The 52,132-nt window shown below is 66.0% G+C and carries 47 protein-coding genes and 2 tRNA genes; 25 read left to right on the top strand and 24 right to left on the bottom strand.

What is annotated here, in order from left to right:
- Positions 1–113: 113 nt before the first annotated feature.
- The 3 genes from ACFFN1_RS15520 (at position 114) to ACFFN1_RS15510 (ending at position 1,693) form a co-directional block, all read left to right on the top strand.
- Positions 114–1,100 carry a DUF2332 domain-containing protein gene (locus ACFFN1_RS15520; protein WP_376841770.1) on the top strand — a complete coding sequence of 329 codons (987 nt, stop codon included), beginning with the start codon at positions 114–116 and terminating at the stop codon, positions 1,098–1,100.
- Between the two features lie 96 nt (positions 1,101–1,196).
- Positions 1,197–1,457 carry a ribbon-helix-helix protein, CopG family gene (locus ACFFN1_RS15515; protein WP_102162481.1) on the top strand — a complete coding sequence of 87 codons (261 nt, stop codon included), beginning with the start codon at positions 1,197–1,199 and terminating at the stop codon, positions 1,455–1,457.
- Positions 1,442–1,693, top strand: a complete 252-nt coding sequence (locus tag ACFFN1_RS15510; protein WP_376841768.1) for a BrnT family toxin — start codon at positions 1,442–1,444, stop codon at positions 1,691–1,693. Before ACFFN1_RS15515 ends, ACFFN1_RS15510 begins: the two co-directional genes overlap by 16 nt.
- Before the next feature lie 84 nt (positions 1,694–1,777).
- Here ACFFN1_RS15510 and dnaB read toward each other — a convergent pair whose 3' ends face one another.
- The 4 genes from dnaB to ACFFN1_RS15490 form a co-directional block, all read right to left on the bottom strand.
- Positions 1,778–3,124: a replicative DNA helicase gene (dnaB, locus tag ACFFN1_RS15505; protein WP_175293557.1), complete on the bottom strand. Its 1,347-nt coding sequence runs from the start codon at positions 3,122–3,124 to the stop codon at positions 1,778–1,780.
- 170 nt (positions 3,125–3,294) lie between these two features.
- The gene (locus tag ACFFN1_RS15500; RefSeq protein WP_376841766.1) at positions 3,295–4,269 is read right to left on the bottom strand and encodes a cytochrome b/b6 domain-containing protein; all 975 of its coding nucleotides are present in this window, start codon (positions 4,267–4,269) and stop codon (positions 3,295–3,297) included.
- 111 nt (positions 4,270–4,380) lie between these two features.
- The gene (locus ACFFN1_RS15495; protein ID WP_376841765.1) at positions 4,381–5,724 is read right to left on the bottom strand and encodes an FtsX-like permease family protein; all 1,344 of its coding nucleotides are present in this window, start codon (positions 5,722–5,724) and stop codon (positions 4,381–4,383) included.
- A gap of 12 nt (positions 5,725–5,736) precedes the next feature.
- Positions 5,737–6,573 (bottom strand): ABC transporter ATP-binding protein, encoded by an 837-nt coding sequence (locus tag ACFFN1_RS15490; protein WP_376841763.1) that lies wholly within the window; start codon positions 6,571–6,573, stop codon positions 5,737–5,739.
- Positions 6,574–6,836: 263 nt separating this feature from the next.
- Between ACFFN1_RS15490 and ACFFN1_RS15485 the strand changes: the two genes are divergently transcribed.
- Both ACFFN1_RS15485 and ACFFN1_RS15480 read left to right on the top strand, forming a co-directional pair.
- Positions 6,837–7,742 (top strand): phospholipase A2 family protein, encoded by a 906-nt coding sequence (locus ACFFN1_RS15485; protein ID WP_376841762.1) that lies wholly within the window; start codon positions 6,837–6,839, stop codon positions 7,740–7,742.
- Positions 7,739–8,161, top strand: a complete 423-nt coding sequence (locus ACFFN1_RS15480; protein ID WP_376841761.1) for a hypothetical protein — start codon at positions 7,739–7,741, stop codon at positions 8,159–8,161. The genes ACFFN1_RS15485 and ACFFN1_RS15480 overlap by 4 nt, the downstream gene beginning before the upstream one ends.
- 14 nt (positions 8,162–8,175) lie before the next feature.
- On the opposite strand, the gene ACFFN1_RS15475 is transcribed toward ACFFN1_RS15480, so the two are convergent.
- Together ACFFN1_RS15475 and ACFFN1_RS15470 are read right to left on the bottom strand one after the other, a co-directional pair.
- Positions 8,176–8,481: a hypothetical protein gene (locus tag ACFFN1_RS15475; RefSeq protein WP_259844345.1), complete on the bottom strand. Its 306-nt coding sequence runs from the start codon at positions 8,479–8,481 to the stop codon at positions 8,176–8,178.
- A 99-nt stretch (positions 8,482–8,580) separates the two neighbouring features.
- Positions 8,581–9,894: a DUF445 domain-containing protein gene (locus ACFFN1_RS15470; RefSeq protein ID WP_376841760.1), complete on the bottom strand. Its 1,314-nt coding sequence runs from the start codon at positions 9,892–9,894 to the stop codon at positions 8,581–8,583.
- 130 nt (positions 9,895–10,024) lie between these two features.
- On the opposite strand from ACFFN1_RS15470, the gene ACFFN1_RS15465 reads away from it, so the two are divergent.
- Positions 10,025–11,413 (top strand): hypothetical protein, encoded by a 1,389-nt coding sequence (locus ACFFN1_RS15465; protein ID WP_376841759.1) that lies wholly within the window; start codon positions 10,025–10,027, stop codon positions 11,411–11,413.
- Between the two features lie 39 nt (positions 11,414–11,452).
- On the opposite strand, the gene ACFFN1_RS15460 is transcribed toward ACFFN1_RS15465, so the two are convergent.
- The 9 genes from ACFFN1_RS15460 to ACFFN1_RS15420 all read right to left on the bottom strand — a co-directional run bounded on the left by ACFFN1_RS15460 (position 11,453) and on the right by ACFFN1_RS15420 (position 21,417).
- Positions 11,453–12,247 (bottom strand): MerR family transcriptional regulator, encoded by a 795-nt coding sequence (locus tag ACFFN1_RS15460; RefSeq protein ID WP_376841758.1) that lies wholly within the window; start codon positions 12,245–12,247, stop codon positions 11,453–11,455.
- 159 nt (positions 12,248–12,406) lie between these two features.
- Positions 12,407–12,865 carry a 50S ribosomal protein L9 gene (gene rplI, locus ACFFN1_RS15455; RefSeq protein WP_376841757.1) on the bottom strand — a complete coding sequence of 153 codons (459 nt, stop codon included), beginning with the start codon at positions 12,863–12,865 and terminating at the stop codon, positions 12,407–12,409.
- A 17-nt stretch (positions 12,866–12,882) separates the two neighbouring features.
- Positions 12,883–13,122 (bottom strand): 30S ribosomal protein S18, encoded by a 240-nt coding sequence (gene rpsR, locus ACFFN1_RS15450; protein WP_102162491.1) that lies wholly within the window; start codon positions 13,120–13,122, stop codon positions 12,883–12,885.
- Between the two features lie 60 nt (positions 13,123–13,182).
- Complete coding sequence (locus ACFFN1_RS15445) at positions 13,183–13,779, bottom strand: single-stranded DNA-binding protein (RefSeq protein ID WP_376841756.1); 597 nt, start codon at positions 13,777–13,779, stop codon at positions 13,183–13,185.
- Positions 13,780–13,829: 50 nt separating this feature from the next.
- Positions 13,830–14,120, bottom strand: coding sequence for a 30S ribosomal protein S6 (gene rpsF / locus ACFFN1_RS15440; protein ID WP_376841755.1), 291 nt, complete (start codon positions 14,118–14,120; stop codon positions 13,830–13,832).
- A gap of 110 nt (positions 14,121–14,230) precedes the next feature.
- Complete coding sequence (locus ACFFN1_RS15435; protein WP_376841754.1) at positions 14,231–15,496, bottom strand: glycosyltransferase family protein; 1,266 nt, start codon at positions 15,494–15,496, stop codon at positions 14,231–14,233.
- Between the two features lie 19 nt (positions 15,497–15,515).
- Positions 15,516–17,723 (bottom strand): transglycosylase domain-containing protein, encoded by a 2,208-nt coding sequence (locus ACFFN1_RS15430; RefSeq protein WP_376841753.1) that lies wholly within the window; start codon positions 17,721–17,723, stop codon positions 15,516–15,518.
- A 347-nt stretch (positions 17,724–18,070) separates the two neighbouring features.
- Positions 18,071–19,783: an AMP-binding protein gene (locus ACFFN1_RS15425; protein WP_376841752.1), complete on the bottom strand. Its 1,713-nt coding sequence runs from the start codon at positions 19,781–19,783 to the stop codon at positions 18,071–18,073.
- A gap of 89 nt (positions 19,784–19,872) precedes the next feature.
- A complete protein-coding gene (locus ACFFN1_RS15420; protein ID WP_376841751.1) occupies positions 19,873–21,417 on the bottom strand; it encodes a tRNA nucleotidyltransferase/poly(A) polymerase-related protein in 1,545 nt (514 codons plus the stop codon).
- Positions 21,418–21,486: 69 nt separating this feature from the next.
- Between ACFFN1_RS15420 and ACFFN1_RS15415 the strand changes: the two genes are divergently transcribed.
- The 7 genes from ACFFN1_RS15415 to ACFFN1_RS15385 all read left to right on the top strand — a co-directional run bounded on the left by ACFFN1_RS15415 (position 21,487) and on the right by ACFFN1_RS15385 (position 31,766).
- On the top strand, positions 21,487–21,990 hold the full coding sequence (locus ACFFN1_RS15415) for an NUDIX hydrolase (protein ID WP_376841750.1): 504 nt from the start codon (positions 21,487–21,489) through the stop codon (positions 21,988–21,990).
- The gene (locus ACFFN1_RS15410; RefSeq protein ID WP_376841749.1) at positions 21,987–24,611 is read left to right on the top strand and encodes a DUF6049 family protein; all 2,625 of its coding nucleotides are present in this window, start codon (positions 21,987–21,989) and stop codon (positions 24,609–24,611) included. The genes ACFFN1_RS15415 and ACFFN1_RS15410 overlap by 4 nt, the downstream gene beginning before the upstream one ends.
- A 50-nt stretch (positions 24,612–24,661) precedes the next feature.
- On the top strand, positions 24,662–26,395 hold the full coding sequence (gene murJ, locus ACFFN1_RS15405; protein ID WP_376841748.1) for a murein biosynthesis integral membrane protein MurJ: 1,734 nt from the start codon (positions 24,662–24,664) through the stop codon (positions 26,393–26,395).
- 82 nt (positions 26,396–26,477) lie between these two features.
- The gene (locus tag ACFFN1_RS15400; RefSeq protein ID WP_376841747.1) at positions 26,478–28,979 is read left to right on the top strand and encodes a protein kinase family protein; all 2,502 of its coding nucleotides are present in this window, start codon (positions 26,478–26,480) and stop codon (positions 28,977–28,979) included.
- A 160-nt stretch (positions 28,980–29,139) separates the two neighbouring features.
- Positions 29,140–30,066, top strand: a complete 927-nt coding sequence (trxB, locus tag ACFFN1_RS15395; protein ID WP_376841746.1) for a thioredoxin-disulfide reductase — start codon at positions 29,140–29,142, stop codon at positions 30,064–30,066.
- Positions 30,067–30,184: 118 nt separating this feature from the next.
- Positions 30,185–30,505 carry a thioredoxin gene (trxA, locus tag ACFFN1_RS15390; protein WP_376841745.1) on the top strand — a complete coding sequence of 107 codons (321 nt, stop codon included), beginning with the start codon at positions 30,185–30,187 and terminating at the stop codon, positions 30,503–30,505.
- A gap of 112 nt (positions 30,506–30,617) precedes the next feature.
- A complete protein-coding gene (locus ACFFN1_RS15385; protein ID WP_376841744.1) occupies positions 30,618–31,766 on the top strand; it encodes an N-acetylmuramoyl-L-alanine amidase in 1,149 nt (382 codons plus the stop codon).
- A gap of 347 nt (positions 31,767–32,113) precedes the next feature.
- Here ACFFN1_RS15385 and ACFFN1_RS15380 read toward each other — a convergent pair whose 3' ends face one another.
- From ACFFN1_RS15380 to rpmH, 8 genes are all read right to left on the bottom strand, one after another.
- Entirely contained in the window at positions 32,114–33,343 is a 1,230-nt protein-coding gene (locus ACFFN1_RS15380) for a ParB/RepB/Spo0J family partition protein (protein ID WP_376841743.1), read from the bottom strand.
- Positions 33,336–34,235, bottom strand: a complete 900-nt coding sequence (locus ACFFN1_RS15375; RefSeq protein ID WP_376841742.1) for a ParA family protein — start codon at positions 34,233–34,235, stop codon at positions 33,336–33,338. Before ACFFN1_RS15375 ends, ACFFN1_RS15380 begins: the two co-directional genes overlap by 8 nt.
- Before the next feature lie 290 nt (positions 34,236–34,525).
- The gene (gene rsmG, locus ACFFN1_RS15370) at positions 34,526–35,194 is read right to left on the bottom strand and encodes a 16S rRNA (guanine(527)-N(7))-methyltransferase RsmG (protein WP_376841740.1); all 669 of its coding nucleotides are present in this window, start codon (positions 35,192–35,194) and stop codon (positions 34,526–34,528) included.
- Between the two features lie 10 nt (positions 35,195–35,204).
- Positions 35,205–35,798 carry a Jag family protein gene (locus tag ACFFN1_RS15365; protein WP_376841739.1) on the bottom strand — a complete coding sequence of 198 codons (594 nt, stop codon included), beginning with the start codon at positions 35,796–35,798 and terminating at the stop codon, positions 35,205–35,207.
- Between the two features lie 9 nt (positions 35,799–35,807).
- Complete coding sequence (yidC, locus tag ACFFN1_RS15360) at positions 35,808–36,764, bottom strand: membrane protein insertase YidC (protein WP_376841738.1); 957 nt, start codon at positions 36,762–36,764, stop codon at positions 35,808–35,810.
- 82 nt (positions 36,765–36,846) lie between these two features.
- Positions 36,847–37,230 carry a membrane protein insertion efficiency factor YidD gene (yidD, locus tag ACFFN1_RS15355; RefSeq protein WP_376841736.1) on the bottom strand — a complete coding sequence of 128 codons (384 nt, stop codon included), beginning with the start codon at positions 37,228–37,230 and terminating at the stop codon, positions 36,847–36,849.
- Positions 37,227–37,604, bottom strand: coding sequence for a ribonuclease P protein component (gene rnpA / locus ACFFN1_RS15350; RefSeq protein WP_376841734.1), 378 nt, complete (start codon positions 37,602–37,604; stop codon positions 37,227–37,229). Before rnpA ends, yidD begins: the two co-directional genes overlap by 4 nt.
- Positions 37,605–37,664: 60 nt before the next feature.
- Complete coding sequence (gene rpmH, locus ACFFN1_RS15345) at positions 37,665–37,802, bottom strand: 50S ribosomal protein L34 (RefSeq protein ID WP_376841732.1); 138 nt, start codon at positions 37,800–37,802, stop codon at positions 37,665–37,667.
- 435 nt (positions 37,803–38,237) lie between these two features.
- On the opposite strand from rpmH, the gene dnaA reads away from it, so the two are divergent.
- The 12 genes from dnaA to ACFFN1_RS15285 all read left to right on the top strand — a co-directional run bounded on the left by dnaA (position 38,238) and on the right by ACFFN1_RS15285 (position 51,241).
- Positions 38,238–39,758 carry a chromosomal replication initiator protein DnaA gene (gene dnaA, locus ACFFN1_RS15340; protein ID WP_376841731.1) on the top strand — a complete coding sequence of 507 codons (1,521 nt, stop codon included), beginning with the start codon at positions 38,238–38,240 and terminating at the stop codon, positions 39,756–39,758.
- A 547-nt stretch (positions 39,759–40,305) separates the two neighbouring features.
- The gene (dnaN, locus tag ACFFN1_RS15335; protein WP_446680483.1) at positions 40,306–41,427 is read left to right on the top strand and encodes a DNA polymerase III subunit beta; all 1,122 of its coding nucleotides are present in this window, start codon (positions 40,306–40,308) and stop codon (positions 41,425–41,427) included.
- A complete protein-coding gene (gene recF, locus ACFFN1_RS15330; RefSeq protein WP_376841727.1) occupies positions 41,427–42,575 on the top strand; it encodes a DNA replication/repair protein RecF in 1,149 nt (382 codons plus the stop codon). Before dnaN ends, recF begins: the two co-directional genes overlap by 1 nt.
- Positions 42,562–43,080, top strand: a complete 519-nt coding sequence (locus ACFFN1_RS15325) for a DciA family protein (RefSeq protein ID WP_376841725.1) — start codon at positions 42,562–42,564, stop codon at positions 43,078–43,080. The genes recF and ACFFN1_RS15325 overlap by 14 nt, the downstream gene beginning before the upstream one ends.
- A gap of 12 nt (positions 43,081–43,092) precedes the next feature.
- A complete protein-coding gene (locus ACFFN1_RS15320) occupies positions 43,093–43,875 on the top strand; it encodes a M50 family metallopeptidase (protein WP_376841724.1) in 783 nt (260 codons plus the stop codon).
- 210 nt (positions 43,876–44,085) lie between these two features.
- Complete coding sequence (gyrB, locus tag ACFFN1_RS15315) at positions 44,086–46,083, top strand: DNA topoisomerase (ATP-hydrolyzing) subunit B (protein WP_376841723.1); 1,998 nt, start codon at positions 44,086–44,088, stop codon at positions 46,081–46,083.
- 182 nt (positions 46,084–46,265) lie between these two features.
- A complete protein-coding gene (gyrA, locus tag ACFFN1_RS15310) occupies positions 46,266–48,833 on the top strand; it encodes a DNA gyrase subunit A (RefSeq protein ID WP_376841772.1) in 2,568 nt (855 codons plus the stop codon).
- Positions 48,830–49,606, top strand: coding sequence for a DUF3566 domain-containing protein (locus tag ACFFN1_RS15305; protein WP_376841722.1), 777 nt, complete (start codon positions 48,830–48,832; stop codon positions 49,604–49,606). The genes gyrA and ACFFN1_RS15305 overlap by 4 nt, the downstream gene beginning before the upstream one ends.
- Positions 49,607–49,794: 188 nt before the next feature.
- Positions 49,795–49,868: transfer RNA gene (locus tag ACFFN1_RS15300), tRNA-Ile, on the top strand.
- A 168-nt stretch (positions 49,869–50,036) separates the two neighbouring features.
- Positions 50,037–50,109: transfer RNA gene (locus ACFFN1_RS15295), tRNA-Ala, on the top strand.
- A gap of 128 nt (positions 50,110–50,237) precedes the next feature.
- A complete protein-coding gene (locus tag ACFFN1_RS15290) occupies positions 50,238–50,699 on the top strand; it encodes an integrase core domain-containing protein (RefSeq protein ID WP_376841721.1) in 462 nt (153 codons plus the stop codon).
- A 236-nt stretch (positions 50,700–50,935) separates the two neighbouring features.
- Positions 50,936–51,241 (top strand): transposase, encoded by a 306-nt coding sequence (locus tag ACFFN1_RS15285; protein ID WP_376841720.1) that lies wholly within the window; start codon positions 50,936–50,938, stop codon positions 51,239–51,241.
- 103 nt (positions 51,242–51,344) lie between these two features.
- Here the strand turns inward: ACFFN1_RS15285 and ACFFN1_RS15280 are convergent.
- A partial coding sequence (locus ACFFN1_RS15280) for a Mu transposase domain-containing protein (protein ID WP_417281922.1) occupies positions 51,345–52,132 on the bottom strand: 788 nt, incomplete at its 5' end.

Raw genomic sequence — 52,132 nt, 5'->3', positions numbered from 1 at the left:
TCCATTCCCTGGTTCCTGTTTCGTGACTGTTCAGAAACCTACGCGGAGGACGGCGTGCTCACGTCTCAGGCACGCTCAACCACCCACGGATCAGTCAGTAGAGCCTTAATTCCGTGGTTGAAGAGACAGCCAGTACCTACCGCAGCTTCGCCCGCTACCAGGCTCGCGGTGTCTCCCCGATCTACGAAGACTGGGCCAATGGGATTGCCGACGATCCGATGCTGCTCGACCGTCTTGCGAACCGGCCGGCTGACAAGCGCCAACCGAACCTGCTCTTCGCCGCGGCCCGTCATCTCGGATGCACAGCAGTATCGGCCGCCGACCTCCGATCATGGCTGATCTCCCACTGGGATTCCGTCACCGCGGTGATGCTGTCTCACGCTACGCAGACGAATGAGGCGAGCCGGTGCGCCACCTTGCTGCCGGTGCTGACACAGATCCCAGGTCCGTTGGCGCTCATCGAGGTTGGGGCATCGGCGGGACTGTGTCTGTATCCGGACCGATACAGCTATGACTACCGCACCGACGCCGGTGCTGTACGCGTCGACCCGCCGGGTGGCCCCAGCTCGGTGGTGCTGCCGTGCACGATCTCCGGTCCTCCGGTCCCCGACTCTGTTCCCGAGGTGGTGTGGAGGGCTGGTCTCGACCTCAACCCACTCGACGTCACTAGTGAGTCGGATATGCGATGGCTGGAGTCCCTCATCTGGCCCGAGCACGAGGCGCGAAGGCAACGACTGCGGGCAGCCTCTCAGATCGTTGCCGCAGACCCGCCCCGAATTGTCACCGGGAATCTGCTCACCGACCTCGATTCCCTCATCGCCGAGGCTCCGGCAGAAGCGACCGTCGTTGTGTTCCACTCGGCGGTGCTCGCCTACGTGAATGCAGAAGCCCGCCGAAAGTTTGCTGATTCGATGGCCGCGCAGCCCTCAGTGGTGTGGATCAGCAATGAAGGCGCAGGCGCGTTCCCGGAATTCGATGAAAGCGTCGCCCAGCAGGCCAAGGGACGGTTCGTCCTCGCAGTCGACGGCGAACCCGTCGCATTCACTGGACCGCATGGTCAGTCGTACCGGGGACTCACCCCGAGACCCGCCGACTTCTAGGCAAAACCCACAGCCGCTACCCCGGGTCTATTGCCGACGCTCGAGATAGAGAAATTCCTCTTCCCTCAAAGCGTATTACGTAATACAATAAGAAGTATGTCGAAGCGCATTATCAATGGACACGAAGTCTCGGACGAGCAAGTACAGGCCTGGGCAGACGAAGCAGAAGCCGGTTACGACGTCGATCAGCTGAAGCGGCGCTGGGGACGGCCACCCCGTGCTGAGAAGGCCTCCCAGGTCATTCCGACACGCTTTTCCGACTCCGAGCTGGCAGAGCTGATGGAGCGCGCGGATCGCGAGGGCATGGACCGCTCGACCGCAATCCGCACTGCAGTGCGAGAGTGGTCAGCAAAGTGATCGTCTCGCCATCGGCTCGAAAGCACGGGATCAGCGATGAAGACGCCTTGTGCGCCGCGACGGCAGTTCTCGCCGGTGGCCCACTGGATGACGAGCACCCGCGACGGGAACTGCGCATCGGTCTCGACAATAAGGGAAGACTCCTCGAAATTGTGGTGCTCATATGGGACGACGGAGAGATTGAGATCATCCATGCGATGAAGGCACGAGCCGAATATCGCCGCCTCGTGTTCTGACGTCACGGAAGCCAGATCGGTGGCAGCTTCGCGATCCACGACGCGTTTCACGACTTCTGTTCGCCCGCCGACCGGAACGCCCCGTCAGTGCGGCATGTTCGCAAACCGCGAGCGCGCACCCTGGAAGGCGACCTTGATCTCGCCGGTCGGGCCGTTGCGGTGTTTGGCGACGATGATGTCGGCCTCACCGGCGTGCGGGGACTCGGGGTCGTACATGTCCTCACGGTGGATGAGCAGCACCATATCGGCATCCTGCTCGATCGAACCGGACTCACGCAGATCCGAGATCATCGGCCGCTTGTCGGTGCGCTGCTCGGAGGACCGGTTGAGCTGCGAGAGCGCGATGACCGGGACCTCGAGCTCCTTGGCCAGCAGCTTGAGCGACCGGGAGAACTCCGAGACCTCCTGCTGACGCGACTCCACGCGTTTGCCGGAGGACATCAGCTGCAGGTAGTCGATGACGATGAGCTGCAGGTCGTGCTGCTGTTTGAGCCGGCGGCACTTGGCGCGGATCTCGGTCAGTGCCATGTTCGGCGAGTCGTCGATGTACAGCGGCGCATCGTGCATCCGCGACATCTTCGCCGCCAGCGTCGTCCAGTCCTGTTCGGAGACCTCACCACGGCGCAGGTTCTGCAGCGGCACCCCGGATTCGGCGCTGAGCAGGCGCATCGACAGCTCCTGCTTGCCCATCTCCAGCGAGAAGATGACAGTGCACTGGCGTGCGGCGATCGCCGCTGATCGCGCCATGTCGAGGGCCAGCGTCGACTTGCCGACGCCGGGACGGGCGGCGATGACGATCATCTGGCCCGGATGCAGGCCGTTGGTGAGGTTGTCGAATTCGGTGAAGCCGGTCGGCACGCCGACGGTGTCGTCGCCGTGTTCGCCCATCCGCTCGATCTCGTTGGCGGTGCTCTCCATGATCTCGCCGAGGCGCACATAGTCCTCAGCGGTGCGCCGTTCGGTGACCTGGTAGATCTCGGCCTGCGCGCGGTTGACCAGATCGTCGGTGTCGCCCTCGGCGTCGTAGCCCATCTGCACGATCCGCGTGCCGGCTTCGACCAGCTTGCGCAGCATCGCACGTTCGCGCACGATCTGGGCGTAGTAGCCGGCGTTCGCCGCAGTCGGCACGGAGGCGATGAGCGTGTGCAGGTAGGTTGCCCCACCCACCCGGGCCAGCGATCCGGCCTTCTGCAGGGCATTGGCGACGGTGACCGCGTCGGCGGGCTCACCGCGGGCGTAGAGGTCGAGGATAACGTCGTAGATCGTCTCGTTGGCCGGCTTGTAGAAGTCCTCACCGCGCACCGTCTCGACGACATCGGCGATCGCGTCCTTCGACAGCATCATGCCGCCGAGGATCGACTCCTCAGCATCGAGATCCTGGGGCGGAGTCCGCATGCCGGCCTCTGCCCGCTGCCACTGATCGTCTGTCATCGGCGCCTTTCCATCCGCTGTCTGCTGTCCCACTGTAGCCGCTCGGGAACCTGCCGACATATCGCCTGCAGGCGGGTGTGAATGGCCCCGCACGCGAGGTGCCGGCCGCGTGTGGACGCGACCGGCACCTCGGCGACGGCGGCTGTGGAGGCTGGCTGTGCCAGCCGGGCTCAGCGGGTGGTGACCTTGCCCGACATCTGCGCGACCGGCTGCAGGAACAGCGGGCGGGCGGCGATCCAGCCGACGGCCACGACGATCATCGCGATGGCGAACATGATGAAGCCCCACCAGCTCGTGGCGTTGTCACCGGTCCACGAGAACATCATGTTGAGGTTGTGCCTCATGCCGCTGGTGAACACGAGCAGCACGTGGATGAAGATGAAGCCGACGAAGTAGAACATCACCGGCAGGTGGATGGCACGCGCGACCGGAGCCGGGTAGGCCTTGGAGATCGGCCAGGTGTTCTGCCAGATCGGCGACATCCGCACACCGGTGATCGCTGCCAGCGGGGCGGCGATGAAGATCGTGACGAAGTAGGTCATCACCTGCAGGGCGTTGTAGTTGACCCAGGCCATCTCCTGCGGCCAGTCGAACGACAGGTACTGCAGGCCAGCTGAGATCATATTCGGGAAGATGTCCCAGCTCACCGGCACGACGCGCGCCCAGTGGCCGCTGGCGAACAGCAGGATGACGAAGATGAGGCCGTTGAGCAGCCACAGCACGTCGAGGCTCAGGTGCAGCCACAGGTAGATGCTCATCTTCGTCGGCTCGGCTGCGCCCTTCTTCCGGTTCTTCACGGTGCGGGTCCAGTACGCCTCCGGCTTCTGCTGGGTGCGCACAAGCCAGCCGGAGCGGATGATGAGCACCATGAGGAAGATGTTGAAGAAGTGCTGCCACTGCGCCCACCACGGGAAGCCCTCCGGGGTGCCGGCAGGCAGCTCCGAATGGCCGGGGTACGCGGCGAGGAACTCCTGGCCGCTGGCAGAGCCCAGGAACATGCGCGCGAGCACGCCGGCGATCGCCAGCACGGCGAGTGCGATCGGGACGATCCACACGAGCTTGAAGAACGGCGATTCGCGGAACGGGGTGCCGCCGCCCTTCTTCTTTTTCTTCTTGCGCTTCTTCTTGCTGTCCGCTGCTGCCATGAGGTTTTCCTCCGCCGAAGTTCCACAGCCTGATGGTCATTGACTCTGACACCTGACTTTAGCGCCTGTCATCGCCCGGCGGGGCATCGGGTCCCGTTCCCGAGGGGCACATCAGGCTGCCAGCGCCATCCGCTCTGTCAGCGGCCGGGTCAGGGAGAGGCCGGCGCGCACGATGAGCGCACCGAGGACGACCGAGCCGAGCATGATCGCCATCGTGACAGGTGAGAGGACCATCGCGAATCCGGCGAGCGGGGCGACGAGCAGCAGCCCGATCGACGCCGCGATCGCTGAGACCCACACGATGGGGGTCATGACGGCGGCGACGTTGATGCGGTGCATCGTCACAGACTGCATGCCCGCAGCCCCGAGGGTCTCGTAGGTGTCGCGCCGGTCGTAGATGTCGACGGCCTGGTTGAGCACTGCGGAGACGGTGATGAGCACGAACGAGATGCCCAGCGTCAGCAGCACACCGGTTCTGACATCGGCAGCCAGCAGCACCTCCGCCGGCGACATATAGGGCTGGTCAGTGGGCTGCATGAGTGCCACTCCGGTGCCGGCGAACGTCGCAATGAAGGCGGTCATCGCAATGCCCGAGGCGCGGCGCCAGTACTGCTTGGGCTCATCGGAGAGCATGCGCGCGGCGATGAGCTTCTCGGCCGTCTGCGCCCGCTTGGCGCGCAGGTGGGCGATGAGACGCACGGCGAGCACACCGATGACATTGACGACGAGGAACCCGCCGGCCACGACGCTGAGCAGGATGGCCGCGATGATTCCACCTTCGAGCGGAACCATCTTGACTGCGGTGATGCCGGCGAACAGCAGCGCACCCACCGCCACTGCCACGACGATCCGGATGAGCGGGAACGTCCGGTCCAGGGCGCGGGCGCGCACACCGAGCGGTGAGATCGAGACCTTCCGCAGGCCGGTGAGGGTGGAGATGAGGCAGATGAGCAGCAGCCCGGCGAGCACGACGGCCATGAGCCACAGAGGCAGCATCATGTTCTCGAATCCGAGGCCAGCACCTTGGAACGGAATCTGACTGACGGGCACGAGCAGCAGGAAGTACCCGCCGATGCCGGTGATGAGCCCGACTGTCGCGAGGACGAGGGGTTCTGCGATGGCGAGGATGGTGATCGTCGCTGTGCTCGCACCCATGAGCGAGAGCGTGGAGAGCCGTTGATCGTGGCGGCGGGCCGACAGCTTCGCCGAGGCCATGCCGAGTGAGGCGGCGGGGATGACGAGCAGCACCGTGGCCAGCGCAGCAAGTATCCGGTAGACCTCAACGACGTCACCGGCACCCGGGGGGTTCCAGTGCAGAAACGCCCACAGCCCGCCGGTGACGAGCAGGAACAGGCTGGCGCTGGCCATGAACGCCAGCATCGTCAGCATCGCCGGCACCCCGGCGAAGGTCTGGCGGGACAGCAGCAGGGGCATGACAGAAAGAGCATTGCGCATGATGGTCCTCCTTCAGCCCTGGAGCTGCGAATAGTGACGGGTCGGCGCCGCGCCCGAGGCGGTGGCCGGGTAGGCACGGGTGTGCTGGGCCGGTGCGTGGGCCGGTTGCGCCGGAACAGGCCCGGCAGAATAACCCGGTGCCTGCTGGTCCGGTGCCTGCTGGGCGGAATCGTGGACGATGCGGCCGTCGGAGAGTGTGACCACCCGAGAGCAGGTCGCTGCGACCTTGGGGTCGTGGGTGACCATGATAAGGGTCCGCCCACGCTGGACGGTTGAGCGCATGAGCACGTCGAGCACCTCGGCCGAGGTGGTGGAGTCCAGGGCACCGGTCGGTTCGTCGGCGAAGGTGACGAGCGGGTCGTTCATCTGCGAGCGGGCGATCGCCACCCGCTGCTGCTGGCCGCCGGAGAGCTGGCCGATGCGCTTGTCGTAGTGGCCGGCCAGGCCGAGGCTCTCAAGCCAGCCGACTGCGGCCTGTTCAGCCGCTGCGCGCGAGGCCCCGTTGAGCATCGCGGCGATGGCGACGTTCTCCTTGGCGGTCAGCTCCGGCATGAGCAGCCCCTGCTGGAAGACGAAGCCGAATGCCGCACGGCGCAGGTCGGTGCGCTTGGCGGCTCCCAGGCTGCTGATCTCGCAGGGCTGCCGGCGGCTGCCAGCCAGGGTGACAGCACCGCCGGTGACAGGGATGATGCCGGCCAGTGCGTGCAGCAGGGTCGTCTTGCCTGAGCCCGAAGCACCCATGACGGCCAGCGCCTCTCCCTCCCGGACGGTGAGGTCGATGCCGGCGAGTGCCTGAGTCGACTGGTAGGCCTTGGTGATCGTATGCGCGGTGAGGATCGGTGTGTTCATACTTGAAGTCTCCGCCTGTGGCCGGCTGAGCAGAATGCGGTTCTCCCTGCAGCCCGGTCCGGAAATCCCCACCTTCGGCACCTCCGGTGACCCCCACCTCGGGCGCGGGAACTGCAACGGCATGCATCCCCCAGCGACCCCTGACAGCACGGTCAGGCAGTGCTAGGGTCGAATGTCCGGCAGGTCACACCCCAGGTCCTTCCGCCCGGACGGCGCCGTCCGGCCGACATCACATCCCCGCCCCCGAAGGACACCCCTCCGACATGCCCCCGACTCATCCCCACCCCCGTTCCGGTGCCGCGCGCCTGATCGTGCTGCCCGCGCTGGCCTTCATCGCCGCACTCCTGCTCGGTGCTGAGCTCCTCACCAGCCCAGCCGCAGCCGCCCAGACTGCCCCGCTGCGCGTGCCGGTGACCTCGATGTCCGACGAGGCAGGCAGCCAGACCATCCTCATCGCCGACCCTGTGCCGCTGCCGGCAGGCGCCACCACCACGCGGCTCGAACTCGAGCTGCCGGAGGGCTGCGAGCTCGGCGCGGATGCCGAGCTCAGCTGCGGCGCTGGCTCCTTCACCTTCACCGCGATGATCGCCACCCCTGAGGGCTTCACTGAGCTGGCCGTCGATGCCGCTGAGACTGGCTTCGAGATCACGACCGAGGAACCGGCTGGGGAGGACGAGCTGCTCGTGCCGATCTTCAGCCCCGCTGAGTTCGATGTCGATGACAACGCTGCGAAGGAGATGCTCGCCGAGCTCGTGCTCGGCAACGGCACCGCCGCAGCACCCGATCCGGCCGCGCCCGCAGGCGCAGCGCCGATCCTGGCTCCGTATGCGGAGGCGATCGACCGTCCGGAGCAGGTCACGGTTCCCAGTGGCTATGTCTACGACCCGGATCATGATCAGAAGGCGCTGCACGACTACTGCACGTGGTCACCGGACCAGTGGGGCAAGGCCGACTTCCGCGGACCGTGCGCCCGGCATGACATGTGCATCGAAGCCGATCTCGACCTGCCGCGCCCGGAGCGCAAGGAGCGCAGTAAGAACTGCGACAGCACCTTCCTCGATCATCTCGTGCAGAACTGCGACTACGGCTACTACGACGCCGGCGTCAAGCGCCGCGGCTGCCATGTGATCGCAGATGTCGCCGTGGCCGGCAACACCGCGATCTCGTGACCACACACAGCTCGGCAGCCGCACCGCTCGGGGTGCGGACCCTGCCGCCGGTACTCGTGGCCGCCTCGGTCGCGCTCATGTTCCTCGGCGGGGCGCTGTCCACCCGGGCGGGGCTCCTCCTCGCTGACCTGCTGGCGATGACAGCCGTGGCGGCGGCTGCCGGCCTCATCCTCATGCTGAGTCTGCGCGCCGCGCGCGGGGCGGTGGCCGGCGAGCGCTGGCTGCGGCTGGGAACCGCCGGGGTCGCGGTCGCCGCGGCGATCGGTGCGGTCGTGGCGATCGGGATGAACATCGCCGATCCGCTCGGCATCAGCTTCGCTGTGCCGATCATCTGGCTGCCCACCTCACTCGTGCTGCTGACGACCTCGCTCCTCGTCCTCGCACTGCCGAGTGGGCCGGCGCCGAGATGGCAATTGTGACGCCGACCCATCGATCATTCTCTATCGCCGGCCGCGTTGCGCCGGGATAACCGGCTTGCGCGTCTCATCCTGAGGAGAAGTCCGCAGACACCAGCAGCGATCCACAGCAGCACAATGGCTGTGTACCCGCCCGTCGACACCGTCGCCGCACCGGCCGGGCTCTCACGCAGCCAGAACCCGGCTCCGAACACCGCAAGGCCAACCGGCAACATGATCAGGGTCGTGCGCCAGCGCGCGTCGAGCCGGGCTGCCGCGTACCAAAACCAGCCGAAGAGAAATGCAAGCGGCAGCGCTCCTAGCACCAGCAAGATAGTCGACATGACTCCCTCATCTCCTGAGATTCTTTACAATCGCGCCGCATGACCCGAGCCCAAAGAAGTCCCAAATGAGCGGAATCCTGCTGCTGCCGCGACCTCGGGCTATGGTAGCAGCAGAATCACCCCGTGCAGGAACAGCCCGACGAGCGCGCCGATGACGGTTCCGTTGATGCGGATGTACTGCAGGTCCTTGCCGACGTAGAGCTCGATGCGCTCGGAAGCCTCCTTCGCATCCCAGCCGGCGATCGTATCGGAGATGACGCTGGCGATCTCCGGGCCGAAGGACTCAGCCAGATCGCCGACGGTGATCGCCAGCCGATTGTCGATCGCGTGGGAGAACTCGGCGTCCTCGACCATCCGGGTCGCGGTCTGGTCGAGCAGCGCACGCAGCCGGTGGTGCACCTCGCCAGAGGTGTCGAGCACCGCCCCGCGCAGCAGCCGCTTGAGTGAGGCCCACACATCGAGGACGGCCTGGACGACGCCCTCTTCGCGCAGCAGGTCGTCGATGACGTTCTCGGCGCGCTTCGCGATCGAGGTGTCCTCGCGCAGGTTGGCGGCGAGTTCGAGAAGCCACCGGTCGAGGGCCTGCCGGGCCTTGTGGTAGCGGTTGTCGCGCACATCGGAGATCCATTCGAGGACTTCGCGGCGCAGCCGGCGCGCGACCCCTTCGTTGACGAAGGACGGCACCCAGTCCGGGGCCTTCTGGGCGACGACATCGTCGATGACCTGCGGGTTGGCCGCCAGCCACGTGTACGCCTCGCCGACGACGAGGTCGACGAGCCGGTGGTGGGCGCCGTCCTGCACGATCTCCTGCACGAGCCGGCCGAGCACCGGCGACTTGTGCGTATCGACGAGCTTGGGCACCAGCACCTCGCGGGTCAGCGCCTCGATCGCATCATCATCGACGCGCCTGAGCACATACTCCAGGCCCTGCCCGGCGCGGGTGACGACGATCTCCTGGTTGCCCGGCTCCTTGAGCCAGGCACCGATGCGCGCGGTCACCTGGGCATTGCGGATCTTCGCGGCGACGGTGACGGAGGTGAGGAAGTTCGCGGCGACGAAGTTCGACATGCTCTCACCCAGCACGTCCTTCTTGCGCGGGATGATCGCCGTGTGCGGGATCGGCAGCCCGAGCGGGTGCCGGAACAGCGCGGTGACGGCGAACCAGTCGGCGATCGCCCCGATCATCGCCGCCTCGGAGCCGCGGGCGACGAACCCCCACACGCCGGTCAGGTCGGTGAAGACGTGAGTGAGGACGAAGATGCACGCCGCCAGCACCAGCAGCGCGGTCGCCAGCAGCCGCATCTTCCTCAGCGCACGTGCCCGTTCGAGGTCGCCGAAGGTGTCGTCGATGCGCGCCGGTGCGGTCGGTCCGCTGGGCCCGGCCGTCGCCGAGGTGGCGGGCGAGTGAGTCATGTTCCCTATTCTGACAGCTCGGCCCAGGCTCCGGTTCTGCTCTCCGTTCTCTCAGCATCGTTTCGTAGATTCGTTACTCACAGCTAAGAAAGACGGCTGCCCCGCCGTCGTGAACAGAAGCGAGCACCCCATGACCCGAGTCCCCGCCTGGAAGACCACCCTGTCCTCTCTTGCGCTGGCCGCCTCGATCGCGGTGCTCGGCACCGCCTGCTCAGGCCCGTCGGAGGCCGGAGGATCCTCAGCAGCTGCCGGTGCGGACCAGGAGGCGATGTCAGAGTTCGCCCGTGGGCTCGGGGACAAGATCGCCGCGCACTGGCCGCACGTCAAGACCGCGTGGCCGGGCACCGACTACTCCGACCACGTCGCAGTCCTCTTCCAGCTCAACGACAACAGCGAGGTCGTCAAGGCGTGGGCGGCTGACACCTCGGGCACCCGGGTGCTCAAGGACTCCAAGTTCACGGACCTCGCCACTCCCCCGCCTGGTGGCTACCACGCCAGCGAGTTCGAGGGTAAGCCTGCGGTGCTGCTGGCGGTCGACGAGCAGCAGATGCAGGAGGATCCGCAGGCAAATGAGCTGTATCTGCTCGCCACGCACGAGCTCGTGCACTTCTACCACCAGGACGAGGTCGCCATCGACGGTGGTGAGAGCCGCGCGCAGGACTATCCGATCGATGCCCGGCCGCGTGTGCTCCGCGAGATGACCTATGGCAACCTCGTCAAGGCAGCCGACAACCCCGATGAGGCCCAGACACACCTCGCTCACGCCAAGCACTGGTATGAGCAGTGGAAGAAGGACTTCGGCGACGAGTACACCGCCATCAAAACCACCGACATCGTCGAGGGCCACGCCCGCTACCTGGAGAACATCGCTGCCATCCAGACCGGTGACACGACCCCTGAGAAGGTGCAGGCCGAAGCGGTCAAGCGGATCAAGAAGAGCACCGTGTTCGGCAGCGCCGAGTCCGAAAGCTACGAGATCGGCTATGTCGCAGGCCTGCTGCTCGACCGGCAGGACCCGGAGTGGAAGAAGAGCATCTTCGCAGACGGCGTCACCTTTGCCGACAAGCTCCTGGAGAAGGTGAAGCCCAAGCCGCAGGACGTCGACCCGGAGATCGAGAAGAAAGTTACCGACACGATCGGTCAGCTCAACGACGAGATCAAGACCGCCATCGAGCCGCTGACGACCGCACAGAAGGACACCTCGGTTCCCTACCTGCGCATCGACGCCTCGCAGTCCGAGGGCAGCTACGGCGGTGAGCATTTCATCGTCGTCAACGGCAAGGAAGTCACGACCGGGTTCGCCAACACCTACCCGACCGACGGCGGTGACATCGATATCAACAACGCAGCCATCATCATGTCCGACGCCGAGGTGGCGGTCCCGCTGCCGACGGACGTCACGTTCGCCGGCGGGAAGCTCACGGTCGACAGCGACACCGTCTCAGCTGACGGGGTGCCGGCGGAGAAGACCACCGACGCCGATGGCCGGACCGTCTACACGGTCACGGCCACCGGCTGAGGTCAGCGCTCAGGCTCCCGGTCTCCGGGGCCTGGGCACTCACTGCCATTCGGCGGTCTCGGGGTCCACGCCTCGGGCGCGGGCGCCTGCGGCGATGATCTCGACGAGCCAGTCGGCCAGGCCTTCGGCCCGCTCGTCGTAGTGCGCGGCGAAGCGCGGGTCGCTGACGTAGAGGCGTGAGATGCACACGTGCTTCTCCACGCTCATGTCGAACCACTGGCCGATCGAGGCGCGGTGCCTGTCGGCCAGCGCATTCGCCTCCTCGCTGCCGGGTTTCGTTCCGCGCAGGAAGGCGGCGGCGAGGTCGGCTTCCAGGGCGTCGGTGTCGTCCTTGACCTGCTGCCAGTCGGCTGCGGTCATCGTCTGCTTGACCGATTCGGACTGCGCCCATTCATCGGTCTGTCCCCAGCGCTGCTGTGCTTCGGCCTCCCAGTCGGGGTTCCAGTTCGGGCCGAGGATCTCAGCCTGCTCGGCTGCGGTGAGCTTCTCCATGGTGGTGTCCTCCATCATTCGTTCGACTGCAGAGACGGCTCTCTGCAGCTGGTCGATACGGTTGAGGAGGGATGCATGCTGCTCGGCCAGCTCGGCTCTCAGGTCGACGCTCGGATCGTCGAGGATCCGGCCGATCTCCGACAGCGGCAGGCCGAGTTCGCGGAAGATGATGACACGGCGCAGCCGCTGCATATCGGCTGCCGTGTAGATGCGGTAGCCGGCCCACGTGCGGTCGCTCGGGCTCGCCAGCCCGACGGCATCCCAGTGGTGCAGGGTGCGGACGCTGATGCCGAGCAGCCGGGCGGCCGCGCCGACAGTCAGCTCCGTGACGCTGTCTTCCATTCCCTCAGTATCGTCCACATCCACCACGTTCGGCCCTCACGCAGCGTGAGGGTCAAGTCGGACCGGGCCGGCGCCTCGGGAACGGAACAGGCCCCGGAACCGGCAGGGGTTCCGGGGCCTGTGTCCACGCAGCATCAGCGTGACGGCTCAGCGAGCGGTTCAGCGCTTGCCGATGACCTCGAACTTGGCGTTCGCGGTGATCTCGTCATGCACGCGCACGGTCGCGGTGTAGCTGCCGGGCTCCTTGACGTGGCCGGGCAGGGCGATCTGCCTGCGGTCGAAGGTGGTGCCGTGCGCCTCGGTGAGGGCATCGGCGACGAGCGCAGCGGTGACAGCGCCGAACAGGCGGTTGTTCTGTCCGGCCTTCATCTCGATCTTGGCGGTCGCACCCTCGAGCTTCTCCTTGAGCGCGAGTGCCTCGTCGCGGTCAGCGAGCTGGCGGGCCTTGCGGGCCTTGCGCAGCGACTCGATCTGACGCTCAGCACCGGCCGACCACGGGGTGGCCAGGCCGCGCGGGAACAGCAGGTTGCGGGCGTATCCGGCCTTGACCTCGACGACGTCGCCGGCGGCACCGAGGCCGTCGACTTCCTGGTTGAGGATGACCTTCTTGTTAGCCATGTTCTACTCCCCTCGTCTTATCGGGTCGAGCCCGAGTAGGGCAGCAGCGCCATCTCGCGGGCGTTCTTGACGGCCTTGGCGATGATGCGCTGTTCCTGCACGTTGACACCAGTCACGCGACGAGCGCGGATCTTGCCGCGGTCGGAGATGAACTTGCGCAAGGTTGCGGTGTCCTTGTAGTCGATCTGGGCTGCCTCGCCGAACTTCAGCGGGTTCGCCTTCTTCTTGATGGGCTTCCGGGGATCCGGCTTTGCCATGATGTGCTCCTGTCAGAAGATCTGTTGATCAGCGGCAGGCACGCGCCTGCCGGTGTGCGATCAGAATGGTGGTTCGTCCGAAGTCGGGCTGCCCCAGCCTCCGCCGGGGTTGGCCTGCGGGTTCGAGTTGGCCCACGGGTCGTTCGACTGACCCTGGCCGCCCTGCTGCCCGCCGAAGCCGCCGCCGGGGTTCTGTCCCCAGCCGCCGCCCTGCTGTCCGCCGCCGGGCTGCCTGCCCTGTCCGCCACCGGAGAATCCGCCCTGGTTGCCGCCTGAGAAGCCGCCACCGGAGAATTCCTTCTTCGTGACATTGGCCGTGGCGTAGCGCAGGCTCGGGCCGATCTCGTCGACGTCGAGTTCGAAGACGGTGCGGCGTTCGCCCTCCTTCGTCTCGAAGCTGCGCGACTTCAGCCGGCCCTGCACGATCGTGCGGGTGCCGCGCTGCAGCGTTTCGGTGACGTTCTCAGCGAGGTCGCGCCACGCATTGCAGCGCAGGAACAAGGTCTCGCCGTCTTTCCATTCATTGGTCTTGCGGTCGAACATGCGCGGGGTCGACGCCACTGTGAAGTTCGCGACCGCGGCCCCGTTGGGCGTGTAGCGCAGTTCGGGGTCGGCGGTGAGATTTCCCACCACAGTGATGATCGTGTCGCCTGCCATGATGCTCCTTAAGCGTGGGGGTCAGCAGTTCCGAGCTCGGATCAGCTGGATTACTTCGCGTCGGGACGCAGGATCTTCGAACGCAGAACGGTCTCGTTGAGGCCGAGCTGGCGGTCGAGCTCCTTGGTCGTATCGGGCTTGGCGTGGAAGTTCACCACAACATAGGTGCCTTCGGCCTTCTTGTTGATCTCGTAGGCGAAGCGGCGACGGCCCCACACATCGACGTTGTCGACGGTGCCGCCGTCAGTCGGAACCACCTTCAGCAGCTTCTCGACAGTGGTGTCAACAGAACGGTCTTCGAGTTCCGGATCCAGAATGAGCATCAGCTCGTAATGACGCACGTGTCACCCACCTCCTCTGGTCTCAGCGGCCATGGTCGGTCCATGGCAGGAGGGTATATGCGTTGCGTCCGGCTGGCTGCGGAATCGGTCCGCAGCAGACACAGACTGAATCAGTGTAGTGCCTCCGTCGCCGGCTCGCCAGCTGGGGCGGCCGGACGGGGATGGTGGTCGAGGCGCAGAGCCGCTGCGGCGATGACCGCCGCCACGGCCGTCAGCCGCAGGAGCGTGAGCACCAGCAGCCAGGCCGGTGAGAGGCCGTCGCTCGGTTCGAGGGTGGCGATGTCGGAGAGGTTGACGGCGATGGCGAAGGCCGCCTCGGCGAGCGCCCAGGCGATGAACATCCACAGGCGGCGCACGGCCAGGGCGGCGACCGGCAGCAGCCACAGCGCGTGGGTGACCGGCGCTGCCGGCAGGGTGAGGAGGGCCGTGCCGAGGATGACGGTGAGGGCCGCATAGAGGTTGGGGCGGGGGCGCCCGGCGATGACGATGAGCGCTGCGGTGACCGCGAGCGCACAGACGGCCAGACTGATGCCGGCCAGCAGCTGCGGGCTCAGCTGTTCGCCGTAGGCCACGATCGAGGCCAGCGATCCGCGGTCGATCGGCTCCTGCCACCAGCGCGCCAGCCGGTAGAAGATGAGGCCGTCAGCGGCGAGCGCCACTCCGATGACGATGAGGGCGACGCCGCCGATGGTGAGCAGATCCGAGCGCTGGCCGGCCTGCCACAGCAGCACGAAGACGACCACGACGCCGATCGCGCCGAGCGGATTCACGAGCGCCGCCAGAGCCAGCAGCGCGCCAGCGCCGACGAGCGAATGGGGTCCGGCGACGCGGGGGTTGAGCAGCACGAGCGCCCACACGAAGCAGGCGACGCCGAGCGGGTCGAGGGACTGGCCCATCGAGAAGATGATCGCCGGTGAGATGCAGGCGACCGGCAGCCACGCCAGCCGCGGCATGAGCACGGCGGTGCCGAGCGCCATGGCGGCCACGGCGATGGTGTTGATGACGAGCAGCACAGCCATGATGTCGGCCGCACCCAGACCATCGCCGAGCAGGAAGCCGAGTTCGACGAACCAGCCGGTCACCGGGTCGAAGGCAGCCATGGCGCCGGTCGCGCGGCCCGGTGCGGCGGGGAACTCACCGCCGGTGAAGGCGTTGGCGACCGGGGAGGCGCACATCCGAGCGGAGGCGGCCGGAAGCTCATAGGCGGGCATGCAGCCGCCGTGGAGCAGGATGCCGATCGCTGCCGTGCCGAAGGCGGCCACCATGCAGATGACGGTGGCGGCCGCCCGGAACGGCGAGGGGCCCGACGCCGCGTGGGCGCCGGGCCTGCCGCCGAGCAACGGTTCAGCGGCCCTGAGGGGAGTGATTGCAGGCATGCGGCTAGGCTACCGCGCCTCAGGCGACGCTGACGGTTCCCCTGCGGATGAAACCGGCCGAGGCGGTGGAGGCGTCGCCCTTCTCACCGTTCTGTTCGCCGCCCTTGCCGTCGTCCTTCGGCGGCTCCTCCTTGGGGGGATCCTCCTTCGGGGGCTCCTCCTTGGGGGGCTCCTCCTTCGGGGGCTCCTCCTTGGGGGGCTCCTCCTTCGGGGGATCCGACTTCGGCGGCTCCTTTTCCTTCGGAGCCTGCGTGGACTTGGGCTTGGGCGGCTTCGTGCTCTTCGGACGCTGCTTGGGCACGCCGGAGTCGTTCTTCGGCTTCTCCACGTCCGGCAGCTTGCCGCGCTTGGGGAACTTCTCGACCGGTTCGTCCTCGAGCGCGACCTTCATATAGGACGTCCACGCCTGCGTCGGGAAGGAACCACCGGTGATCGAGCCGCGTCCGCCATAGGTGCCGATCTCCGTCGGATTGCCGTTCTCGTCCTCGCGGAAGATCGACACCGCCGTCGTGAGGTTCGGGGTGTAGCCGGCGAACCAGGCGGAGTAGTTGTCCTGCGAGGTGCCGGTCTTGCCCGCCGCCGGGCGGCCCAGCGTCGAGGCGTAGGAGCCCGAACCGCCGGTGATGACCCGGGAGAGCGCATAGGTGGTCTCGGCCATGACGTTCTCGTCGAACTCCCGCTTGCCTTCGGTCTCGGCCTCGTGCAGGGTCTTCCCATTCGGGCCGACGATCGTGGCGACGGTGTGCGGGGTGTGGCGGATGCCGTTGGAGGCGAAGGTGTTGTACGCCGTCGTCATGTCCTTGACCGTCGGGCTGGCGGTGCCGAGCACATTGGCGGCGTTGTTCTCCAGGCCCTTCGTATCCTTCGGCAGACCAGCACGCTGCGCGACGTCGACGGTCTTTTCCGGGCCGACCTCGATGTTGAGCTGCGCATAGGCGGTGTTGACCGAGCTCTGGGTGGCCCGCAGCAGGCTGACCGGACCGTAGCTGGCGCCGCCGTAGTTGCGCGGCCGCCACGGAGTGCCGTCGTACATCATCGTCGCGCCCGAGGTGCCGGTCAGGTATTCGGTGAGCCGGAACCCGTTCTCCAGGCCGGCGACGAGGGTGAAGGGCTTGAATGTCGAGCCGGCCTGGGTGATGTCCTCAGTCGCGGCGTTGTGCTGGCGCTCGAGGTAGTCGCCGCCGCCGTACATCGCGACGATGGCACCGGTGTCCGGGTCCATCGAGACGAGGCCGACATGCATGCCGTCCTTGAGCTCGGGCAGCTCTTCGACCGCCTCGACGGCGGCGTCCATCTTCTTCTTCGAGAAAGTCGAGGTGATCTCCAGGCCGCCGCGGTCGATGAGTTCGTCATCGACGCCGTTGCGCTTGAGCTCCTTGCGCACCTCATCGAGCAGGTAGCCGTTGGGGCCCTTGAACTGGTTGTCGGTCTTGACTTCCTGCACCTCGGGCAGCTCGGTGCTGGCTGCCTCGTCCTCGGTGATGTAGCCGAGTTCTGCCATATTGTTGAGGACATAGCGGAAGCGGTCCTCGTACTTCTCCGGGGCTTCGGCCGGATCGGCCAGGCCCGGACGCTGGATCATCGCTGCCAGCAGGGCGCTTTCGGACAGATCGAGTTCGCTGGCCGGCTTGTCGAAGTACTTCTGGGAGGCGACTTCGATGCCGTAGGACTGTCGGCCGAGGTAGATGGTGTTGAGGTAGTTGGCGAGGATCTCGTCCTTCGTCAGCTCCTGGTCGATCTTGAGCGCGATGAACATCTCCTTGACCTTGCGCTCGAGGGTGCGCTCATTGGTGAGGTAGAAGTTCTTGACGTACTGCTGGGTGATCGTCGAACCGCCGCCGGCGTAGTTGTCGGTGGCCACGCCGATGATCGCACGCGAGAGTCCCTTGATGGAGATGCCGCGGTTCTCGTAGAAGCTGTTGTCCTCCGCAGCGATCGCCGCCTGCTGCATCGGGGTGGAGATCTTGTCGATCGTGACGTTGCGGCGGTCCTCGGTCTTGAAGGTGCCGAGCACGGTCTCGCCGTCGTCGTAGTACACCGTCGAGGTCTGTCCAGCGGCTTCCTTATTGGGTTCCGGGACATCGGTCATGGCATAGCCGATGCTGAACAGGCCGATGACGGCGACACAGGCGGTGAGGATGCCGACGCCGATGAGCCGCAGCGAGGGCAGCCAGCGGGTCCAGCCGGTCACGCCCTGTCGCGGATAGTTGAGCAGGCCTTTGTTCACATTCCGGTGCGCCCCACGGCGCCCCTTCGGTGCGGATTTGGCCACAGATCCCCCAAGAGTGAGTGTGCGATGTATCGAGACAGCCAAACATTCAAAGATTGGAAGTCGATGAACATGGCAGCGTGCCCGCAGTCACAGGGACGGGCATGAGACGCGGGCTGATGTGCGCCGCGCGGCTTGCGACCTAACATTTTACAGCATGAGCGGGTGCGCCGCCCAGACCGGAAGGGAGTCCAGGCGGCGCTCAGCAACGTGAGCAACACCACGTCACTGCGACCGGATGGACCGGATGACCCAAATGGACCGGTTGAACCGGATGCGGTGCGGTGACCGGGACAGCCGGCCGCTCAGCCCTTGAGGTCGGGGAAGTCGGTATCCGCCCATTCCTGGTGCTCAACCGTCGAGCTGCCTTCGAAGGGATGCAGCTCGCGTTCGCGGGCACGCAGCTCCACCCGGCGGATCTTGCCGGAGATCGTCTTCGGCAGCTCGGTGAACTCGATGCGGCGGATCCGCTTGTACGGGGCGAGGTTCTCGCGGCAGAACCGCAGGATGTCCTTGGCGGTCTCGGCGTTCGGCTGCCAGCCGGAGGTGAGCACCACATAGGCCTTTGGCACGGCCAGACGCACCGGATCCGGCGAGGGCACAACCGCCGCCTCGGCGACGGCTTCGTGCTCGATGAGCACGCTTTCGAGCTCGAAGGGCGAGAGCCGGTAGTCGCTGGCCTTGAACACGTCATCGGCACGGCCCACATAGGTGATGTAGCCCTCGGCGTCGCGGCTGGCGACATCACCAGTGTGGTAGACACCGTCGACGAAGGCCTCGGCGGTGCGCGCCTCGTCTCCCCAGTAGCCCTGCGTCAGGCCGGTCGGGCGCGGATCGAGGCGCAGACAGATCTCGCCCTCATCGCCGATCTCGCCGGTGGCCGGATCGCGGAGGATGACGTCATAGCCCGGCAGCGGCTTGCCCATCGAACCGTAAACGATCGGCTCACCAGGCGGGTTGCCGATCTGCAGGGTCGTCTCTGTCTGGCCGAAGCCGTCGCGGATGTCGACGTTCCAGTGCTTCTTCACCCGATCGATGACCTCGGGGTTGAGCGGCTCACCGGCGCCGAGCGCCTTGACCGGCGGGTTCGTCAGCAGCGACAGGTCCGCCTGGATGAGCATCCGCCACACGGTCGGCGGGGCGCAGAAGCTCGTGACTCCGGCCCGGCCCATCGTCTCCATCATCGCCTTGGCATCGAAACGGGTGTAGTTGTACAGGAACACGCAGGCCTCAGCGATCCACGGGGTGAAGATGTTCGACCAGGCGTGCTTGGCCCAGCCGGGTGAGGCGACATTCAGGTGGATGTCGCCGGGCTCCAGGCCCATCCAGTACATCGTCGACAGGTGGCCGACCGGGTACGAGACGTGGCTGTGGGCGACCATCTTCGCCTTCGACGTCGTGCCCGAGGTGAAGTACAGCAGCAGCAGATCATCGGCCCGGGTGGGTCCGTCGGCCTCGAAGGCCTCCGGGAAGTCCGCCGCCGAGGCGTAGGCCACGTCGGTCTCGCGCGTCGGCTCTCCGCCGACGACGATCCGGGTGACCGGCACCTCGACCTCGTCGAACTTCGCTGCGTCCCCGGTGCCGGCGATGACGTAGCTGGCCCTGCCGCGTTCGGCGCGGTCGGTCAGGTCGATAGGGCCCAGCTGAGTGGTGGTCGGCAGCAGCACTGCGCCGAGCTTGATGCCGGCGAGCATCGACTCCCACAGCTCGACCTGATTGCCGAGCATCAGCATGACGTGGGTGCCGCGGGTGACGCCGGCCGCGCGCAGCATGTTCGCCACCTGGTTGGAGCGGCGGGAGAGCTCAGCGAAGCTGTAGATGTTCTCGGTGCCGTCCTGCTCGCAGATCCACAGGGCCGGCTTATCGTTGTTCTCAGCGATCGCGTCGAACCAGTCGAGGCCGAAGTTGAAGTGTTCGAAGTGCGGCCACGCGAATTCCTCCTTCGCCTGCGCGTAGTCGAGGCGCAGCTCGATCAGCCGGTCGCGCGCAGCGCGGAACTGTTCCGTCACAGTCGTCATGGTGCCTCCTCACGGCGATTCCCACTCTTTGCACACAAGGTAACAGGCACCACTGACGGGCAGGTGAACCGGGTCACACTCCGGGGGATTCAGGCCTCGCCGCGGGCTCCCGCCTCGGCCCACCACTGCCGCAGCAGCTCGGCGGCGCGCTCCTCGCCCAGCGGCCCGTGCTCCATGCGCTGGGCGAGCAGGAACTGATAGGCCCGGCCCACCGCAGGACCGGGGGCGATGCCGAGGATGTCCATGATCTGCCGGCCGTCGAGGTCCGGGCGCACCGCATCGAGCTTCTCGCGCTCGGCCAGCTCCGCGATCCGGCGCTCGAGGTCGTCATAGGCGTGGGCGAGGCGCTCAGCCTTACGGCGGTTGCGGGTGGTGACATCGGAGCGGGTGAGGATGTGCAGGCGGGTGAGCAGATCACCGGCATCGGTGACATAGCGGCGGACAGCCGAATCGGTCCAGCCGGCATCGCCGTAGCCGTAGAAGCGCAGATGCAGTTCGACGAGCCGGCTGACGGCCTTCGTCGTGGCCTTGTCGAAGCGCAGCTCCTTCATCCGCTTGCGCGTCATCTTCGCCCCGACGACATCGTGGTGGTAGAAGGTCACCGCCCCGTCCGGGGTGAAGCGGCGGGTCGCCGGCTTGCCGATGTCGTGCATGAGCGCGGCGAAGCGGACGACGAAATCGGGCACCGTGATGCGCTGCGGATCTTCGGTGACCGTGGTGACCGGCCCGGCAGGTGCGGTCGCGGCACTGGTGCCGCCCGCCTCGGGAGCGGCGCTGGCCTCAGCCTGGCGGGCGGCGTAGACCGCTTCGAGGTCGACGGCCTGGTCGAGGACGGTGAGGCTGTGCTGGTAGACGTCCTTGTGGCGGTGATGCTCATCGCGCTCCAGCTGCAGCCCGGTGACCTCCGGCAGGATCCGCTCGGCGATCCCGGTGTCGACGAGCAGCTCGATGCCGGCGCGCGGGCGCAGACCGCAGATGAGCTTGACGAGCTCATCGCGCACCCGCTCAGCGGAGATGATGTCGATCCGCTCGGCCATCGCGGTCATCGCCTCGCGCACCTCAGCGGCGACGCCGAAGTCCAGCTGAGAGACGAACCGGGCCGCGCGCATCATGCGCAGCGGGTCGTCGGAGAAGCTGTCGGCGGCGGCACCCGGCGTGCGCACGAGCCCGGCGGTGAGATCCGCCAGCCCGCCGAAGGGATCGACGAACACCCTCTCCGGCAGCCGCACCGCCATCGCCCCGATCGTGAAGTCGCGGCGGACGAGGTCATCGTCGAGGTTGTCGCCGAAGGCCACCGTCGGCTTCCGCGAATCCGGGTCATAGGCCTCGGCACGGTAGGTCGTGATCTCGATCTGCAGCTCATCTTTGAGCAGCCCGATCGTGCCGAAATCGCGGCCGATCTCCCACACGGCATCCGCCCAGGGCTTGACGATCGCCAGGATCGCATCCGGGTCGGCATCGGTGGTGAAGTCGAGGTCGGGCATCGGCCGGCCGAGCAGCCCATCGCGCACCGAACCGCCGACGAGCGCGAGCTCCCGGCTGGCCGCGGAGAACATCCGGCCCAGCGGCCCCAGGATGTGCTCATGCGCATCGAGCGCGGCGTACAGCCGGGCGTGGGCGTCAGCCAGGGACACGTGATCTCCATTCGAGGGGGTCGGTTCAGCATAAGGTTATCGTCAGGTTGCGCATATACAGTAGACGGTATGCCTCGACCACTGCCGAAGCCGGGGGCCATTCCGGTGCGCTCGAACACCGTGGAGGAAGTCTCCGCGGGCGGCGTCATGGTCGACTTCGATTCGCCCACCCTCGAGGTGGCGATCATCGCCCGGATCAACCGCGCCGGCCGCGTCGAATGGTGCCTGCCCAAAGGCCACCTGGAGCTCGGGGAGACTCCCGCGCAGGCCGCCCGCCGCGAAGTCGCGGAGGAGACCGGCGTGCACGGCGATGTCGTCACCGCACTCGGCAGCGTCGACTACTGGTTCTCGGTGGGCGGCTACCGCATCCACAAGCTCGTCCACCATTTCCTGCTACGCGCCACCGGCGGCTATCTCACGGTGGAGAACGACCCGGATCAGGAGGCCGTCGACGCCGCCTGGATCCCGCTCGATGCGCTGCCTGAGCACCTCTCCTTCGCCAATGAGCGCCGGATCGTCGCCGCCGCCCGCTCGGTGCTGCCGTACTACCTCTCCGTCATCCAGTCGACGTGACCTCCGCCCGCGCCCGCCTGTCTCCTCTGCGCCGCTGGGCGGCGCTGTCTGCTGTCTGCACCCTCATCGCCGTGCTGCTGGGCACCGGGGCGGTGCCTGTCGCAGTTCCGGCGGCCGCACAGCCCACCTATCCCTCCCCTGCCCCCACCGCGCCCGAGGCGGGCCCGACGTCCGAGGCGCAGGACGGTGAGGAGACGGCTGGGGCGGATGCCGATATCGCCCCAGCCGGCGTGGATGTGACCTTCGACGAGGTGACCCCGGTCATCGAACCGGACGGCACGCTGCGGATCACCGGCCGGATCATCAACTCCGGCACTGAGGAGATCACCGATCCGCGGCTGGATTTCACCATCAGCCGCCGGGTGCTCGACTCCCGCGATGCGATCAACTCGTGGAAGGACCAGCCGCTGCGCTACCGGCTGCTCGGCGACACCACCTCAGCCGCGCAGCAGCGCGCCGCCGAGGAGGACGCCGACAGCAGCGATGCCGATGAGGGCGACGCTGAGGAGCCCACCCTGGAGATCGATGCGCTGCCGGAGACGATCGGCCCCAAGAGCGAGGCGACGTTCGCGCTGACCGCCGATGCCGAGACCCTCGACCTGCCGCGCAGCCGGCCGCTGAACTCCTGGGGCGCCTACGGTCTGGCCGTAGCGCTCACGAGCGAGGACGCCGAGGCGGCCGAGGAGCTGTCGATCACCCGCACGGCCTTCACCACCTGGTACCCGGATCCGCAGCTGATGCCCAGCCGCGTGACGTTCCTCGTGCCGGTCACCCTGCCCGGCTTTGATCCCGGCGGGCGGTTCTCCGCCGAGGCGCTCGAGGAGGCTGCCGGGCCCGATGGCGCGTTGAGCTCGGCGCTGTCGGCGGTGACGGCCGCCGATGAAGTGGCGATTGCCCTTGACCCGCGCCTCCTCGGCAGCGTCGAGGACGTCCTCGGCATCACACAGGCCCGTGAGGCGGAAGCAGATTCCGGCAACGGCGACGGCGGTCCCGGCAACGGCAGCGACGACAAGTCCGCGAACGAGGGTTCGGCCCCTCCCGCCTCGGGCGCGGAATCCCCCTCCCCTCAGGGCGGCTCCGCCGACCAGTCCCCCGCCAGCCCCCCCAGCGAGGAGGCCGACGACGGCAATGGCGACGGGAACGGTGAGGGCAGCGGCGAGGGCGACCAGAGCCCGGCACCCTCACAGCGGGCCGAGCAGTTCCCGCAGCTGAGCGGCTGGTACAGCGATTTCGTCGACGCCGCGCAGCAGCGCACCGTCATCACCCTGCCCTACGCCGACGCCGATCTCACCGCCCTCGATGCCGCCTCGCAGGCTGGTCTGCGGGCCGCCGCCGAGGCGGAGAGCGACAGCCTGCTCACCACCCTGCCCGAGGCGCGCACCGACATCATCTGGCCGGCCTCAGGCAGCGTCACCCGCTCCTTCGTCAACCGTACGGCCGAGGCCGGGGACCAGACGATGATCGTCTCCGATATCCAGCAGCCGAGTGCCCGCGGCTACACCTCCTCGGCGATCTCGACCCTGGCGGTCGCCGATGCGGAGGCCGGGCTCAACTCGCTGGCCGTGGACACCGGCCTGTCCGAGGCGGCCGCGATCGCCGGGCCGGACGACACGAAGGTGCTGGGCGTGAGCGAGCTCATTGCGGAGAGTTCGGCGATCACCACCGAGCGGCCCTTCGATCCGCGCAGCCTGCTCATCACGCTGCCCCGCCAGGCCGCCGGCCCGCATTGGGCTGAGGCGATCAGCCAGACGGCCGCCGCCCCGTGGATCGAGCTGCAGAGCTTCGAGGAGCTGCGCGATTCCGAACCCGTCCAGCGCGCGCCGCTGGCCGATCCCACCCGGGATGCTGCTGAGCGGGCCGCTGGTCTGCGGCGGCTCGGCGAGGCGCAGGCGACCGCCGAGGAGGCCGCTGCGGCTTTCGGGAACCCCGCGTCGGTGCGCGGCCGGCTCACCCGCGCTGCGCTGACCTGCACCTCGACGGCGTGGGCCGGTGTCGGCGATGATGCGAGCTTCGGCTCCTGCGTCGACTCCGCCGAGGCGGAGGTCGCGGAGCTGACCGGCGGGATCCGGCCCGATGAGGGCTCTGCGGTGCTACTCGTCACTGGTGAGAAGACGACGATTCCGGTGCGCATCGACAATGCCACCCGGGAACCGGCCCATGTCATGGCCCGGGTTGTGCCCAAGACCCCGCAGCTGCGCACCGAGGTCTCCGAACCGGTCGTCATCAGCCCCGGCGAGCAGGCCCGGGTCGAGGTGCCGGTCGAAGGACTGGCGAATGCCGATGTGCAGACCCGCATCGAGCTCATCGCCGCCGCCCCGCCCGGCGCCGCTGCGGCTGCGGACGGCGCAGGCGGTGCGGACAGCGCTGGCGAGGACGCCGCTGCCGACTCCGCACCAGCACTGACCTCGACGGCGGAGCACTATGTGCTGCCGAAGACCACCGGACTGACGGTGCGGGTGCGCACCGACTGGGAGAACATCGGCGCTGCGGTCATCGGCGCCGGCCTGTTCATCGTGCTGCTCGTCGGCTTGTATTCGTCTGTCTCCCGCGGACGGCGTAAGATTCCCAAGAGCCAGCTGGACGCCGCCGTGGCCCGCGCACACGAGAACGACCCGGGCTGAGCGTCCCCGCACGCTGTGCGGATCACCCCTGATTCCGGCAAGGAGCTGTATTGCCCGCCACCGACCCCTCCGAAGCGTCACCGGACCGCGCTGCTGCGTCACCGGACCGCGCCGAAGAAGCGAGCACCGCGAGCGCGGAGACGCCGAGCACCGAGACCGGGGAGAAGCTGAACTCACTGGCGAAGTCCTCGGCGGTCATGACCGCCGGCACCCTCGTCTCGCGCGTTCTCGGCTTCGTCAAGGCCGGCACGCTCATCGCCGCGATCGGCGTCACCGGCGGGGCCGCCGATGCCTTCGACGTCGCCAACAAGGTGCCGAACAACCTCTACATGCTGCTGGCCGGCGGCATCCTCAACGCGGTGCTCGTGCCGCAGATCGTGCGCGCCACCCGGCGCGCAGACGGCGGCCGCGACTTCACCAACCGGCTGCTGACCCTCACGATCCTCGTGCTCTTCGGCGTCACCTTCGTCGCCACGGCCGCCGCCCCGCTGCTTGTGCGGCTCTACTCGACCTCCCAGTGGAGCGGTGAGCAGACAGCGCTGGCGGTCGGGTTCGCCTTCTGGTGTCTGCCGCAGATCTTCTTCTACGGCCTCTATACGATGCTCGGCCAGGTGCTCAACGCCCACTCCTCCTTCGGGCCGTACATGTGGGCGCCGGTGGTCAACAATGTCGTCTCGATCGCTGGCCTCGGCATCTTCATCGCACTGTTCGGCCCCGGCAACTTCGGCCAGCACACCCTCGAGTCCTGGGATCCCTTCAAGATCGCGGTGCTGGCCGGCTCCGCAACCCTGGGCGTCGTCTGCCAGGCGCTCATCCTCATCTGGCCGCTCAAGCGGATCGGCTTCAGCTTCACCCCGACGCTGGGCTTCCGCGGAGTGGGTCTCGGCACCGCCGGCAAGGTCGCCTCATGGACCTTCGGCGCAGTGCTCATCGGGCAGATCGGCTTCATCGTCATCTCCCAGGTCGCCTCGCTCGGCTCCGCCGATGCCTCCGCCGGGCCGAGCCCGTCGAACGCCGCCTATTCGGCCAGCTACCTCATCTTCATGCTCCCGCACTCCCTCATCGCGGTGTCCCTGGCCACGGCCCTCTTCACCTCAATGAGCACCTCAGCCGCCGACCGCGACACCGAGGCGGTGCGCGAGTCCTTCGGCCTGGGCATCCGGCTCGTGGGCTTCGTCAACGTCTTCGCCAGCGTCGCCTTTATGACTCTGGGCGCACAGACCGCGATGGTGCTCGCCGAAGGCTCGGTCGAACAGGCACTGGCTCTCAACGTCGTCATCGCGGCGATGATCATCGGGCTTGTGCCGTTCTCGGCGAACTATCTGCTGCAGCGGGTGTTCTACGCCTATGAGGACGCCCGCACTCCGTTCTGGGTGCAGGTCCCGCAGGTGGCGATCACCTCCGCCGGCGTCATCGCCTCGGGCATCGTGCTGCCCAAGCACTACATCGTCGCCGGCATCGGCCTGTCGATGAGCCTGGGCTACACGATCGCCTGCCTCATCAGCGGCTGGCTGCTGCATCGCCGCCTCGGCCGCCTCGGCACCCGCCGGATCCTGCTCGCGCACCTGAAGTTCATCATCGCCGGTGCCGCCGCCGGCATCGCTGGGGTGCTCATCACCCGCGCGATCGGCATCGACGCCTGGGACACGCGCATCTCAGCAGCGGTGACGATCATGTGGGTCGGACCGATCATGCTGGCGGTATATCTCGTCATCTGCTGGATCCTGCGTGTGAGCGAGCTGCGCAGCCTGGTGCAGACCGTCTCTCGGAAGCTGAAGCGTTAGACTGGCACAAGAGTGCTTTCGGGATGGGAGCACGATTCGTCCTGCACGCCGCCTGCGTGCAGCGCTGTTGCAAGGGGGTCTGGTGATCGGCATCGAACGTGGAGCGGTGATCGCTGAGCGCTATGTGATCTCCGACATCGTCCGCCCCTGGTTCGCTGACCACCCCGACACCGGCACCGTCTGCATCGCCCTCGACGCGATCCTCGACATGCCGGTCACGCTCTATGCGGCCTCCTCTAAGACCTCCGGCGATCTGCTCGACGCCGCCCGCCGCTCCGCTCTGCTGACCGATCCGCGGATCCCCACGGTCGTCGATGTCGGCCGTGCCGAGGGCCTCGACTTCGTCGTCTTCGAACGCTCCGTCTCCACTCCCCTGCCGGCGCTGCTGCGCTCGGGCCCACTCGCTCCCGAGGCGGCACGCGCCTTCGTCGGCGAGCTCGCCACCGCCTTGGCGCACGCGAATTCCCGCGGCCTCTACCACCTGTGCCTGGGGCCGGAGTCCGTCGGCCTCAAGGACGGCGTCGACGCCACCATCACCGGTGTCGCGATCGATGCCGCCGTCGCCGATGCCGCCTACGGACTCGACCTGGAGTCGATGCCCACGGCAGCCAAGCGCCGCGAGGACGCTCTGGCGCTCGTGAACATCTTCTACACTGCGCTCACCGGACACTGGCCCGGCGATGAGCCGCGCGCCGGTCTGCCGGTGGCCGAACGGCGCAACAACCGGTTCGTGCGGGTCTCCGAGCTCGTCGACGGGGTGCCCAATGATGTCGAGGAGTTCGTCTCCGGCGTCGTCATGAAGATCGAGCCCGGTCCGCGCTCTGCCAGCGAGGTCGTCCGGTTCCTCGACTCCTGGGATGTGCAGGAGCTCCAGCGCCTGCGCAGGAGCAGCGCCACGGCTCCCTCTGATGAGCTCGTGCACAGCGAGGACGAGAGCTCCTCCGGTACCGAGGCGGCCAGCGGCGCTTCCTCGGCCCGCCCGACGACCAAGACCGAGGCGGGAATCGCCTCGGGAGCGGGCGCATCGAGCGGCTCCAAGCAGCGCTCAGCCGCTGCTGCCGGCGAGACCTCCACCGAACCGGAGCGGCGCGCCACCCCCGCGCAGCTCAAGGCCGCCCTCAACCGCATCGGCCTGACCCGGCCCGGCGCCTCGGGCCTGGCGGCGGGCATCGCCTCCGAGAGCGAAACGCCCTACGACGACCGGATGCAGATGCGCCAGGCGGCGGTCTTCCCGATCTCCTCCGAGCAGCTGGCTTCCGCCGAGGCCGATGCGGAGTGGCAGCCCGAGGACACCTACGCCTCCTATCAGCAGTACGCCGATGCGGAGACCGATGAGAACGAAACGCAGCGGATCGCCGATCGCTCTCAGCTCTTCGCCGGCGATGAAGCGCCCGGGTCCGAGGACACACAGGTCATCGACACCGATCTCGTGCAGGCCGGTGTGGATGGCGATGAGGACGGGTCTGCCGACGCTGAGGGCGACGAGGACGACGGCTCGTGGTTCCTCGGCGGGATGTTCACCACGCGTGAAGAGGAGCTCGAACGCCAGCGCGCCGAGTACGAGCGTGAACGGCGCCTGCAGGCGGAAGCTGAAGCGCGGGCGCGCGCACAGGAGGAGGCGCGGCGCCGACGCAGCGGTGCTGCCGCCTCGGGCGCGGCCGGCGCAGCTGGTGCGGCTGCCGGAGCTGGAGCTGCCGCAGCAACAGGCACGGCGGGCTCTGGCGAGGGCTCGGGTGCCGACCAGAGCAGCAAGGGCCAGGCATCTGCCTCCGGCGCGGAGTCGTCGTCCGGGGCTGCGACGGCGGCTGCCGGATCGCAGTCTTCGCCGGCGAAGAAGATGTCCGCTGGTGGGAGCGGCACCGCCGGCGGTGCGCGGGCTTCCGGCGGCGCAGCAGGTGCTGGTGGTGCTGCGGGTGCAGCGCGTTCCGGCAGCTCGGCGAGCGCTGGCGACAGCAGCGTTGTCGCCCACGAAGACGGAAACCGATCCGGCCGCAAGCTGTTGCCGCTGCTGCTCGTCGCGGTGACTGTTCTCGCTGTCATCGTCGTGGTCGTCGGAGTCGTCCTCAACAATCGGGGCGATGCCGATCCCACCGCTGAGGAGCCGAGCGCTGAGCCCACTGCAGAAACCGGGCCGGAGGAGGAAGAAGCTCCCGAGGTGCCAGCACCGCAGGTCTCGCAGGTCACCCCTCTCGACCCGGAAGGCGATGGGACGGAGAACGATGAGGACGCCGAGAACGTCCTCGACGACAGTGACTCGTCGTGGCGGACCGACCGCTACAACTCGGCGGCCTTCGGCAATCTCAAGTCCGGCGTCGGTCTGGCGCTGCAGCTGGAGGAAGCGACGACGATCTCGCAGCTGGAGCTGACCTCGGACTACCCGGGCAGCACATTCGAGGTCCGCGTCGGCGACTCGGAGAATCCTGAAGAGGCCGAGGTCGTCGGCGAGGGCACGACCGAAGAGGGCACAACGACCGTCGAGCTCAACGACGGCGCCGAGGGCTCCGTTGTCTTCATCTGGTTCACCGGGCTCGGCGAAGCCGACAGCGGCTACCGCGCCTACGTCTCCCAGATCGCACTCTCCTGATCTCAGTCTGGCTGCTGCTGATCTCGGAGCAGGCTGCTTCCGATCCCAGCCAGTGCGGCTCGACTGCACGATTCCTCCTGGCCGCACGCGGACAGTAGGGTGGAATAAACCCGCCGGACCCGAGTGTTCGGATGAGCGGAACCACCCACTAGGAGGCCTCATGACAGCTCAGCGACTCGTCATCGTCGGATCGGGTCCGGCCGGATACACGGCAGCGATCTACGCAGCCCGTGCAAGCCTGGAACCGACGGTCATCGCCGGATCGGTCACAGCCGGCGGCGAACTGATGAACACGACCGATGTCGAGAACTTTCCCGGCTTCCCTGCCGGGATCCAGGGTCCTGAGCTCATGGAGAACATGCGCCAGCAGGCCGAGCGCTTCGGTGCCACTGTGCTCTACGACGATGTGCAGGAGCTCGAGCTCAAACCGGGTGCCCACCGCATCAAGACCGCTCTGGGCGAGGAGTTCACCGCCGAGGCGGTCATCCTGGCGACCGGCTCTGCCTACCGCAAGCTCGGGCTGCCGAATGAAGAGAAGCTCTCCGGACACGGTGTGAGCTGGTGTGCCACCTGTGACGGGTTCTTCTTCAAGGACAAGCACATCGCTGTTGTCGGCGGCGGTGACTCGGCGATGGAGGAGGCGACCTTCCTAACGAAGTTCGCATCGAAGGTCTCACTCATCCACCGCCGGCAGGAGCTGCGGGCTTCGCAGGCCATGCAGGATCGTGCGAAGGCTGATCCGAAGATCGAGTTCGTCCTCGACTCCGAGGTCTCGGAGATCCACGGGGATGACGCGCTTACCGGTCTGACCGTGCGCAATATCGTCACCGGCGAGGAGTCCGAGCTCGATGTCACCGGCCTCTTCATCGCGATCGGCTCTGATCCGCGCACCGAGCTCTTCGCCGACCAGCTTGAGCTGCGACCTGACGGCTACCTCAACGTCGATGGGCGCGCCTCGCTGACGAACGTCGAAGGCGTCTTCGCCGCCGGCGACCTCATCGATCCGGTCTACCGCCAGGCGATCACAGCAGCCGGCTCGGGCTGCTCTGCTGCCATCGACGCGGAGCACTACCTCGCCAGCCGCTGATACACCGGTGCGGTGATCGGCTGGCGCCAGACCCTGAAGCCGCACCAACCCGCAGATCCTATCCATCCACGACTTCAACCCCGGTCCCTTCGGCCGGACTACCGATTAAGGAGCAACAATGACTGCAGACGTCACCGATGCAAACTTCGAAGCCGAGGTCCTTCAGGCAGACAAGCCGGTCCTCGTCGACTTCTGGGCCCCGTGGTGCGGTCCGTGCCGCATGGTCTCCCCCATCGTCGATGAGATCGGCGAGGAGAATGCTGAGAAGCTCAAGGTCGTCAAGGTCAACACCGACGAGAACATGCAGACGGCGTCCACCTACGGCATCACCTCGATTCCGGCACTGTACGTCTTCAAGGACGGGAAGGTGGCCAAGACCATCATCGGCGCACAGCCGAAGCCGATGCTCATGCAGCAGCTCGAAGAGTTCCTCGGCTGAACCGGCTTTCAGCCAACACACTGGCGCCTGCTGTAGCATCGGCAGGCGCCAGTGCCCGTTAGGCACTGGCTTCTGCACTGACTGACCCCGCAACCGACCGCAGCGAGACGATATGACCTCCCCATCTGCCTATCCCACCCTGGCCTCGGGTGACTCCAGCACTGTTCTGCTGGCGACGAAGGCCCAGCTCAGTCGCTTGGGTCTGGGAGTCGGCGATGTGACGTCCCCTGTATTCGATCGTCCGTTCGAATTGAGTATTCTCGAGTTTCAGCAGAGCAGAGGCATCATGACTGATGGCGTGCTCGGGCCAGAGACCTTCGCGCAGGTCGAGTTGGCGCGTCACCGTCTCGGCGACCGCGTGCTGCGCTTCGATCCGGTCCGTCCACTCGAAGGCGATGACGTCGAAGATCTCCAGAAGCGCCTCGCCAAGCTCGGCATGTACTCCGATCGCATCGACAGCATCTTCGGCGTGCGTACTGATGAGGCTGTCCGCGAGATTCAGAGCGGCCTTGGCCTGCGCACTGACGGTGTCGTTGGTCCTGGCACGATCAGCGGACTCGACTCCGTCAACCGCGAGCACAGCAGCGGCAACCTCTTTGCTCTCCGTGAGCATGCCCGCGTCACCTCAGATGGACCATCACTTGCTGGCCGCGTCATCATCATCGAGTCGGCAACATCTGCGCGCGACTTCACGGCTGCCCCGTTCACTGATGAGCAGCGCCAGCTCGAAACTACGTACTCTACCGATATTGCCCGCCGTCTCGATGGACGCCTCAGCGCTCTCGGCGCCGCAACTGTTCACGTGACGTCTCCCAGCACCCCGCAGACGCTTGCTGATGAGCTGGGTGCCTCCGCCGTCGTCACCATCACCCAGGACTCCTCCCCTTCTCCGCAGGCGAATGGCCTTGCGAGCTTCTACTTCGGTCGTGCGGACGAAGACGCTGTCTTCTCCCCCGTCGGCAAGAAACTCGCCTATCTCATCCAGAGAGAGATCACCGCGCGCACAGACTTCCTCGACTGCCGCACGCATGCCCGCACATGGCGCAGTCTCGCTGCAGTGCGCAGCCCAAAGGTTCATGTTGTCGCCGGGTACGTCTCAAATGACGACGATCTCCGCCGCCTCGACAATCCGCATACCCGCGACCGCATCGCCGACGGCATCACAGCCGCTCTCCAACGGCTGCCGATGAGCGATGACGCGCACCCGGTGACCGGTGCACTCAACATCAGCGCGATCACCGGTGGCAAGCGTTTCACGTGAAACGCTCAGCATCCACCGCTTTTGAATCTTACTCGCCCCTGGTCCTACGCCGGGGTTCTATGGGAAGCGCACTCTGACTCGCTCGGTCTAACCACAGCATGCGCTGACGTCGCGTTTACGGCACGCTCCACTGAACCACCATCGCGGCGATGACGGCCCGCTTGAGGCACACATATATGCGATTCAGTCACCAATCAAGAGCCTCACGTTGAGTCCACCTCCCACCGCGCGTTGCTTTCGCCCGGTTCAACACCCGACGTTTCACGTGAAACACGAAGGACCCGGCAGTTGCCGGGCCCTTCTCATGCATGGAGCGCACAGCGGATCAGCGCCGCGCCAGTACGTGGTTACTGTGAGTCGCCCTCCGGATCAATGCCGAGCGCGGTGAGAATCCGCTGCAGATCTGACTGATTGGCAAAGTCGACGGTGATGCGCCCTTTGCGCTTGCCCATGACGATGTTGACACGCGTATCGAGCTTATCCCCCACGCGCGCCGCAATCTGTGCGAGTGCGGGCGAGGGTTCCTTTGTTTCACGTGAAACACGGGGCTTCTCACCGCGATTCAACAGCACAACTGTTTCCTCGGTTGCCCGAACCGAAAGCCCTTCGGCGACAATCCGCTGGGCCAGGACCTCCATGTTAGCCGCATCCTCCAGACCGAGAATCGCTCGGGCATGGCCCTGAGAGATGACTCCCGCAGCCACACGACGCTGAACAAGTGGCGGAAGGCGAAGAAGCCGGAGCGTGTTGGAGATCTGCGGACGTGAGCGTCCAATCCGTTCAGACAGCTCTTCCTGCGTGCACTTGAAGTCCTCTAGGAGCTGTTCATATGCGGCAGCCTCTTCGAGCGGATTCAGGTCTGCTCGGTGTAGGTTCTCCAACAGCGCATCGCGCAGGAGATCATTGTCTTCTACGACTCGAATGATTGCAGGTATGGTTGTGGCGCCTGCCAGCTGTGACGCCCGGAACCGCCGTTCACCCATAATGAGCTCGTAGGCAGGCTTCTTCTCGTCCGTCAGCCGTACGACGACTGGCTGAAGCACTCCGACCTCGCGAATGGAGTGCACGAGTTCGTCCAGAGCATCTTCGTCGAAGACCTGTCGCGGCTGGCGAGGATTCGGCGAGATCTGCTCCAGGGGGATCAGTCCGAAAGCCGTCCCGGGAACACTCTTGAGTTCCGTTTCACGTGAAACGGACTCGGACTTCTCAGTGCCCGCCGGCTGCTTAGGGGCGCTGTCGGCAGGCTCAGCCTTTGCAGCAGTCTTGCGCGTCGTTGTCTTCTTCTTTGGAGCTGGCTTCTCGGCGGCCTCCGATGCCTTATCAGCGGGCTTGCCCTTTGATGTCGAGGCGGAAGAGGAGGATCGCTTCGTCTGCCGTGCTGCGGGTCGCTTGGCAGCGCGAGCCTTCCGCATTCCCTCAGCTGGATCCTTGGACTGACGCTCGTCCGTTTCACGTGAAACATCAGGATATGTTTCCGATTGCTGTCCGAAGAAGACGTCCACCGGCCGGTCCTCGGTCACTGAATCGGGGATCAATGCTCCAAGTCCGCGGCCTAGTCCGCGCCTGCGTTCAGCCATGATCTGCAACTCCTCGATGTGCGATCTCCTCGGCTGCTTCTCGATAAGAGAGAGCCCCTGAGGATGTTGGTTCGTATGTGATGACGGTCTGCCCATAGCTCGGCGCCTCTGAAATGCGCACCGAACGCGGGATCGTAACGTTGAGCACCTGGCTCGGGAAGTGCGCTCGGACGTCTTCAGCCACCTGACGACTGAGGTTCGTCCTGCCATCGAACATCGTCAGGAGGATCGTCGAGATCGAAAGCCTGGGGTTCAGATGCTTCTGAATGAGCTGAATGTTCTTGAGCAGCTGGCTCAGCCCTTCGAGCGCATAATATTCGCACTGAATTGGAATAAGGACTTCATTAGCTGCGACGAAGGCGTTGACAGTGAGTAGACCGAGTGATGGCGGGCAGTCGATGATGACATAGTCCACCCGCTCGCCGGCGTCCTCTCGCTCAGCGAGGTAGCTGCTCAAGGCGCGCGCCAAGCGCTGTTCGCGAGCGACAAGCGAGACCAACTCGATCTCGGCGCCGGCCAGATCGATCGTCGCGGGGACGCACGTGAGCGACTCGATGTCCGGGCACTGCGCGACCGCCTCGGCGATCGGCATGTCTTCAATGAGGACGTCGTAGATGCTGTTGACGTCTGTCGAGTGCTCAATGCTGAGCGCGGTGCTGGAGTTGCCCTGGGGATCGATATCGATGACAAGCACGCGCAGACCGTGATGCGCGAGGGCAGCAGCGATGTTCACCGCCGTCGTCGTCTTGCCCACGCCACCCTTCTGATTTGCAACAGTGAAGATCCGCGTGGCTTCTGGAGGTGGAAACGTCGTTGCCGCGAGACGCTCCGCACGACGATTGTCGCGCGCAATCTGAGCGCCCAACGGAGTCGACTCATCCATGATGGGCATACAAAACTCCGTTCATCAACAAGAGCCGACTGGCTCGCAAACCGATTCCAAGTCTACCCAACGACACGGACAGGAGACATCTGAAGGCGGGCTCCTCTCAATCCCAGAACCCGGAATGTGTTGGAGCCGTCTCGACGCAGAGTGCGCACGCCGTAGCCAGCTCCATGCGGTGATGTTTCACGTGAAACGCTGTGCGCACTTGTAGGCAGAGCGAAGCAGCATTAGAACTGCTGTCCTATTGCAGGTTTCGCATGGCAGTTGCGGCTCGTGAGCGCCTCCGCTGCGGCATGTCACCGGCGCTGCAGCTCGACGACCGTCGTCGGTACCTCGAGTACGTCCTGCCCAAGGCTGTGCACGCGCGGCTGTGTCAGGCGGAAGCGCTTGATGTGCTTCTGAGCCTTCTGGATCTCGGCCGCATATGACTGGCCCTTGATCGCCAGGAGTCGGCCGTCCGGTCCGAGCACCGGTGTGCACCATTCGATGAGGACAGGCAGCGACTTCACTGCCCGCGCTGTCGCAACGGTGAAGATCTCCTCGTCAACGAGCTCTTCGACACGGGCGCGGACGATCCGAACATTGTCCAAGCCCAGATCCGCGACAACCATCTGCAGCCACTCGACACGGCGCTCCATCGCTTCGACGAGGACGAAGCGCACCTTCGGACGCGCAATGGCCAGCGCGATTCCAGGCAGGCCCGCACCGGAGCCGATGTCTCCAACGACATCAGCATCGTCGAGCAGCTCTGCCATCACGGCACAGTTGAGGATGTGGCGTGTCCACAGCCGCGGCAGTTCCCGCGGACCCAGCAGGCCCCATTCAACGCCGGTCGTCGCCAGGTGATGGGCGAAAGAACGGGCGAGGTCGATCCGGTCGCCGAACACCGCGGGCGCGGCAGCCGGCTCAGGTTCCAGCTGCGCCAGGTCAGGCGACTCGGCAGCGGGGGAGTGGTCTGTGCTCATCAGACGTCAGTCAGGGCAGCTGGATGACGACACGACGGCGATCGCCTTCGCCGGCGGACTCGGAGTAGAGCCCGGCCTTGGCGACTTCGTCGTGGACGACTTTGCGCTCGAAGGAGTTCATCGGCTGGCACTCATACGGCGCACCGTTGTCCTTAACCTTCGCGATGCCCTTGCGCGCGATCTCGCGGACGTCCTCCTTGCGCTGATCACGGTAGCCGTCGATGTCGAGCATGAGCCAGGAACGCTGACCGGTCGCGGTCTGCACAGCCAGGCGCGTGAGCTCCTGCAGCGCCGAAAGCGTGCGGCCCTGCTTGCCTACGAGCATCGAGAGGTTGCTGTCATCGTCATCGCAGATGATGGCGACTTCGGCGCGGTTGTCAGCGACGTCGATGTCGATATCGCCGTCGATGTCGGCAATGTCGAGCAGCTCTTCGAGGTAGTCCGCTGCGATCTCGCCCTCTTCTTCGAGGAGCTCGGCGCGCGTCGGCTTCGCCTCGTCGACCTGACCGTCGGCGTCTTCGGCAATGTTCTTACCGGAGGCGAAATGATCGGCGTCGGTGCTGCGGAGTTCTTCGGCCGTCGGGGCCGTGGAGTCGTCAGACATACGTCGGGTCTACCTCTTCCTTTTCTTCTTCTGGCGTGCCTTGCCCACGGGCTGCTTGCGCTGACCGCCGGCACGCTGAGGATTCTGGGTGTCTTCGCTGATGGGCTTCGAACCCGGCAGCGGGGACTTGCCCTTGCGGGCGCGGCGCTCCATGAGCTCCTTCTCGGCGCGCGAGCCCGGGGCAGGCATATTGCGGATGACGACGAACTGCTGAACCATCGTCCAGCTGTTCGACACGAGCCAGTAGATGAGCACACCGAGCGGGAAGTACACGCCGCCGACGGCAAAGACCACCGGCATGACGTAGAGCAGCATCTTCTGCTGCTGCATGAACGGATTGTTCATCGCCGCTTCGGACATGTTCTTGCTCATCATCTGCTTCTGCGTGATGAACTGGGTCGCGCCCATGATGACGATGAGGATCGCCGTGAGGACCTTGACGCTGATGTCGCCGGTGAGGAAGGTCTCCGACAGCTGCACACCGAAGATGGTGGCGCGCTCAGCTTCCTTCGCCAGGGTCTGGGTCAGACCGCCGATCGCCTCGACCTCGCCGCGAGCGATGGCCGGCATATTGAAGATGACGCGGTACAGGGAGAAGAAGATCGGCAGCTGAGCCAGCAGCGGCAGACAGGAGGCCCAGGGATTCGTACCGTGCTTCTTGAACAGCGCCATCTGCTCTTCGGCCATGGCCTGGCGGGAGAACTGATCCTTCTTGCCCTTGTACTTGGCCTGCAGGCGCTGCACATCAGGCTGCAGCAGCTGCATCTTGCGCTGCGACCTGATCTGATAGACGAAGAGAGGGATGAGGACCGCGCGGACGACCATCGTCATCGCCGCGATCGACAGCGCCCACGTCCACCCACTGTCCGAAGGCATGCCGAGCATCTCGAAGATCTGGTGGAAGATTGTCAGAATCCAGGCTATGACCCACTTGATGGGCCATAGAACACTGTCAATCCAGTTCATTCATTCTCTCCTCGACTGTGGCCGCTGCACAGTCTGCTACTTCCGTATCTCGTATATTGTGCCACTATTGCCGCGCCGACCCTCAATCGCCCGATCCGCTGTTCGGCCGGCGCCGGCCCGCCGCTGTTCCCTTGTTGAGAAGCTGCGACTGCCGCTCCAGCACCGAGCCGGGGACATAGTCGATGCCGCCGGGGGAGAAGGGGTTGCAGCGCAGCAGCCGCCAGACCGTCATCACCGTCCCGAGCACCGCACCTTTGACCTCGAAGGCGTCGAGGGCGTACTTGGAGCAGCTCGGATAGTAGCGGCAGACCTGACCGTAGAGCGGGGAGACGGCCACCCGGTACAGCCGCATGAACCACACGAACGGCATCCGCGGAGCGATTCGCAGCCCGTAGAGCAGCCGCGCCCAGAAGCCGTCCGGAGCCGGAGGCAGCGACGAGGGCGTCTGCTCGGCTGGATGCTTCATCGCGCCGCGTCCTCACCTGGCACCTCGGGCTTCTCCAGCACCCCGAGCCTGCGCAGCGCCGAATCCAATGACCGGCCCAGCGTTGCCGAATCCGCCTCGGCTGCCGCTGGCAGCGCTCGGATGACGAGGTGCAGACCGCCGCCGAGGTGGGGGAGGCGTGCGCGCATGAGGTCCCGGAGCCTGCGTTTGACCCGATTGCGGACGACGGCATTTCCGAGGGCTTTGGAAACGACGAAACCCACGCGCGGGGCGTGGGCGACGTCAGGGGTTTGCAGGCAGTGGACGACCAGCTGACGGGATCCTGCTTTTGTGCCCTGCCGGAAGACCGACCGAAACTCATCGGGCAGCCGGATGCGATTCACCGCCGGGAGCACTCAGTCCTCAGATCCCCGCACCGCAGAGCGATGCGGCAGAGTGGTCGCTGCTGTCGGCGGTCAGGCCGAGAGAGCCTTGCGTCCCTTGCGACGGCGGGCGGTCAAAACGGCGCGGCCGGCGCGGGTGCGCATACGAGCGCGGAAGCCGTGCTTCTTCGAGCGCTTGCGGTTGTTGGGCTGGAACGTGTGCTTGCTCACGAGTGTCTCCGTCTATCTGTTGTTGCTTTCAGCCGCCGCAGGAATGCGGGCGGTTCACACACAGCTGTCCACCGCTCTTCCGAGCTCAGCTGGTGGTGACGCTCCTGCGCCGAGTGGCCGTCCGGGGAAGTTCGCTCAATCACAACTCAAGTGGGCCCGCAACACAGGACACTCCATCCTATGAGTGCTCCGCGGCCGCGGTCAAACTCGGTGCCGACCGGTCGGCTGCAGGACATACCCGAGTCACACCGCTGTCAACCTGAATCCACATACGCCTATGAAGATGCACGTCCACAACTCACATCGATGTATTTTCCACACGTTTCTCCACTGATGTGGATGATTCCGGCACCTCTGTCGTGTTTTTCCACCGTCTGTGGAAAACTATGTGGAAGTGATATCCCCTTGTTATCCACATCCGAGGAGAACGTGATCATGGCCGACAACCCGGACAGCGAACATCTGCTGAGCACCTGGCATACGGTGCTGGCCAACCTGCTGAACAATCCGGCGATCACCGCACAGCAGAAGGGGTTCCTGCAGCTGGCGGTTCCCAAGGGCATGGTCGGCGACAGTCTCGTCGTGCTCTCCGTCCGCGATGACCACACCCGGGCGACCCTCGAACGCAATCTGCGCGAGCCCCTGGCCCATGAGTTCTCCACGGTCCTCGGCCACGACGTCAGCTTCGCCATCGCCGTCGAACCCGATCTCGAACCGCCGCTCGCCAGCCGCGAGAGCGTGCCGGAGACACCGGCAGCCGAATCCGCCGGCACGGCGGCGCCCACCACCTCGGGACCGGGGTCCACCTCCTCGGGACCGGATGCCGCCGCCGGACCCTCAACAGCCGAGATCGAGGATGCGGCCATCGAAGAGGTGCTCACCCCGGCACCGGAGGATCAGGCCGGCGGGGTGAGCCAGCTGAACGAGAAGTACACCTTCGACACCTTCGTCATCGGCTCCTCGAACCGCTTCGCCCACGCCGCAGCCTTCGCCGTCGCCGAATCGCCGGCCAAGGCCTACAACCCGCTGTTCATCTACGGCGACTCGGGTCTGGGCAAGACCCACCTGCTGCATGCGATCGGCCACTATGCCGCGCAGCTGTACCCCAATATCCGCGTCAAGTACGTCTCCAGTGAGGAGTTCGTCAACGACTTCATCAACACCATCGGCTCGTCGACCTCGGGTTCGCTGCGGCCGAAGTTCCAGCGCCGCTACCGCGAAGTCGACGTCCTCATGATCGATGACATCCAGTTCCTGCAGGGCAAAGACGCCACGGTCGAGGAGTTCTTCCATACCTTCAATGCGCTGCACAACGAGCACAAGCAGGTCGTCATCACCTCCGATCAGCCGCCGAAGATGCTCAAGGGATTCGAGGAGCGGCTGCGCTCGCGCTTCGAATGGGGGCTGCTGACCGATGTGCAGCCGCCGGATCTCGAGACCCGGTTTGCGATTCTGCGCAACAAGTCGATCGCCGAGGGCCTGCAGGTGCCGGACAATGTGCTCGAGTACATCGCCTCCCGGGTGTCGTCGAACATCCGCGAACTCGAAGGCGCGCTCGTGCGGCTGACGGCTTTCGCGAACCTCAACGACCAGGAGATCGACCTGTCGCTGGCCGAGACGGTGCTCAAGGACTACATCACCCAGGAGGACACCCCGGAGATCACCGCCACCGACATCATGGGCCAGACCGCGGCCTATTTCGGCCTCACCCTGGAGGATCTGTGCGGTTCGAGCCGTTCGCGCACGCTGACGACAGCACGGCAGATCGCGATGTACCTGTGCCGTGAGCTCACCGATCTCTCGCTGCCGAAGATCGGCCAGGAGTTCGGCGGCCGCGACCATACGACGGTCATGCATGCGAACAAGAAGATCCGCACGCAGATGGCCGAGCGGCGCAATCTCTATACGCAGGTCACCGAACTGACGAACCGCATCAAACAGCAGCATCGGCTCTGAAACGACAACAGACCGCACCTTCACAGCTGTGGAAAAAACTGTGTAAAAGACCACGTGCAGAGGGGTCGAACCGGTGTATTATGCGCGCTCGGCCGTGGATGCATGTGGAAGCACACTGATGTCATTCCCAGGGTGTGGACAAGCATGTGGGAGCTGTCAACAGCTCATCCACCGGCTTAAATCCGGCTTCTGCCGCTTGATTGCTCGATGACATCGATGTGATTACACAGATTCCACAACTGCTGCTGCCTCGACTGCCTATTCATCGATCGAGCTTGAGAAGCGCACCGCTCATTGCTCGGCGGGCTGTGCATGACGGGCTGCGCGCAGCGAGCGGTCCGCGATGAACAGCACAAAGCTCCAGGTCAAGCACGATTCAGCGGCACATGCAATTGCCCACGCCGATAGCCCGGTGTAAAGTTTCAGTGCGCTGTCGTGCCTGCACTCTGCGGGCACGGCAGAAACCCATTCAGCGCACCCGGATGGACCGCCCGGACCGCACTACTGACACCGCAGGAGAATCGTGAACACCGACGCAGCGCAGCCCGTGAAGTTCAAAGTCGACCGCGATGTCCTGGCAGAAGCCGTCACCTGGGTGACCAAGAGCCTCCCGCAGCGTCCCGCCGTCCCGGTGCTCACCGGCCTCCTCATGAGCGCCGATGCCAGCGGCGCTGTGCAGCTGGCCGTCTTCGACTACGAAGTCTCCTCCCGGGCCGAGATCGCCGCCGAGGTCGAAACCCCCGGCACCGTGCTCGTCTCCGGCCGCCTGCTCGCCGAGATCGCCAAGGCGCTGCCGAACGAGCCGGTGATCCTGGAGCAGCAGGACAACAAGGTCTCGCTCACCTGCGGTTCCTCGCGCTTCGCACTCATGACGATGCCCGTCGAGGAGTACCCGGCGCTGCCGGAGATCCCGGAGACCTCCGGCACCGTCGCCGCCTCCGACTTCCAGCACGCGGTGTCCCAGGCGACGATCGCCACCTCGAAGGACGACACCCTGCCGATCCTCACCTCGGTCCGCGTCGAGATCGAAGGCGAGACGGTGACGCTGCTCGCCACCGACCGCTACCGCCTGGCAGTGCGCGAATTCACCTGGAACCCGCGCCGCCCGGACTTCTCGGCCACGGCTCTCGTCAGGGGGCGAACCCTCTCCGATGCCGCCAAGGCGATGGGGGGAGACGTCGAGATCGCACTGGCCGAATCCGGCGGCAAGGAGATGCTCACCTTCTCCGCCAACGGCAGGGTCACAACCTCTCTGCTCGTCAAAGGCGACTACCCCAAGGTGCGCTCGCTGTTCCCCAAGGACGTCGCCATCACCGCCGTCTGCGACACCGCCTCGCTGCGCGAAGCGGTCCGCCGCGTCAGCCTCGTGGCCGAACGCAACACCCCCATCAAGTTCGAGTTCGCCGAAGGCGCCCTCACCCTGCGCGCCGGCGCCGGCGATGACGCACAGGCCAGCGAATCGCTGCCCGTCGAGATCAGCGGCTCGGACATCTCCACCGGCTTCAACCCGCACTTCATCGCCGAGGGCCTCGCCGCTGTCGACAAGCCCTTCGTCCGCTTCTCAATGACCGAGCCGAAGAAGCCGGTCGTCATCTCCGGACAGGATGAGGCAGACAGCGAACTCGACACCTCCTACCGCTACCTGCTCATGCCGGTCATGCGGTTCTGATGTGGGTTTCACGGCTCCTGCTGCGTGACTTCCGCTCCTATCCGCATCTCAGTCTCGATCTGCAGCCGGGGGTCACAACCTTCGTCGCCTCCAACGGCTGGGGCAAGACCAACCTGGTCGAATCCATCGGCTATCTCGCCTCCCTGCGCTCCCACCGCGTCTCCGGGGATCAGCCGCTCGTGCGCTCCGGTGCCGAACAGGCGACGATCTCCGCTCTCGCACACCGCGGAGACCGGCAGGTCACCCTCGAAGTGACGATCCGGGCGAAGGGTGCGAACCTTGCCCGGATCAACCGCTCGCCGGTGCGCGCCCGCGATGTGCTCGGCCTCGTCCACGCCGTCGTCTTCGCCCCGGAGAACCTCGCCCTCGTCAAAGGCGATCCGGCCGAGCGCCGCCAGTACCTCGACGATCTGCTCATCGCCCGCCAGCCGCGCTACGCCGGGGTCATCGCCGATCACCAGCGCGCCCTGCGCCAGCGCAACGCCCTGCTCAAGAGCCTGCGCCGGCAGCCCGACCCCAGCCTGGAGGCGACCCTCGACATCTGGGATGAGGCCTTCGCCGAGGCGAATGCGCAGCTCGTGCTCGGCCGCCGGCAGCTGCTCGATGAGCTGCGCGCACCGGTGAGCGCCGCCTTCTCCCATATCGCCTCCGGCGCCGCGGAGGCCCGCCAGCAGGTCGCACTGGAGTATGTCTCGCGCCTCGACTACCGCGGAATCGACGATCTGCGTGCCGCCGCCGAGGTGGTGGTCGCCGGGCTGGCGCAGCGTCGCCGGGCCGAGATCGAACGCGGGCTCACCCTGGTCGGCGCCCAGCGCGATGACATCGACCTGCTCATCGGCTCGACCCCGGCGAAGGGCTATGCCTCCCACGGGGAGTCCTGGTCGCTGGCGCTGGCGCTGCAGCTGGCCGGCTGGGAGCTGCTGAGCGGCCCCGATCACCAGCCGGAGGATCAGCCGGTGCTCGTCCTCGACGATGTGTTCGCCGAACTCGATGCCGAGCGGCGCCGTCGGCTTGCTGAGCGCATCGACGGAGCCGAGCAGGTGCTCATCACCGCGGCAGTGGCCGGCGACATCCCGGACAATCTCAGCGGTCGGATCGTCGAACTGCCCGCATACGTCGCCGAGGCGGCAGCTGATGAGCAGTCCTGAGCACCCGGTGCCCGTCGCCAGTCTCGAAGCTCTCGACCGGATCCGGCGGATGGCCGACTCCGAGTTCCGGCCGCAGCACCGCGGGCCCCGCCGCAGCCTCGCTGACGTGCGGCGCGCAGAAATCGCCTACACCGCCGCACGGTCGGACCCGCGCGATCCGCAGCCGCTGGGCACGAACATCGATGCGCTCGTCAAGACGCAGGGCTGGCGCAACAACCTCGACGTCGGCGCGGTGCTCGGCCGCTGGCCCGATCTCGTCGGCAGGAACGTCGCCGAGCACTGCGCCCCGGAGAAGTTCGATCCGCCGGTCCTCGTCATCCGCGCCTCCTCGACGACCTGGGCGACCCAGCTGCGGATCCTGCGCACGCAGCTGCTCGACCGCTTCGAACGCGAACTCGGCCGGCGCATCATCGACGACATCGAGATCATCGGACCGGCGCAGCGCTCCTGGAAGCACGGCCGACGCTCAGTCAGAGGTCGGGGTCCTCGCGACACCTACGGATAGACTCCCTGCCATATGGCACCGCTTACGCTCCTGTCCGCCCTCCAGCCCACCACCGCCTCGGCGGCCGCGGCGCATGTCCGTGCGGCCCCGCTCGTCGACCGGCTGACCGAGCAGACCCCACCGGCCTACGGCACCGTGACGTTCCTGCTCATCGGCGCGGCCATCGCCGGTGTCCTCATCATCCCGTCGGCTCTGTGGCGGGTCACCGGGCTCATCGTCACGATCGTCCATGAGCTCGGCCATGGGTTCGCCGGCCTCATGCTCGGCCGCCGCGCGCTGGCGATCCGCATCGCAGGCGACCATTCCGGGCTCGCGTTGTCCTACGGGACCGGCGCCTCGGCTCCGTGGATGACCTTCTGGGGCTATCCTGCACCGGCACTCGTCGGCAGCCTGCTCATCTTCGCCGCGCTCTACGGCTATCCGCTACCGGCGCTCGCGGCAGCGGCGGTGATGCTGTTCGTCTCCCTCATCTTCATGCGCGGCTTCCTCGCGATCACCGTCACCGCACTCACCGCAGCCAGCATCGCAGCGCTCGTGAACTGGGCGCCGGCGCAGGTCACCTCGGCTGCGGCGCTCGGTGCCGGGCTGTTCCTGCTCATCGGCGCATGGAAGGGGTTCGCCAATCTGCTGCGCGCGCACGCGCGCGGGGACCGTGGCCAGTCCGATGCCGCGATCCTCGCCCGCGCCACTCGGATCCCGGCCGTCATCTGGCTGGCGCTCATGTTCCTCGTCATGGCCGGCTGCACGGCGCTCAGCGCCTGGGGCGTGTGGCTGCAGATCGTCGGTGCTGCCTGACCGCTCCCGAGGTGGTGGCCGGGCTGATCTTCGCCCGCGGCGCGCGTGCGCAGGCTGCGATAGGAGCCGCTGTGAGGCCGGCAGCCAGGGCGGAGTATGTCCGCGGTCCTGAAATCATGGAAAAAGGCCGGTTCCGGGCCTTACAGCGCATGATCTGTCCGCCCGAGCAGGTAGACTGGACAAGGTTATTCATACGCAGCAAGGAGACACATGGCTACAGAGGAGAACCGGGACTATGATGCCGGTGATATCACCGTTCTCGAGGGACTCGAAGCGGTCCGCAAGCGCCCCGGCATGTACATCGGCTCCACCTCCGAACGCGGCCTGCATCACCTTGTGTACGAGATCGTCGACAACTCTGTTGATGAGGCCCTGGCCGGCTACTGCGATCACATCGAAGTCGTCATCCGCGCTGACGGATCCGTCCGGGTGACCGACAACGGCCGCGGCATCCCGGTCGCCATGCACCCCACCGAGGGCATCCCGACTCTCCAGGTCGTGCTCACCATCCTCCACGCCGGCGGCAAGTTCGGCGGCGGCGGATACGCCGTCTCCGGCGGTCTGCACGGTGTGGGCTCCTCCGTCGTCAATGCGCTCTCGGCACGCCTCGACGCCGAGGTCCACCGCGACGGCTATGTGTGGCGCCAGGACTACCGCCGCGGAGTGCCCACCGGCGAAGTCGCCAAGGGCGAGACCACTGAACAGACCGGCACGACGATCACCTTCTGGCCGGATCCGGAGATCTTCGACACCACCGAATTCACCTTCGAGGTGCTGCGCTCGCGGTTCCAGCAGATGGCCTTCCTCAACAAGGGCCTGAAGATCTCGCTCACCGATGAGCGCGCCGAGGAGATCGACGACGAGGACGTCCAGCTCGACGCCGATGAGACCGCTGAGGCCAATCCGCGCAGCGTCACCTACCTGTATGAGAACGGTCTGCTCGACTACGTCCAGCACCTGACCTCGACGAAGAAGACCGAAACCGTCCACGACGATGTCATCGCCTTCGAAGCCGAGGACACCGTGCAGAAGATCGCCCTCGAAGTGGCGATGCAGTGGACGACCTCGTACGCCGAATCGGTCCACACCTACGCCAACACCATCAACACCCATGAGGGCGGCACCCATGAAGAGGGCTTCCGGACCGCGCTCACGAGCCTCATCAACAGCTATGCCCGCGAGCAGAAGCTGCTGCGCGACAAGGACGCCAACCTCACCGGCGACGATGTCCGCGAGGGCCTGACCGCCGTCGTGTCCGTCAAGCTCGGCGAACCGCAGTTCGAGGGCCAGACGAAGACGAAGCTCGGCAACTCCGAGGCCAAGACCTTCGTCCAGCGCATCGTCCGCGATGAGCTCGGCCACTGGCTGGAATCGAATCCCGCGCAGGCCAAGGAGGTCGTGCGCAAGGCGATCCAGGCCTCCCAGGCGCGCCTCGCCGCCCGCAAGGCCCGCGAGGCGACCCGCCGCAAGGGCCTGCTCGAATCCTCGGGCATGCCCGGCAAGCTGCGCGACTGCCAGTCGAAGGACCCGGTCGTCTCCGAGATCTTCATCGTCGAGGGCGACTCCGCCGGCGGCTCCGCGCTGCAGGGCCGCGATGCCATCCACCAGGCGATCCTGCCGATCCGCGGCAAGATCCTCAACGTCGAGAAGGCCCGCCTCGACCGGGCCCTGGGCAACCAGGAGGTGCAGTCGCTCATCACCGCCTTCGGCACCGGCATCGGCGAGGAGTTCGACCTCGACAAGCTGCGCTACCACAAGATCGTGCTCATGGCCGACGCCGATGTCGACGGCCAGCACATCGCCACGCTGCTGCTGACGCTCATCTTCCGCTATATGCGCCCGCTCATCGAGCACGGCTACGTGTACCTGGCGACCCCGCCGCTATACCGCATCAAGTGGTCGAACGCCGACCACGAATACGCCTACTCCGACCGCGAGCGCGATGCCCTGCTCACCGACGGCAAGGCCTCCGGCAAGCGGCTGCCCAAGGACCAGGCGATCCAGCGCTACAAGGGTCTGGGCGAGATGAACTACAGCGAGCTGTGGGACACGACGATGAACCCGGACTACCGCCTGCTCAAGCAGGTGACCCTCGACGACGCGATGAAGGCCGATGAGATCTTCGCGATCCTCATGGGCGAAGACGTCGACTCCCGCCGCCAGTTCATCCAGGAGAACGCCAAGGACGTCCGCTTCCTCGACATCTGATCCCGGCTGCCAGCGCGCCGTCCGCGCCCGAGGTGCGACCCGCCTCGGGAACGGAAGCCGGCTGACTGGCTGCCCCGAGACTTTCCGCACACCACTGACGACTACAAGAGGTAAACAGCCCCGTGGCCGATGACACTGAGAACACCCAGCCAGACGAGCAGCAGCCCGAGGACGGTCCCGTGATCTCCTCGGAGACCGGCAACCCGGTCGCTGCGCGCGTCGAGAAGGTCGACCTCAATCTGGAGATGCAGCGCTCCTACCTCGACTATGCGATGAGCGTCATCGTCGGGCGTGCGCTGCCGGATGTGCGCGACGGCCTCAAGCCGGTGCACCGCCGTGTGCTCTATGCGATGTACGACGGCGGCTACCGGCCGGACCGCTCCTTCAACAAGTGCTCGCGCGTCGTCGGCGATGTCATGGGCCACTACCACCCGCACGGCGACAGCGCGATCTACGATGCGCTCGTGCGCCTCGTGCAGCCGTGGGCGATGCGCTATCCGCTCATCTCCGGGCAGGGCAACTTCGGCTCCGCCGGCGATGACGGCGCGGCCGCCCCGCGATACACCGAGTGCCGGATGGCACCGCTGGCCATGGAGATGGTCCGCGACATCGAAGAGGACACCGTCGACTTCCAGGACAACTACGACGGCCGCAACACTGAGCCGGTGTACCTGCCGGCGCGGTTCCCGAACCTCCTCGTCAACGGCTCGGCCGGCATCGCCGTCGGCATGGCGACAAACATCCCGCCGCACAATCTGCGCGAGGTCGCCAAGGCCGCGCAGTGGCTGCTGGCCAACCCCGATGCCGACAATGAGGAAGCCCTCGAGGCGATCATGGGGATCATCCAGGGCCCGGATTTCCCCAATGGGGCGACGATCCTGGGCCGCAGCGGCATCGAGGACGCCTATCGCACCGGGCGCGGCTCGATCACGCAGCGCGCCGTCGTCGAGGTCGAGGAGATCCAGGGCCGCACCTGCCTCGTCGTCACCGAGCTGCCCTATCTTGTGAACCCCGACTCGCTGGCGACGAAGATCGCCTCCTATGTGCGTGATGGCAAGGTCGCCGGCATCGCCGATCTGCGCGATGAGTCCTCCGGCCGAGTGGGTCAGCGGCTTGTCATCGTGCTCAAGCGCGATGCGGTCGCCAAGGTCGTGCTCAACAACCTGTACAAGCACACCTCGCTGCAGGAGAACTTCTCGGCGAACATGCTCGCGCTCGTCGACAATGTGCCGCGCACGCTGTCGATCGACGCATTCCTGCGCCTGTGGGTCAAGCACCAGATCGACGTCATCGTCCGCCGCACCCGGTTCCGGCTCAAGAAGGCAGAGGAGCGGGCCCACATCCTGCGCGGCTACCTCAAGGCCCTCAACGCCCTCGACGAGGTCATCGCGCTCATCCGCCGCTCGCCGTCCTCCGATGAGGCGCGCACCGGGCTCATGGAGCTGCTCGACGTCGACGAGATCCAGGCCAATGCGATCCTCGACCTGCAGCTGCGCCGCCTCGCCGCGCTCGAGCGCCTCAAGATCGAAGAAGAGGCCAAGCGGATCGAAGAGCTCATCAAGGAATACCACCACATCCTCGACACCCCCGCCCGCCAGCGGGAGATCGTCTCCGAGGAGCTGCAGGACATCGTCGACCGCTACGGCGATGACCGCCGCACGAAGGTGCTGGCCGGATTCGACGGCGATGTGTCGATGGAGGACCTCATCCCCGAGGAGGAGGTCGTCGTCACCATCACCCGCGGCGGCTACGCCAAGCGCACCCAGTCTGCGCTCTACCGTGCGCAGCACCGCGGCGGGAAGGGGATCACGGGCGCGAAGCTGCGCGGCGACGACGTCGTCGACCACTTCTTCGTCACCTCCACCCACAACTGGCTGCTGTTCTTCACGAACACCGGCCGGGTCTACCGGGCGAAGGCCTATGAGCTGCCGGAGGGCTCACGTGATGCCAAGGGCCAGCACGTGGCGAACCTGCTTGCGCTGCAGCCGGATGAGACGATCGCCCAGGTGCTCTCGATCCGCGACTACGACGAAGCGGACCACCTCGCTCTGGCCACCAAGAGCGGCCTGGTGAAGAAGACCCGGCTGGCGGAGTACGATTCGAACCGCACCGGCGGCGTCATCGCCATCAACCTGCGTGAGATCAGCCCCGATGTGCCTGATGAGCTGGTCTCCGCGCGGCTCGTCTCGGCCGAGGACCATCTGCTGCTCATCTCCCGCAAGGGCATGTCGATCCGGTTCAAGGCTGATGACGATACGATCCGGCCGATCGGGCGGGCCACCTCGGGCGTGTCCGGCATGAAGTTCAAGGACGACGACCAGCTGCTGACGATGGACGTGATAACCCCGGACACCTATGTCTTCGTCGTCACCGAGGCCGGCTTCGCCAAGCGCACTCCCATCGAGGAGTACCGGCTGCAGGGCCGCGGCGGCTACGGCATCAAGGTCGCCAAGATCACCGAGCAGCGCGGCGATCTGGTCGGCGGGCTCATCGTCTCCGAAGGCGAAGAGGTGCTTGTCGTCATGGAGCGCGGTAAGGTGGTGCGGTCCTCGATTGACGAAGTTCCGGCCAAGGGACGCAATACTATGGGAGTAGTATTTGCGAAACCGGGAAAGAACGACCGCATCATCGCCGTCACCCGCGGCCCGGAGAAGGTCGTCGAGGATGAAGCTGAGACTCCGGTCGACGCCGAGGCCGAGGCGGCAGCCGAAGCCGCTGAGGTCGCACGCGAGGATGAAGGACAAGAATGAGCGACAGCGAACAGAAACCCGCAAAGGTGATCCGGGCATCGTCCGGATCGACCCGCCTGTCTGCCAGCGGCAGCAGCCCGAAATCCGACACCGGCGCCTCGGGACCGGCTTCCACCTCCGCCACTCCCGCCACCGGCTCCGGCAACAGCAAGCCCCGCAGCGTCAAGGCCGGCACCACCCGGCTCAAGGCCAGCTCCGGTTCCGAGGCGGGCAGCGGTCCCAGCACCGCCGCCGGCTCGGGTCCCACCGGCACCGGCGGGTCCGGTCCGTCTGGCACCAGCCGCTCCCGCTCCGGGCCCTCGGGCACGGCGCGCATCGCCGGCATCCGCGAGGAGCAGGACGCCAGCTCTGAAGGTTCGGTGCGAGCTTCGGCCGGACCGGTGCGGATGAGCGGCAAGACCAAGAAGAAGGGGCCGCGCACCGTGCGGCTGACCGTCGCGACGGTCGACCCGTGGTCGGTCATGAAGATGACCTTCCTGCTCTCGCTGGCGATCGGCATCGCCACCGTCATCGCCTTCCTCGTGCTGTGGCTCGTGCTGCAGGCGACCGGAACGCTCAACGGCATCCAGTCGACCCTGACCGAGCTCGCCGGCACCGAGGGCGCCGACCGCGTCCTCGGCCTGTTCAGCCTCGGCCGCGTGCTGTCCTTCGCCGTGGTCCTGGCGCTGGTGAACATGGTGCTCATGACAGCGCTGTCGACGCTGTTCGCGTTCCTGTACAACATCGGTTCGACGCTGGTGGGCGGCTTCCACCTCAAGCTCACCGACGACTGATCGGCAGCTGCGCGGGTGCTTTTGCGCAGCTGCACAGACGGTCCCGCGGATTCGGGCCGGCGAGGCGCATGAGGCGTCTGGCCGGCCCGTCTCCATGTGGGCGTGCGGCGGCCGCAGCAGGGGGAGTGGACCTGATTTTGCAGACCATGGGGCCAGTGTGTATATTGGTTCCTCGGGTCAACCCACACGGGCCTATAGCTCAGGCGGTTAGAGCGCTTCGCTGATAACGAAGAGGTCAGAGGTTCAAGTCCTCTTAGGCCCACGCAATCATTCGAAACGGACATCGGGAGATGACGTGAAGAAATGGTTGACGCTCACCGGCGTCGTGTCTGCCCTGGCAGGAGCGCTGGTGGTGCTCCGGGGCAATCGCCACCGGCAGCACGAACAGTGGTCGTCCTACACCGATGAGGTGTAGAATAGATCCACATTCGGGGGTATGGCGCAATTGGTAGCGCATCTGCTTTGCAAGCAGAGGGTTAGGGGTTCGAGTCCCCTTACCTCCACTCGTGTGAAGTCTCGGGACATCGTTCATTCGATGTCCCGAGACTTCTTTTTGTTTCGGGGTTGATGGATCGCGTCATGGTGAAGCGTCCTGGGTTTCGTTCCGAGTCTCAGCAAGGAGGATCGGAGTATGCCCAAGAAGTTCAGTCCCGAGCTGCGTGACCGTGCCGTGCGGATGGTCTACGAGCGCCAGGCGCGTGAGGGAGGCCCGCGCGCAGAGTCGATCCGGGCCATCGCACCGCAACTCGGCGTCGGCCAGGAGACCCTGCGGATCTGGTGCAACCGCTACGGCCCCACCCAGCCTGCCACTGGCACTGGCGAGTCGCTCGAACAGGAGAACAACGGCCTGTTCAAGGCCGAGCTGATCCACTCCCAGCGGATCTGGGAGTCCACCGAGGCCGTCGAGATCGCCACCATGGGCTGGGTCCACTGGGGGAACAACGACCGCCTCCACGAAGCTCTCGGCTACCGCACCCCGCAGAAGTCGAAGCGTCCTACACTCACACCACGACGACCGCGCCGGCGACCGTCTAACCACGGAACAAAACCCAGGGCGCTTCAGATTTCTCGAAGCGGTCTGCTGCGTCTTTGACGCTCATTCTGCCGTTGACGATGGCTAAGACGACAGCGCGGTTGCGTGAGTAAGTCATAGCCAAGCATGACCGCTGCCTGGCTTGAAGGTGTGAACGATGTCGTGAGACACGAGTGAACGATGTCGTGAGACATGGTGTGGAACGATCTCGTGAGACATCTGAAGCCTGGGGCTGATGCAGGGATAGGTGACAATTGATCTGGCTAGCCGATGGTTGGCCTGGAAGGATTGTCATCATGCCCAAGCCCTACCCCAGAGAGTTCCGTGACGATGTCATCCGGCTCGCGCAGAACCGGGATGAGAACACCACGATCGGTCAGATCGCCGCTGATTTCGGCATCCACGAAGGCACCCTGCATAAGTGGCTGCGCCAAGCTGACCTCGATGCCGGCAAGTCCGCTGATCGCAAGCCTAGCGCCACCACTGATGAGTGCGAAGAACTCCGCCAGCTGCGTCGGCGTAACCGGGCACTGGAACAGGAGCTGGAGGTGATGCGTCGGGCTGCTGCCTACTTCGGCCAGGCCCAGATCCCGTCAAAATGAAGTACCCGCTCGTCAGCGATCTCGGGGCGATCCAACCTCCCGATCGTCGGGGTCTTTAGCGCTTTGACCAGATGTCCCAGGGTCGATTCGATTCGTGTCTGGCTCATGCGACGGCCCCCTTATCAGCGCGCGAACCGGTCGTGAGCCCGAAGACACTGTCATAGACGCTGAGAGATCGTGTCGGGACCTCGACGCCGCGCGGTTCGACTGCTGGCCGCAGGGGCCTGGCCGAGTACTGGGCGCGTAGCTGCTGGGCTATCTCAACATGCTCGCTATCGGTGATCACCTGGTGACGGTCCCAGCAGCGGAGGTGATCGGCCACCAGGCCCCCTTCGCACCGGACCTGCACGCGTGTGGGTGTGGCAGCGACATCAACAAGGCTCCCGATACAGCGCGGGTCAACGGAATAGTCGTTGCCGTCCAAGCGGACATAGTAATCCCGTGGCAGTCGCACCCGCGCCCGTAACCCGGTCACCGGTGCCTGTGGTGGCAGCCGGGTCATCGCAGCCAGATCCGCAGGAAGCTTCTCAACCGGTGCCGCGCCTAAGGACCGGATCGTGCGAGTATTCGCCTTCGAAGTGATCCACTCGCTCATCTGAGAGTTGAAATCTTCCGGGGACTGAAACTTCCGGCCCGGCAGGAACGAGGTCTCAAGGTACTGGTTATTGCGCTCAGTCATGCCCTTGAACTCCGAATCCCGCGCCGGTGCGATCACCATCTGCGTAGCTAAAGTGCCAGCGAAGGCTGCCACCGGATCCAACGGTTTGCCCTTCGGAGCGATCGCTGCGGGGGTGTCTAATGGGTTGTGTATGGGGGCCTGTCTGAAAGGATTTGTAGATGAGTGAAATTCATGAGCGTTGTGAGCGGTTGTCTGGTGCTGATGTTGTTGCT

The organism is Brevibacterium otitidis (genome assembly GCF_042429315.1).
GTDB classification, from domain to species: domain Bacteria; phylum Actinomycetota; class Actinomycetes; order Actinomycetales; family Brevibacteriaceae; genus Brevibacterium; species Brevibacterium otitidis.
Note: the sequence above shows the minus strand (reverse complement) of the source record. Positions and strands in the feature narration are given on the sequence as shown.

What these genes read in the sequence shown, in the direction of transcription:
- ACFFN1_RS15515 (WP_102162481.1), top strand. Translation starts at nt 1,197, where the DNA reads ATGTCGAAGCGCATTATCAATGGACACGAAGTCTCGGACGAGCAAGTA.
- dnaB (WP_175293557.1), bottom strand. Translation starts at nt 3,124, where the DNA reads ATGACAGACGATCAGTGGCAGCGGGCAGAGGCCGGCATGCGGACTCCG.
- ACFFN1_RS15500 (WP_376841766.1), bottom strand. Translation starts at nt 4,269, where the DNA reads ATGGCAGCAGCGGACAGCAAGAAGAAGCGCAAGAAGAAAAAGAAGAAG.
- ACFFN1_RS15495 (WP_376841765.1), bottom strand. Translation starts at nt 5,724, where the DNA reads ATGCGCAATGCTCTTTCTGTCATGCCCCTGCTGCTGTCCCGCCAGACC.
- ACFFN1_RS15490 (WP_376841763.1), bottom strand. Translation starts at nt 6,573, where the DNA reads ATGAACACACCGATCCTCACCGCGCATACGATCACCAAGGCCTACCAG.
- ACFFN1_RS15485 (WP_376841762.1), top strand. Translation starts at nt 6,837, where the DNA reads ATGCCCCCGACTCATCCCCACCCCCGTTCCGGTGCCGCGCGCCTGATC.
- ACFFN1_RS15475 (WP_259844345.1), bottom strand. Translation starts at nt 8,481, where the DNA reads ATGTCGACTATCTTGCTGGTGCTAGGAGCGCTGCCGCTTGCATTTCTC.
- ACFFN1_RS15470 (WP_376841760.1), bottom strand. Translation starts at nt 9,894, where the DNA reads ATGACTCACTCGCCCGCCACCTCGGCGACGGCCGGGCCCAGCGGACCG.
- ACFFN1_RS15465 (WP_376841759.1), top strand. Translation starts at nt 10,025, where the DNA reads ATGACCCGAGTCCCCGCCTGGAAGACCACCCTGTCCTCTCTTGCGCTG.
- ACFFN1_RS15460 (WP_376841758.1), bottom strand. Translation starts at nt 12,247, where the DNA reads ATGGAAGACAGCGTCACGGAGCTGACTGTCGGCGCGGCCGCCCGGCTG.
- rplI (WP_376841757.1), bottom strand. Translation starts at nt 12,865, where the DNA reads ATGGCTAACAAGAAGGTCATCCTCAACCAGGAAGTCGACGGCCTCGGT.
- rpsR (WP_102162491.1), bottom strand. Translation starts at nt 13,122, where the DNA reads ATGGCAAAGCCGGATCCCCGGAAGCCCATCAAGAAGAAGGCGAACCCG.
- ACFFN1_RS15445 (WP_376841756.1), bottom strand. Translation starts at nt 13,779, where the DNA reads ATGGCAGGCGACACGATCATCACTGTGGTGGGAAATCTCACCGCCGAC.
- ACFFN1_RS15435 (WP_376841754.1), bottom strand. Translation starts at nt 15,496, where the DNA reads ATGCCTGCAATCACTCCCCTCAGGGCCGCTGAACCGTTGCTCGGCGGC.
- ACFFN1_RS15425 (WP_376841752.1), bottom strand. Translation starts at nt 19,783, where the DNA reads ATGACGACTGTGACGGAACAGTTCCGCGCTGCGCGCGACCGGCTGATC.
- ACFFN1_RS15415 (WP_376841750.1), top strand. Translation starts at nt 21,487, where the DNA reads ATGCCTCGACCACTGCCGAAGCCGGGGGCCATTCCGGTGCGCTCGAAC.
- trxB (WP_376841746.1), top strand. Translation starts at nt 29,140, where the DNA reads ATGACAGCTCAGCGACTCGTCATCGTCGGATCGGGTCCGGCCGGATAC.
- trxA (WP_376841745.1), top strand. Translation starts at nt 30,185, where the DNA reads ATGACTGCAGACGTCACCGATGCAAACTTCGAAGCCGAGGTCCTTCAG.
- ACFFN1_RS15385 (WP_376841744.1), top strand. Translation starts at nt 30,618, where the DNA reads ATGACCTCCCCATCTGCCTATCCCACCCTGGCCTCGGGTGACTCCAGC.
- ACFFN1_RS15380 (WP_376841743.1), bottom strand. Translation starts at nt 33,343, where the DNA reads ATGGCTGAACGCAGGCGCGGACTAGGCCGCGGACTTGGAGCATTGATC.
- ACFFN1_RS15375 (WP_376841742.1), bottom strand. Translation starts at nt 34,235, where the DNA reads ATGCCCATCATGGATGAGTCGACTCCGTTGGGCGCTCAGATTGCGCGC.
- rsmG (WP_376841740.1), bottom strand. Translation starts at nt 35,194, where the DNA reads ATGAGCACAGACCACTCCCCCGCTGCCGAGTCGCCTGACCTGGCGCAG.
- ACFFN1_RS15365 (WP_376841739.1), bottom strand. Translation starts at nt 35,798, where the DNA reads ATGTCTGACGACTCCACGGCCCCGACGGCCGAAGAACTCCGCAGCACC.
- yidC (WP_376841738.1), bottom strand. Translation starts at nt 36,764, where the DNA reads ATGAACTGGATTGACAGTGTTCTATGGCCCATCAAGTGGGTCATAGCC.
- yidD (WP_376841736.1), bottom strand. Translation starts at nt 37,230, where the DNA reads ATGAAGCATCCAGCCGAGCAGACGCCCTCGTCGCTGCCTCCGGCTCCG.
- dnaA (WP_376841731.1), top strand. Translation starts at nt 38,238, where the DNA reads ATGGCCGACAACCCGGACAGCGAACATCTGCTGAGCACCTGGCATACG.
- recF (WP_376841727.1), top strand. Translation starts at nt 41,427, where the DNA reads ATGTGGGTTTCACGGCTCCTGCTGCGTGACTTCCGCTCCTATCCGCAT.
- ACFFN1_RS15325 (WP_376841725.1), top strand. Translation starts at nt 42,562, where the DNA reads ATGAGCAGTCCTGAGCACCCGGTGCCCGTCGCCAGTCTCGAAGCTCTC.
- ACFFN1_RS15320 (WP_376841724.1), top strand. Translation starts at nt 43,093, where the DNA reads ATGGCACCGCTTACGCTCCTGTCCGCCCTCCAGCCCACCACCGCCTCG.
- gyrB (WP_376841723.1), top strand. Translation starts at nt 44,086, where the DNA reads ATGGCTACAGAGGAGAACCGGGACTATGATGCCGGTGATATCACCGTT.
- ACFFN1_RS15305 (WP_376841722.1), top strand. Translation starts at nt 48,830, where the DNA reads ATGAGCGACAGCGAACAGAAACCCGCAAAGGTGATCCGGGCATCGTCC.
- ACFFN1_RS15290 (WP_376841721.1), top strand. Translation starts at nt 50,238, where the DNA reads ATGCCCAAGAAGTTCAGTCCCGAGCTGCGTGACCGTGCCGTGCGGATG.
- ACFFN1_RS15285 (WP_376841720.1), top strand. Translation starts at nt 50,936, where the DNA reads ATGCCCAAGCCCTACCCCAGAGAGTTCCGTGACGATGTCATCCGGCTC.